Genomic DNA, 57,671 nt, shown 5'->3' with positions numbered 1-57,671 from the left:
ATCGGTGGCGCCGGTGGAGACAATCTTCGCCGCAAAGCGGTTGGTGCCGGCGGTACAGCTGTAGCTGGCCCCGCCCGACGCGCTCATCGTCCAGTCCCGGGAGACAATCACCGAGCCCACCGGCAGATCGGGCGGGACGACAACCCTGCCGACGACCATATCCAGACTCACCGTCGGCTGCGACAGGCGCGTACAGGCGGCCCAGGCGGAGGTGGTCCCCAGCGCCATTAAGCCAATAAAAAGCGTCAGTTGTTTACTCAGCGACATACCGTTTCCTTTGATTTTGCCTTGCCCAGTTCCACCGTGCACTGCCCGCCGCTCCACTTAACGGTCGCGTGCTGAACGCTGGCGTCACTGATAAACATCATGCTGCCCTGGCCGACCACGCCGATCTCTTTGCCGCTCGGATCGAAAATGCTGGCAGCGAACGGCAGCGGCTGGCCATTCGCCTGGCGCGCCTGAATCGTGATGTTGTTCTGTACCGTGGTGCCAAACGACACCTTCACGACGCTGCCTTCCCACGGCACCACCTGCGCCACGGTGCGATCGAAGGCGATATCGTCATGGCTGCCCTTCGGATCGATCTCGATGGAGTTAATCCGGTACGGGCGCAGATACGGCAGGATGGCGTAGCCGTTGCCGTCGACGCGGGTACCCGGCGAACCCGGCAGCATAGCGCCGGCGGCATCTTTCGCTTCGATAAGCGCCATCGTGCTGCCGCTTTCCGGCGAGAACACCACGCCGTGACGATGGGCGATCAGCGTCCCGCTGGCGCCCAGGCCGCTCTGACGATAGCCCTCGCCCTGGCTATAGCTGCCGTTCAGGGTGGTCCACGGCGTGCGGTAGCTGCCGTTCAGCGCAACGTCATGCTGACCGCCGGTGGCGGTGGTCGTCGAGACGCCGTAGTTGAGGTTGTTCTCGCTATCCAGCGAACCGTTAATCCCGATCTGCGAACTGCTAAAGCGGGAGTTATTAAACGAGGTATTCGACGTCAGGTTGGCGGTTCGGTTCTCGCCAAACCACAGCGGATAGCTGAAGTTGAGCGAGATGCGATCGTCGCGATTGTGGCCGGAGCTGTCCGGCGTATACACGCGCTGCGCGCTGGCGGACCACGAAAGGCGACCGAACATATTGTTGTAGCTCAGCTGATACTGCTTCTCGGTGCCCGAACGGTTCCAGTAATCAGAGATTCGCCCGCTGAGATAAAAACCGCCCCAGCCGTCCGGCAGGTTCTGGTTAACGGTGAAGGTCATACCGTTTTTCTGCCGCCACAGGGTGTAGCTGCTGTTGCGGTTCTTCTCCTGGTCGACGGCATACAGCGCGTCGTTCAGGTTGTAGTAGCCTTTGGTTGAGTAACGATAGGCCGCCAGCACGATGCTGGTCTGGGTATCGGTAAACATCCGGTTAAAGGTAGCGCGGTAGCTCTGGCCGCTCTCGTCGAGGGTGTCGCTTTTCAGCCGCGACTGGGTAATATCCAGCGACAGCGCGCCGATACCGGTATTCATCCCGGTCCCCAGCAGGAACGCCTGGTAATCGTCAAAGCCGGTAACGCCGGTATAGCCGGTAAAGACGTTATTCAGGCCATGTTGCCAGGTCGCCTGGTAGAGCATCGGCTTATTACGCAGCCCGCTGTCATCGACCTTACCGGCCGACAGCGCATAGCGGGTCATCCCCGGACGAAGCAGCTGGGCCACCGAGGCATAGGGAACGCTAAACACCTGCACCGAGCCATCGGCCTCTTTGACCGAAACTTCAAGGTCGTTACCGTAGCCGGAAGGGTAGACGTCCTGCAGGGTAAACGGACCCGGCGGTACCGAGGTCTGATAGATAATGTTGTTTCCCTGACGCACCGTCACCAGGGCGTTGCTCTGCGCCACGCCGCGGATTTCCGGCGCGTAGGAGCGCATGCCGTCAGGGAACATGTTGTCATCGGTCGCCAGGTTTACCCCGCGCAGGCCGATGGTGTCGAAGAACTCACCGTTGGTGAAAATCTGCCCGCCGCTGACGATCGAGTTGATCTGCGGAATCGGCCGCTGAAGATAGGTCTGGTTGCTGTTCCAGTGCGCTTTCCCCTGCTGCTGCTGCCAGTTCAGGTTACCGACGTGCTTGAGCAGCCAGCCGTCCCAGGAGAGACCCGCGTTAAGCCCCAGATAGGCGCTGCTGTTATCGGAACCGTTATTCCCCGAGGTGTGGCTGGTCCAGGTATTGGCCATCCAGCCGAGATTCAGCGCCGTAATGCCTTTATCCCAGAACTCCGGGCTGACATAGTTTTTCAGGCGCTGATCTTCGTAGATTTGCGGCACGGAAATTTCCAGCCGCAGGGAGGACTGAATCAGGTTGTCCTTGACGTTTTCTTCGTTACGCCACTCTTTCAGACGCCCGCAGTAGCCTTCCTGCTTCCCCAGCTGGGGGTTGAGCTTTTCCGCGGCAATGCCGTAACGTTCAAGCATCTCTTTGGTGTAGCAGATCCCCATGTTGCCGTCTTTGTCGCGGGTGACCTTCAGATCGTAGCGCCCTTTCCACTCGTTGTTGGTATAGACGTCAAGCGAATAGGTCCCCTCAGAGATGGCGCTGGAGGAGAAGCGTGACAGATCGACCTTTTCCCGGCTGCCAACAATGAAGCCGTCGTTAAACTGGTATACCGTTCCCGGGTTTTCCTGTCCGCTGGAAAAGGGTGGAAAGCAGAGCAGCGCCATGGCGATCGCCGAACTTAACCTTCCCGGGCTGATAGTCCTCTGCTTCATGGTAGTGTCCCTTATTTAACGGCTACTTTCACTGCCACATCTGCGCCATAGTCATTGATATTATTAATCGTCAGGGTCTCGCCTCTGCTCACGGCGGAAGAGAGGGCAACGGTCTGACTGGACTGTGGAGCAAGCATCACCGTTTTGCTGTTCAGGGCCTTGCCGCCGTCACGGGAAATACGGCTCACGGTGAGATAAAATGGCGTAGGGTTGCTGACCGACAGGCTGCTACCGCTGGCAGAAAGCGCTAATTTCTCCGGCGCAACGTCGCGGTTGCCCAATCCGGTCGGGCGGTAGATAAACTTAAAGCGCGAACGAATCGCCAGCTGCAGGATGTTCTGCCCTTCATTTTTTGGATTAGCTTCTACCGGCGGTATTTCCAGTAGATTAAGCCACCACAGCGTCTCTTTATCTTTGGCAAGCCCCGCGCTGCTGCCAAGCTTAATACGTAAGGTCTGCCCGCTCTTGGCATCCACGCGGGATATTGGCGGCGTAATAATAAATGGCGTAGTAATCGTATCCGGCGTGGCGTCGGCGTTGCCGTTATCCAGCCAGGCCTGCGCCAGCGCCGGGCGATCTGCGGTATTAGAAAGCTGTACCGTTATTTCTTTTTCATTTCCGGGATAAATAAAGCGGGTGCCGTTAACAATAATATTGTTGGCATTGGCCGCAAAACTAAAAATGAAACAGAAACAAAGGGCAATACGCTTCATGCTGACCTCAGACGGGAAAAAAAATAAGCGGCAGCGGCTGCCGCTTTATCAGGAATATAACCGCCTCAATCGAGGCGATTATTTTCAGACGATAATTACTGGTAGGTAATTTCGTAAGTAGCGTAGCTGTTAACCACGCCGGTAGTTACGGTAGTCGGGGTGCTGGTTGCATAGCCAACGTAGTAGGTGAAGCGCGCGCCATCCTGAACGGCAGAAGCATCGCCAGTTGCTTTAGGCTGAGTGCTGTCGCCCGGGATGATTTTGTTATTCAGAGTAGTCGCGTCGTCTGTAGACAGAACCAGCTGGATGTTTTGCGCACCGGAAGCTTCGGTGTTAGCCAGGTAGCCAACCTGTTTGCCAGCCGCGCCGGCCAGCAGGTTACCGCCGGTCCAGTTGACGCCCAGTTTAGCTACGTCGTCCTGTTTGGTGCCGTCAGCAGCCTGGCAATCAGAGACGTCAATGGTGAAAGATTTCGGTTTCAGGTAGGTGTCTGCACCCGCCGCTTTCACTTCAGTTAAGGTTACCGGAGACAGGTAAACGTTAGCATCGCTGCCCTGGCCGTTTACGGAAACAGTACAAGATACGTCGGTAACTTTACCGAAGAAATTAACCTGGCCACCGCCAACATTGGTATCAGCCGCATTTGCCGCTGCCATACCGAAAAATGCCGTGGCCATTGCTGCAGAGAGAAGAACCTTTTTCATTGCCATTTCCTTGTCAGAGTGAGTTTTGTATCAATAAACCAACAGTAAATCTGCAGGCGATAAGAAGCGTTATGCGATGCCCACCGCTGCAACTGTGAATAGAAACTTCGACTGACCGGAAGCCGCAATATTTAAGGCGTCAGGACGCGAATTCAAATAATGAATTCGATAATGCTGTCGGCGTCAAAGAATGCTATTTTTCGCTGGTAAATATACATTTGCTTATAACTTGTTACATCACGCCGACGATAGCCATAGCCTATTAATTAATGGATAATAATAATTACAAACGATGTCTTTGTTATTTACTTCAGGAGGGATAAGGCACAAAGGATATATCTGTGGAGAGTAAATATAATGACAAATATTGCTATTTGATGGCCATCGGGAACAATCTGAATAATAGCGATAGCGGGTTACGCGAGATCCAATACACCAGGTGCAACCGCCGCGCTGAGCTGACGGCCGCGGCTGTCGCACCTACAGCGACAGCCGGAAGTGGCGGGCCAGGGCGCGCTTTCCTTCCGCGCTAACGGAAACCTCGCGAAAGCCCGGCGTCAGAATAAACCAGCCCTTTTGCTGACCATGCTGCAGCAGCGCGGCGCCGACGCTCCCGCCGGCATGAAAGCGCCTTTCGCTCCAGTCCAGGCAGGCGCAGCACGCTTTACGTCGGCGATCGCCGGCCAGGACGATCCCAAGGCGGGAAAAGTGCGCTTCCCCCGCCGCCGTTAGCGCCGATCCGTCGGGCGTAATCCAGGCCTCGTGCAGTAAAAAGTGATAGATATCCACCGCCAGCTCGCCGGCGAGGTGATCGTAACAGGTCCTGGCCCGGCGTAAATTAACCGGCGTGCGGGTGCTCAGCGTCAGCGCGCCCTTTCCGGCCATCGTCATCATATTCTCCACTAAGCCGGCGACGTCCGCCCCCGCCAGCCGGTAGTAGCGGTGCCGCCCCTGCGCCAGGCACACCAGCAGCCGGCCGTTCACCAGGCGGCTCAGGTGCGCGCTGGCGGTGGAGGCGGAAATGTCCGCCGCCGTAGCCAGCTCCGTGGCCGTCCAGGCCCGGCCGTCCATCAGGGCACAGAGCATTTTCACCCGTGAGCTATCGGCCATGGCGGAAGCCATCGCCGCCATGGCGACGGCCAGCGACTCATCATCGGTAATGACTGCGGCAGGTTTAAGCATAATGCCTCACGCGTTAGTGGCCCAGCGGCGCGTCGCCTCCTGCGCCAGCGGGAAATTATCGGTAACCAGAATCAGGCGATTAGCATGGTCGCTGTACTGGGTCAGAATATTGACCCCCTGCCCGGCCAGCGCGCGGGCGATGACCCCCAGCTCTCCCGGCTGCTCCTGCTTCAGCCGGCGAATAAGCGGCTGCGTGACCGCTGCCACCGGGATCCCGGCCTGTTCCAGCGTCGCTCTGGCGCGCTCGCCGTCGGCCACCAGAAAATGGGCATGACACAGATCGTTGACGGTGAAGACACCCCCACCCTCCAGGCCCACCCCGCCGCTGCCGAGCGTTTGTCCCAGCAGCGCCAGCGCGCCAGGCCGGTTTGGCAATATCACATAAATATCATACATGGCCGCGCTCCTCGCCTTTTTCCGCGCCGTATTCGCGCATCAGCCGGGCAATGCGGATCCGATACGCGGCAAAGATATTCGCTTTGCCCTCCTGCTGGGCCTCCCGGTGGGCGAGGTTATTTTTCCACGCCAGCACCGCCTGCTCATCGCGCCACCAGGAAAGCGACAGAATTTTCCCCGGCGTCGTCAGGCTCTGAAAACGCTCAATGCTGATAAAACCATCGATCGTGCTGAGCAGCGGCTTAAGCTCCGCCGCGAGCTCCAGGTAGCGCGTCTGGCCTGCCGGCGCAACCTCGGCTTCAAAGAGTACGGCAATCATTGTGTCATCCTTATTTATTTAGCTGTGCCGCCACTCTATGCCGCCCGCCCCGGCAATACTTCGCCGGCGGACGAAGTATTGCCCACGCCGCGCGGTTCAAAAAACAACCAAATCATTCACCAAAACAATAACTAAAGCCCCGCGGAAGAAAAATCTCCACGCCGTCGGCGTTTATTTTTCCGGAGCAATAAATCACAGCAGGTCTCAACAACCTGCTGTTTTTATTGATTAAGATAAATTTAAATGTCACCTCACCGTCATCTTAATGGCACAAAAGTGTGATCTAAATCGCACTTTTTGCAACGCACGTGATAGTTAGCAAACTTATTATAAGCCCATCGAAAGCACAGCGCTTTCCACCTGTAAAGTTAAAAGGAAAAACACCATGAAAAACGTAAAATTACTTGCCGCCGCCGGTATGCTGTCCCTGGTTTCTTTTGCTAGCTTCGCTCAGCACCCGGTCAGCGTGACCGCAGATACCCTGGACAACGCGGAAGCTAAAATCGCGACTATCGCTAAAGATCAGGGCGCGTCTTACCACATTACCGAAGCCTACACCGGTAACCAGGTACATATGACCGCCGAGCTCTCCAAATAAGAGAATGGTTGCAGAGGGAGCTGCCGGACCGGCCGCCTGAAGGCGGCCCGTTTGGCTCCCGCCGCGCAGCAACCGTGCAGCAATGTCGGGCCCCTTTATGGGGCCTTTTTTGTTAGCGCGCGCTGAATCGACAGCACGCTAAGCAGCACCACGATCAGCCCCACCAGCGCCAGCCCCTGAATCTTCTGCCCGAGAATAATCCAGCCCAGCAGCACCGCGGTCACCGGGCTGAGCAGGCTTAGCGCCGATACCGCCACCGGCGAGAGGCGGCTAATCCCGCGGAACCACAGGCCGTACGCCAGCATCGCCCCCGCCACGCACAGCCACAGATAGCCCGCCGCCTGGATCAGGGTCACCTGCTGTAAAGGCGGATCGACCAGCAGCGCAATCGGTGCCAGCACCACACCGCCAATCAGCAGCTGCCAGCCCGTCAGCGCCACCACCGGGAGCGAGATCGCCCAGCGCCGGGAGAGCCAGGTGCCCAGCGCCATGCTGAGTGCCCCTAAAAACGCCGCGCCGATGCCCAGCGGATCCAGCACCGTCTGCGGAGAGAGCAGCAGCAGCGCCATGCCGATAACGCCGGTACAGGCCGCAGCGACCGCCATCCACGGCGACCGCTGCCTGTCCACGGACCAGGCCAGCAGCATCACCAGCAGCGGCTGAATGGCGCCGATCACCGCCGCCAGACCGCCGGGTAAGCGATAGGCGGCAATAAATAGCAGCGCCTGGAAGGCGCCAATATTGAGGCTCCCGGTGACCGCCAGCTTCCACCACTCATTGCGCAAAGGAAAGCGGCGGCACCAGATTAACAGGGCGATCCCCGCCGGAAGCACCCGTAGCAGCGCCGCGATAAACGGCCTGTCCGCTGGCAATAGCTGCGAGGTCACGATATAGGTTGTCCCCCAGATGGCCGGAGCCAGGGCGGTCAGCAGCAGATCAAAAATGGGAGAGCGCGAGAGAAAGGTCATGATTTTATCTTCACATCAAGGTAAATTAGTCAGTCAAGTATGTATCGATAAATATCTTGATATCAAGGTAACCAGGCACAAATGGACAAATCACCGCAAACAGACGCCGTAGACCGCATTCTTGAACAGTGGAAACGGGAGCGTCCCGATCTTGACTGTAGCCCGATGGGGCCGATTGGCCGCCTGAAGCGCTGCGCCATGCTGCTGGAGCCGCGCGTCGAAGAAGCCTTTATCCAGCACGATCTGGTGCGCTGGGAATTTGACATGCTGGCGACCCTGCGCCGGGCGGGTGAGCCGTTTACCCTCTCGCCGACCCAGCTTTTTTCGACGCTGATGATCACCTCCGGCACCATGACCCATCGCCTGAAAGCGCTGGAAAAACGGGGATTCATCTGCCGCCTGGCGAATCAGCAGGACGCGCGGAGCATGCTGGTAGCCCTGACGCCAGCGGGGCGGGAGCTTATCGATCGCGCGGTTGAAACGCACGTCGAAAACGAACGCCGGCTGCTCGCCGGACTCTCTGCGCAGCAGCGCCAGCGGCTCAACGATGCGCTGGCGGAACTGATGCGCCTGCTGGAAGAGGAGTAGCAGCCGCCGGCGAGGTCAGAGTGGCGCAGACGCAGCGGCTCAATAAAAAGATCTTCACCCAGCGGCGCTATCGCGACGAATTCAGGCTCTCCAGCGGAAAAGGACGATCCTGCACCACGGTTTTCATCACCAGGGTCGATCGCAGGTGCTGAACGCCGGGCATCGCGGAGAGCTTGTCATCATACAGCTTCTGAAAAGCCGGCAGATCGCGGGTCACTACGTGCATCAAATAGTCCGGATCGCCGAACAGGCGCTGCGCCAGCACGATCTGCGGGATCTCTTCGACCGCCTCTTCAAAGGCGCTCACCGCTCGCTTATCCCCCTCTTTTAAGGTGGCAAAGACGATCGCCGTGAAGTTAAAGCCCATCTTCACCGGATCGAGACTGGCGCGATAGCCGGTAATGGTCCCGTCCTGCTCCAGCGCCCGCAGCCGCCGATGGCACGGCGAGAGGCTGAGATTGACCCGCTCCGCCAGCTCGGTTATCGAGAGCCGGCCGTCGGCCTGCAGCTCGGCAAGAATTTTTCGATCTATGCTGTCCATTTGGAAGATTTTCGCTTTTAAAGGGTGTTTTAAGCATAACATTGAAAGCTCATTGCGCGTCATTCCCGATATTCTTGCGGTTAACTTTTCGCAAGAGTTTGAGCGCAATCGCCATGCAAAATGGATCCAACCCCGGTGGGGAGAGCCCGCTATGGAAATGAGTTTTATCGCAAGCTTCTGGCTGGTCTCTTTTCTGCTGATCGTCACGCCGGGGGCCGACTGGGCCTACGCTATCAGCGCCGGTATTCACGGGCGACGGGTAGTTCCTGCGGTGGCGGGACTGATGTCGGGGCATCTGTTGGCAACCCTCGTGGTGGTCGCCGGCGTTGGGGTGCTGATCGCCGGATATCCGCTGGCGCTGTCGGCCATCACGCTACTGGGCGCAGCCTATCTGCTGTGGCTCGGTATCGGAATTTTACGCCATCCGTCGGCGCCGTCGGCCGCCGAACGGCGGACGGACAGCTGGCAGGGCTGGGCAATAAAAGGGCTTTGCATTAGCGGCCTGAATCCAAAAGTCTTTCTTTTGTTCCTCGCCCTGCTGCCGCAGTTTACCGATCCTCACGGCAGCTGGTCGCTGGCGATGCAGATGTTGGCGCTGGGCAGCCTGCACCTGATAACCTGCACGGTAATCTATTTACTGGTCGGCTACGGCTCCAAAACGGTATTAGGCGCCCGCCCCCGGGCGGCGCAAAGAGTCAGCATGCTTTCAGGCATCATTATGGTGATTATTGCCCTGCTATTATTCTACGAGCAGCTCGGATAATGCCGACGCCGGGGGGCAAACGGGGATCAATATTGCGCTGAGCGTTTACTCGCTGATTCCGCTGCGTAAATTTATGGCGCAGCGGACAGCGCTATTTCCATCAGCCTCCCGGGACGGTTCCCGCACCATAAAATATCCTGCCAGGCGGATCTAAAATTGCGTTTCAGCTGCGAATAATCATCATCTCAGGCTACGCAATAAAATTAGCACGCTTATTTATCCGTAAAAAAACGACACCAAAAAATTCCAGATAGCTCCAAAAGACTCCAAACAATTCGCAGGCAAAGCATGCAGTTGGCTCAGCGATGGCGGAGGAGTTTCTTCCCGATCGCCGGAGTAAATAATTCACCGCCGGCGCCGCACATATCGCTTTACTTATTATTACTATTCTCCGCATAAATTTTGCAGTATGGTTTAGGCGCTGTTGTAGTGATGCAGTGAATGCTATCCGTCGTGCATATCGTTGTTCGCAGGCTGCGGGACATTTACGCATTATTCATCTGCGGTCCGCGGCCTGAATCCTCCGTCAGGGAATGATGACAAGCCCGCCGGGAGTTTAATTATGACACTACGATGCGTCAGGCGTGCGCCAGACCACAGCCTGTGCCTCTATATTTATGGCGCGCATAACCAGGAGAAAAGCAGGATGAAGCGGACGTTAAAGCCACCAGCAAAACCTCATGTTTTCAATAAAATAAACTACCATAATGACTCTTTTATGAAGCTACCGCTCCTCAAGCGTGGAGATACTTTCTGCTTCATTCATTATCTCAAACGTAATGAGCTAACCCGGCTGTAATATATGCCGGAATACCTTTCCGGTCCTCTAAAAGCACGGCGGGAAGGTGCAGTTAGCAATTTAAAATTACAGTCGGATGTAAAAACTGGTCTGCAGACGTTGGCCAGAACGTAATGTATGCCTGAAATAAAAAGGGATGATAATGAAAAACAATGCTGATATCAAAAAAAGGAACTTCCTGACTCGAGCCGAAATAGAGTCGCTGTTAAAAGCAGCTAATACCGGAGCGCACGCCGCGCGTAATTACTGCCTGACGTTATTGTGTTTTATTCACGGCCTGCGCGCCAGCGAAATATGCCGCCTGCAAATATCCGATATCGATCTCCGCTCTAAATGTATTTATATTCATCGGCTGAAAAAAGGATTCTCTACCACCCATCCGTTGCTGAATAAAGAGATTCAGGCATTAAAAAACTGGCTGGATATCCGCAGCGACTATCCCGATAGCGACAGCGAGTGGCTATTTTTGTCACGCAAAGGCAACCCCCTCTCGCGCCAGCAGTTTTACCAAATTATTTCTTCATCCGGAGACCACGCCGGGCTGTCGCTGGAAATACATCCGCACATGCTCCGCCACTCCTGCGGATTTGCGTTAGCCAATATGGGGATCGATACGCGACTGATCCAGGACTATCTCGGGCATCGCAATATCCGCCATACCGTCTGGTACACCGCCAGTAACGCCGGGCGCTTTTACGGCATCTGGGACAGCGCCGAAGAGAAGCAACGCCTTAGCCTTATCCAGTAATCGCAGCCAACGCCAGGGAGGGCGTTGCCACGAACCGCGGCCGGGGAAACATTAATAAAGATTAACCATGCGTTAATTGCGATTAATGTTCCCGCAAGTTCTTATTTCATCAATATAGAATCAAATAGCGATATCCCTGTATATATTCCGGATATCCGTTCGCTATTTATCATCAGGTGTAACGATTGCCATGCGCATCAACCCGAATGGCGCGACGGCTGAGGGTTATTCGCTACGATCATCCAGAAGGGCCTGAAAAATCAGATGGTTCCGGCAGCTGCGATCGGCTAATGCGGCAAACTAAAATAGCCTGACGGGACGAGTTTTAAACTCTTGCGCGCTATTTCTCATCTATAATATCGCCAGCGCTAACTTTTTCCCTTTTGATTTTATGAACCTGGCAACGATTACCGGCCACGCTATTGTGGTATGCCATAAAATCCATAAAAATAAGAATTATCGCGTGGCAATATTTTAGCCATGTGTAAATGTAATGCGATCGCCTATTTGAACTTAAATACCTTCATATAATACGGTTTTAACATCGCGGATTATTTTTCAATCAGCCTGACGTTTTTTCAGGCTGAGGCCTTGGTATAAATTAAATACAGGAGCAATGTATTGTGAATCGACGTCGTTTTCTTACCGGCAAAGAAGTTCAGGCTATGATGCTGGCCGTCCGCCACGGGCCCACCGGCGAACGCGATTATTGTCTTATTCTGCTCGCGTTTCGCCACGGCATGCGCATTAGTGAACTACTCAACCTGCACTACCGCGATCTTGACCTCAGCGAGGGGCGCATCAACGTCCGCCGGCTGAAGAACGGATTTTCCACCATCCACCCGCTGCGCTTTGACGAGCTGGAGGCGATTGAGCGCTGGACTCAGGTTCGCGCCGGCTGGAAGGCCGCACAAACCACCGACGCTATTTTTATCTCCCGCCGCGGCAGCCAGCTCTCGCGCCAGCAGGCGTATCGCATTATCCGCAGCGCCGGCGAAGAGGCCGGAACCGCCACCCACACCCATCCGCACATGCTGCGTCACGCCTGCGGCTACGAGCTTGCCGAAAGAGGGACAGATACGCGTTTGATTCAGGATTATCTGGGACATCGCAATATTCGCCATACGGTGCGCTATACCGCCAGCAACGCCGCGCGTTTTGCCGGATTATGGGAAAGAAATAATTTGCTGGATAAAAGTATCCCTGAACAGAAGAAATAAATTATTACTTTGATAAATAAGATAAATTTCTTGAATGAACAGGTCAATTGGGGCCAAACTGTTTATATCATAAAAATGTTTTGTAATATTTTGCAACCGGCAAGTGCATATATTTCCAAAAATAATAAATATCTAGCTGATTAACAACATTTTTTACCTCGACATTTCTTTACTTTCATTTCTCTGACATTCGTAACCTCGTCTTCTCCTCTCCGCCGAATCGCCCGCGCCGCCTACGCTATTAAAAATAAAAATTTAGCACAAAACACCAAATAAAAGCGCAAAAACACCCATAACAAAAACATAAAACCCAAAAATACCCACCACATAAGCACTTTAATCCAATGAGTCAAAATGGCCCCAATTGACTCATCGTTGGGGCAAAAACTGAGCAGAGCCGGCAGTCGGACCATTCGGCTGACATATGGAATGCCTGGAAGGCACAAAGACTGCCAATTTCGGTTCGTAATATCGATATTGTTTAAAGGAAAACAACATGAAAATCAAAACACTGGCAATCGTTGTTCTGTCAGCCCTGTCCCTGAGCTCCGCGGCGGCTTTGGCCGATACCACCACGGTAAACGGCGGGACGGTGCATTTTAAAGGGGAAGTGGTCAACGCGGCCTGTGCAGTCGACGCCGGCTCAATCGATCAAACCGTGCAGCTGGGCCAGGTGCGTTCAGCCAAGCTCGCTACCGCGGGCAGCACCAGCTCCGCCGTCGGCTTCAACATCCAGCTGGACGACTGCGATACTACCGTTGCAACTAAAGCCTCCGTTGCCTTCTCCGGCACGGCGGTCGATAGCACCAACACCACCGTACTGGCGCTGCAAAACTCCGCAGCCGGCGGCGCAACTAACGTCGGCCTCCAGATCCTCGACAACACCGGCACCGCGCTGGCGCTGGACGGAGCGACCTTCAGTTCGGCAACCACGCTGAACGATGGCACCAACATCATTCCATTCCAGGCTCGCTACTACGCAACCGGCGCGGCCACTGCCGGTACCGCTAACGCCGACGCAACCTTCAAAGTTCAGTACGAGTAATTCACTCATCACGCACGGATGCTCGTCGGGCCAGGATGGCCCGTTATCCATACAGGACTGGGGTAATTACGATGCAAGGAATGAAATCAGGTCTGCTGATCGTTTTGCTGCCGCCGCTGGCGCTGGCCGGTAACCAGTGGAACGTCACCCTGCCCGGCGGCAGCATGCGTTTCCAGGGCGTGATCATCGCCGAATCCTGCCGCGTGGAAGCGGGAGACCGGCAGCTGACGGTCAATATGGGGCAAATCAGCAGCAATAGGTTTCATTCAGCGGGCGAAGATACCGACCCCGTTCCTTTCGCTATCCATCTGCAGGACTGCAGTACCGCGGTCAGCCAGCGGGTGGGCGTGACCTTTCACGGCGTGGCTGATGGCAAAAATCCGGACGTGCTCTCGGTGGGCGAAGGCCCGGGGATCGCCACCGGCGTCGGCGTGGCGCTGTTTGACGGCGAGGACCATCCGATCCCGCTCAATAGCCCAGCGGCGGCCTGGTCACGGCTGTATAGCGGACCGACCACGCTACATTTTGTCGCCAAATATCGGGCGACCGGACGTCAGGTGACCGGCGGAGCCGCGAACGCTCAGGCCTGGTTTTCGCTGACCTATCAGTAACCAGCCAGCAGGCATACCGGATACGGGAAACAACGGTGAGTATAAAAGGGGAAAACGTGAGAAAGAGACTGCGGATGACGCAAAGCCTGGTAGCGGGATTTTTGATGATCGCCGCCGGCGGGTTTAGCACCGCTGCCGACGCGGGCGTAGCGCTGGGTGCCACCCGGGTTATCTACCCTGCCGGACAAAAGCAGGTTCAGCTGGCGGTCACCAATAACGACGACAGCAGCACCTATCTGATTCAGTCGTGGGTAGAAAATGCCGACGGTCAGAAGGACGGCCGGTTTGTGATCACCCCACCGCTGTTCGCCATGCAGGGGAAAAAAGAGAACACCCTGCGGATCATCGACGCCACCAACAATCAGCTGCCGCAGGATCGCGAAAGCCTGTTCTGGATGAACGTTAAGGCCATCCCGTCGATGGATAAATCGAAGCTCAGCGACAATACCCTGCAGCTGGCGATTATCAGCCGCATCAAGCTCTACTATCGCCCGGCTAAGCTGGCGCTCTCGCCGGATCAGGCGACGGAGAAACTGCGCTTTCGCCGCAGCGCAAACACCCTCACGCTGATTAATCCTACCCCCTACTACCTGACGGTAACCGAGCTCAACGCCGGAACCCGGGTGCTGGAAAACGCGCTGGTTCCGCCGATGGGCGAAGCCTCGGTGAAGCTGCCGCCGGACGCCGGCCGGGAGATCTCCTGGCGGACGATTAACGACTACGGCGCGCTGACCCCGCGGATGAAGGGCGTCGCGCAATAGCTACGGGGAAACCAGCGTTATCCCCTGAAATATAATAAGAACTGACAGCCGGGCGACTTCGGACCGGAGGGATTATGTCACATCTGAAATATGGACCGAACCGTTTGGTTTCTCCGCGCGCCCGGCGTCATGCCCCGCGTTTTGCGGGGGCGCTGCTGCTTGCGCTGGCCGCGCAGCCCTTTGCCGCGCGGGCGGAGCTCTATTTTAACCCGCGTTTTTTGGCCGACGATCCGGCGGCGGTAGCGGACCTCTCGAACTTCGAGAAGGGGCAGGAGGTGCCGCCCGGCACCTATCGGGTCGACATTTATCTGAACAACGGCTTTATGACCACCCGCGACGTGACCTTTAAGGCCGGGGAAGAGGATCATCGCCTCGCGCCCTGCCTGACCCGCGGAGATCTGGCGAGCATGGGCGTCAACACGCACGCCGTGGCGGGAATGGAGGCGCTGGCCGCCGACGCCTGCGTCCCGCTCGCCGCCATGATCAAAGAGTCCACCAGCCGCTTCGATGTCGGCCAGCAGCGCCTGTACCTGACCGTTCCCCAGGCCTTTATGGGCAACCGCGCGCGCGGCTATATTCCCCCGGAACTGTGGGATGACGGAATTACCGCCGGGCTGCTGAACTACAACTTCACCGGCAACAACGTGCGCAACGATATTGGCGGCAGCAGCAGCTATGCCTGGCTCAATCTGCAAAGCGGCCTCAACCTCGGCGCCTGGCGCCTGCGGGATAACACCACCTGGAGCTACAGCAGCGGCGGCAGTTCATCGAACAACGAAAATAAGTGGCAGCACGTCAACAGCTGGCTGGAGCGGGATATTGTTCCCCTACGCTCGCGCCTGACGCTCGGCGACAGCTATACCAACGGCGACGTGTTCGACGGCATCAACTTCCGCGGCGCCCAGCTGGCCTCTGACGATAATATGCTGCCGGACAGCCAGAAAGGCTTCGCCCCGGTCATTCACGGGATTGCCCGGGGAACGGCGCAGGTCTCGATCAGGCAAAACGGCTACGAAATTTACCAAAGCACGGTGCCGCCGGGGCCGTTCACCATCAACGACCTCTACGCTGCGGGTAACGGCGGCGATCTGCAGGTCACCATTAAAGAGACCGACGGCACCCGCCAGATCTTTACCGTGCCGTGGTCAACGGTGCCGGTGCTGCAGCGCGAGGGCCATTCGCGCTTCGCCGTGACGGCGGGGGAGTACCGCAGCGGCAACGACCAGCAGGAGAAGCCGAAATTCTTCCAGGGGACGCTGCTCCACGGCCTGGCGGCGGGCTGGACGCTGTACGGCGGCAGCCAGCTCGCCGACCGCTACCGCGCCTTTAACCTCGGCGTCGGCAAAAACATGGGCGAGTTCGGCGCCGTGTCGCTGGACGTGACCCAGGCAAACGCCACCCTGCCCGACGACAGCACTCATCAGGGGCAGTCGCTGCGTTTCCTCTATAACAAATCGCTTAACGAAATCGGCACCAATATTCAGCTGGTGGGCTACCGCTACTCCACGCGGGGCTACTACAGCTTTGCCGATACTACCTATAGCCGAATGAGCGGCTACGACGTCGAGACCCAGGACGGCGTTATCCAGGTGAAGCCCAAATTCACCGACTACTACAACCTCGCCTACAGCAAGCGCGGCAAGGTGCAGGTCAGCGTCACCCAGCAGCTGGGGCGCACCGCCACGCTCTACCTGAGCGGCAGTCATCAGAGCTACTGGTCAACCGGCAAGGCGGACCAGCAGCTGCAGGCCGGGCTTAACGCCGCGGTGGACGATATCAACTGGACGCTGAGCTACAGCCTGACCAAAAACGCCTGGCAGCAGGGGCGCGACCAGATGCTGGCGGTCAACGTCAACATTCCGTTCAGCCACTGGCTGCGCTCGGACAGCAAATCCGCGTGGCGCCACGCCAGCGCCAGCTACAGCATGTCGCACGACCTCGACGGCCGGATGACCAACCTCGCCGGGCTCTACGGCACGCTGCTGGAGGATAACAACCTGAGCTACAGCGTGCAGACCGGCTACGCCGGAGGCGGCGCCGGCAACAGCGGCGGCACGGGCTATACCGCGCTGAACTATCGCGGCGGCTACGGCAACGTCAACGTCGGCTACAGCCGCAGCGACGGCTTTAAGCAGCTCTACTACGGCGTCAGCGGCGGCGTGCTGGCCCATGCCAACGGCGTGACCTTAAGCCAGCCGCTGAACGACACGGTGGTGCTTATCAAAGCGCCCGGCGCGGAAAAGGTGAAGGTAGAGAATCAGACCGGCGTGCGCACCGACTGGCGCGGCTACGCGGTGCTGCCTTACGCCACCGAGTACCGGGAAAACCGGGTGGCGCTGGATACCAACACCCTCGCCGACAACGTCGATCTTGACGACGCCGTGGTCAGCGTGGTGCCCACCCATGGCGCGATCGTCCGCGCCGACTTCAGGGCCCACGTCGGGATGAAGCTGCTGATGGCCCTCACCCACAACGGCAGGCCGGTACCGTTCGGCGCCATGGTGACCTCGACGAGCAATCAGAGCGGCAGCATTGTCGCCGATAACGGCCAGGTCTACCTGAGCGGGATGCCGCTGGCCGGCCGGGTACAGGTGAAGTGGGGAGACGGGCCGGACGCCAGCTGCGTGGCTGATTATCGCCTGCCGCCGGAGAGTCAGCAGCAGGCGCTGAGCCAGCTCTCCGCCGTATGCCGCTAAGGAAAGGATCATGATGACTAAATCGCTCTATTTGCTGCTGGCCGTGCTGTCGCTTGCCGTGGCCAACGCCTTCGCCGCCGACAGCACCATCTCCATCAGCGGCTACGTACGGGATAACGCCTGCGCGGTGGCGGGAGAATCAAAGGATTTTACCGTCGATCTGCTGGATAACGCCGCCAGACAGTTTCACGCCGTCGGCGCCACCACGCCCGCGGTGCCGTTTCGCATCGTCCTGTCGCCCTGCGGCAGCTCGGTTACCGCGGTGAAGGTGGGCTTCACCGGAGTGGCGGACAGCGCCAACACCAGCCTGTTGAAGCTGGACAGCGGCGCGTCGGCCGCGGCGGGAATGGGGGTGCAGATCCTCGATACGCAGCAGGCGATGCTGCCGCTGAACGCCGCCTCCCCGGCGATAGCCTGGACCACCCTGACCCCGGGGCAGACCAATATCCTGAACTTTTACGCCCGCCTGATGGCGACCCAGGTCCCGGTCACCGCCGGGCACGTTAACGCCACAGCGACCTTTACGCTGGAATTTCAGTAACCGGAGGCTGAGATGAAATGGACTCCCCCACGATGGCTGGTCGCCGGCGCGCTGCTCATGGCCGCCTCCTCGCTACAGGCCGCCGACGTCACCATCACCGTGAACGGCAAGGTGGTGGCCAAACCGTGCACGGTGTCGACCACGCACGCCACCGTCGACCTCGGCGATCTCTACACCTTCAGCCTGGTCCAGGCGGGGGCCGCTTCGCCCTGGCACAGCGTGGCGCTCGATTTAAGCAACTGCCCGGTGGGCACCTCGCGGGTGGTCGCCACCTTCAGCGGCACCGCGGACGGCACCGGCTATTACAAAAACCAGGGCACCGCCGGCAATATCCAGCTCGAGCTGCAGGACAGCGGCGGCGCCACGCTGAACAACGGCGCCACTCAATCGGTGCAGGTCGATGACGCCACCCAGTCCGTCCGTTTCCCGCTGCAGGTCAGAGCGCTGACGGTGAACGGCGGCGCCACCCAGGGAACCATTCAGGCGGTGATTAACGTCACCTACACCTACGCCTGAATCAGGAGAGTACGTTTATGAAAAAATTAGTCACCCTGCTGGCGGCGCTGGCGATGATGGGCTGGTCGATTAACGCCTGGTCCTTCGCCTGTAAAACCGCCAGCGGACAAACCATCCCCATCGGCGGCGGCAGCGCCAACGTCTACGTCAATCTCTCCCCTGCGGTGAGCGTCGGGCAGAACCTGGTGGTCGATCTGTCGACGCAGATTTTCTGCCATAACGACTATCCGCAGACCATCACCGACTACGTGACCCTCCAGCGCGGCTCCGCCTACGGCGGCGTGCTGTCGAGCTTCTCCGGTACCGTAAAATACAACGGCAGCTCCTACCCGTTCCCGACCACGGCGGAAACCTCGCGGGTGATTTACGACTCGACCACCGATAAGCCGTGGCCAACCGTGCTCTACCTGACGCCAGTCAGCACCGCCGGTGGGATCGCCATCACCTCCGGCTCGTTGATTGCCGTGCTGATCCTCCACCAGACCAACAACTACAACAGCGACTCCTACCAGTTCGTCTGGAATATTTATGCCAATAACGACGTGGTGGTGCCGACCGGCGGCTGCGACGTCTCCGCCCGCGACGTGACGGTGACGCTGCCGGACTACCCCGGCTCGATGGCGGTTCCGCTGACGGTGCACTGCGCGCAGAACCAGACGCTGGGCTACTACCTGTCGGGCACCACCACCGGTACCGGCAACGCGATTTTTACCAATACCGCCTCCGCCTCGCCGGCGCAGGGGATCGGCGTGCAGCTGACCCGCGGCGGTACGGCGGTAGCCGCCAACAGCCCGGTATCGCTGGGTACGGTCGGCACGTCGCCGGTTAGCCTTGGGCTGACGGCCGAGTACGCGCGCACCAGCGGGCAGGTCACCGCCGGCAACGTGCAGTCAATTATTGGAGTGACGTTTGTCTACCAGTAAGGCGCCCGCCCCGGCGGTGGAGTGCGTGCTCTCGCCCTGTTCGATGGCCGCGGAGGGGCTCTCGTCGCTGATCGGCGCGGGCGGGCGGCGGCCGAGGTTTTTATCGCCTCAGGCCCATGAAACGCCCTCTCTTCCCGACCCGGCCAGCCTCGGCCGGGTCGTGGTATTTCTGCCCGACGATCCCTTCTGGCTGCTGTTTACCCTGCGCCACGCGGGGCTGCTGCTCGAGCGTAGCGCCAGCGCGCTGCCGATGCTGATCCTCAGCCGCAGCCCCGCCGGCTGGCTATGGCAAACGCTGCTACACCTGGTAGGCGACCGCCGCCGTCTTGCCGCCGTCAAAACCGCCGCCTCCGACCTGCCCTGCCGGCAGCTGGCCTCGCTGCTGGGCCAGACGGCCCCGGGCTACCCGTCGCTGGAGACGCTGGCCGCTGACGAGGCGGCAGCGCGCGGCATTCCCCCTACGGGCCTGAGCAAGCCCGAGTTCAACGCCGCGCTGGACTGGCTGCGCGGATACAGCATCACCCGCCAGGCCGAGCTGCGCGGGGTTAGCCATAAGACCCTCTATAACCAGAAACTGTCAGGACTGAAAAAGATGGTGGAACAGCATCCGCATCTCGCCACCCGCTTCCCCGGAAGCCAGGCAAAAGGGCACAAAGCGCAGGCTTTCGCCACGCTTTCGGCGTTTGAGCGCGAGTTCGTGCACGCGATCCACTGTCGGCAGGTGTTTCCGGTATTCCAGCCCATTACCGATGGCCGGCTGATGCTCAAGGGGATCGAGGTGCTGTCGCGCTGGCGGCGCAGCGGCAATGTGCTGCTGCCCGGCGAGTTTCTGCCGCTGGTGCGCGCGGAGTATGCGTGGCTGCTGCTCACCGCCTTTGCGCTGCGGGAAGCGGTTCAGGGCATCAATCAGCATCGCGGCGAGTTCTACTTCTCGATAAACGTCCCGCCGGCTATCGCCGGGCATGACAACCTCATGCGGATGATGGAGGCGGCCCGCCAGCAGCTGGGCGATCCACGCTGGGCGGAGCGGCTGGTACTGGAATTTGCCGAAACCGTCGATCTTAACCGCCAGGGCAAGATCGGCGGTAATATCGTGAAATTACAGCAGCAGGGCTTTCGCATTATGCTCGACGACTGCTTTTCACAAAGCAGCGTGTTGTTTCCGGTACGCGCGGTGCGCTTTAGCGAGTACAAGCTCGATATGAGCATCGTGAATGATTTCCAGCACGACCCCCACGCGCTGGCGCTGGTAAAAAGCCTGATCTACTACTGCCAGCTGACCGGCAGCCGCTGCGTTGCCGAGGGGGTGGATAGCCTGGAAAAGCTGAATATGCTGAAGGCGCTGGGGATCGACCGATTTCAGGGCTACCTGATCGCGCCCCCGGTCAATCACGACAATCTCGCAGATCTTATTCAACGCTTTTCTCCGGGACGCTGCGCCGCGCCTGCGGCCTGATAGAACGCGCTTCCTGCTGAAATCACAGCGGTTTATGCCGATCCCCACCCTCCACTCACCTGCGTCCCGGCAGAGGGGGCGCGCTTTTTCGGAATATGCCTGGTTCCCTTTTCTTGACAAAAATTGAACAATTTTACACAAAATCACATTTTGTTCATTTTCACATTGCAAGGATGCCAATGAGCCGCAAAGCTACTATTTGCAAAGCGATCGCTTCAGCGTCAGGCCTGTTTTTTCTCCTGCCGGCCCACGCCGCCGGCCCTGATGACCAGTTTATTATTCAGCAGCAGCGTCAGAAGGCGCTGGAGCAGCAGCTGACGCCGCCGACCCCGGACGTACGCCTCTCTGAGCCCTCTTCCGGCTTCGGCCAAATTCCCTTCCCGACGGAAACCCCCTGCTTTCCCATCCAGCGCGTGGCGCTGAGCGGTCAGGAAGCGCTCCCCCGCTGGCTGCCGCTGCAGCGCATCGCCGACCAGGCGCAGGGGCGCTGCCTCGGCGGGAAAGGGATTAACCTGCTGATGAGCACCCTGCAAAACCGGCTGGTCGACGGCGGCTGGATCACCACCCGCGTGCTGGCCCCATCGCAGGATTTGAAAAGCGGCACCCTGAAGCTGGCGATCGTGCCGGGCTACGTGCGCCGGGTGCGGCTAACGGAGCAGAGCGACGACTATATCCGGCTGTATAGCGCCTTTCCGGCCCATGAGGGCAATCTGCTCGACCTGCGCGATATCGAACAGGGGCTGGAAAACCTCCAGCGCCTGCCCACCGTCGAGGCGAGTATGGAAATTGTCCCCGGTGAGAACCCCGGCGAGAGCGATATCGTCATTACGCGTAAGCAGGCGAAGACGTGGCGCCTCGGGCTGTCGCTGGACGACTCGGGCACCGAAACCACCGGCCGCTATCAGGGCGGCGTAACGCTGTCGCTGGATAACCCCTTCTCGCTCAGCGACTTGCTCTACGTCTCCGCCAGCCACGATCTCGACGACAGCGGCGGCAAAAAAAGCCGCAACTACATCGCCCACTACTCCGTGCCGTACGGCTACTGGATGCTGGGGATCACCGGCAGCGACTACGACTATCACCAGACGGTGGCCGGGCTGAACGGCGACTACCGCTACAGCGGCAGAAGTAAAAACCTCGACGTGCAGCTCAGCCGCGTTCTGCACCGCAGCGGGACGCAGAAAACGACCTTCACCTACGACGTGCTGGCCCGCGAAAGCCGCAACTACATCGACGATACCGAAGTGGGCGTCCAGCGTCGCCAGACGGCGGCCTGGCGCGTGGGACTGCAGCATCGCCACTATATCGGCCAGGCCACCCTCGACCTCGGCGCCAGCTACCAGCGGGGCACCCGCTGGTTTGGCGCCCGGCCCGCGCCGGAAGAGTACGTCGGCGACGCCACCGCGCTGAGCAAAATCACCCAGCTCAACGCCCAGCTCGACCTGCCTTTTACCATCGGCAGCGAGAATTTCCGCTACAACGTGCAGTATCTGCGCCAGATCAGCAACACCCCGCTGACGCCGCAGGATCAGTTCGCCATCGGCAACCGCTGGACGGTGCGCGGATTCGACGGCGAGCGCACCCTCAGCGCCAGCCACGGCTGGTACGTGCGCAACGATCTGGCCTGGCGTACGCCGCTGGAGAACCAGGAGCTCTATCTCGGCGCGGACTACGGTGAGGTCGGCGGCTACAGCGCTGATTACCCGATCGGCCAACACCTGGCCGGCGGCGTTATCGGCGTGCGCGGCAGCGCCTTCAGCACCGGCTATGACCTGTTCGCCGGCACGCCATTCTCGAAGCCGGATGGATTCCATACCAGCGCCGTGACTCTTGGCTTCAACCTGAACTGGAGCTGGTGATGCGCATTGGACAATACGACATTAAGGCGCCGCTGATCTTCGGCGGCGTGGACAACGAAGCCGAAGTGCTGGGGGCCAGCGTCTGGCTATGGATGCATTCGCCAATGCACCGCGACGCCCCGCTGCACGCTCTGCCCACGCTGCTGCTGCCGATTATCAAGCGCCGCCAGTATGTGCTGGTAGTCGAGAACGACCGGCCGGCGTTTTTTCTTAGCTGGGCGTGGCTTAACCAGGAGTCGGAAGCCCGCTACCTCACCCGTCCGGCGATTGAGATGCCGGAGGCCGACTGGAACAGCGGCGATCGGATGTGGTTTTGCGACTGGATCGCGCCATTCGGCCACACCGCCGCCATGAACGCCCTGATGCGCCAGGACGTCTTTGCCGACCACTGCGCGCGGGCGCTCTATCACCGCGGCGAACAGCGCGGCAAGCGGGTGGTGATGTTCCACGGCCGCCGGGTCAGCCGCGAACAGGCCAGAAGCTGGCGGCGGGCTCACCCGCTCGCCGTCGACCTGCCGGAAACGTTTAAAGGACTAAACCATGAATAAGAACCTCTACCGTATTGTTTTCAACAAAGCGCGCGGCATGCTGATGGTGGTGGCGGACATCGCCCGCTCCGGCCGCGCCGGCTCGGCGCGTTCTTCCGCGCCGGTAAGCCTCCCGCGCCGGCTGCACGGCAAAATCAGCGCCATCAGCTTCGCCCTGTGGCTGGCGATGGGGGTAATTCACCCGGCGCAGGCCAATATCGTCGCCGACGCCGGCGCGCCGAAAAACCAGCAGCCAACGGTGATGCAGAGCGCCAACGGCACGCCGCAGGTCAATATTCAGACCCCGTCGGCCGCCGGGGTATCGCGCAATACCTACAGCCAGTTCGACGTCAACCAGCAGGGGGCGATCCTCAATAACTCGCATAAAAACGTGCAGACCCAGCTGGGCGGCATGGTGGCGGGGAACCCCTGGCTGGCGAAAGGCGAAGCGAAGGTCATTCTTAACGAGGTCAACTCGCGCGACCCCAGCCGGCTGAACGGAATGATTGAAGTGGCCGGCAAAAAGGCCCAGGTGGTGATCGCCAACCCATCCGGCATTACCTGTAACGGCTGCGGCTTTATCAACGCCAACCGCGCCACCCTGACCACCGGCCAGGCGCAGCTCAACAACGGCAATCTCACCGGCTATCAGGTCGAACGCGGCGAAGTGGCCATTGAAGGCGCCGGAATGGACAGCTCGGGGGCCGACTACACCGATATTATTGCCCGCTCGGTGAAGGTTAACGCCGGGCTGTGGGCCAAGGATCTGCGGGTCACCACCGGGCGCAACCGGGTAGATGCCGCCCACCAGCGTATCGAAAAAACCGGCGACGATCCGGCCATCCGCCCGCAGCTGGCGGTGGATGTCGCCAGCCTCGGCGGCATGTACGCGGGTAAAATCCGCATGGTCGGCACCGAAAGCGGCGTCGGTGTGCGTAACGCCGGCGCCATCGGCGCCCAGGCCGGGAGCGTGAGCCTGACCGCCGACGGCCGCATTGAAAACAGCGGCACGCTGCGCGCCAGCGAAGACGCAACCGTCCGCACCGCTGGCGAGTTCAGCAACGACGGCGCGCTGACCGCCGGCCATAACGTGGACATTCAGGCGGCCAGCCTCACCGGCAGCCGCGGCAGCGTGCTGGCCGCCGGAGTGCAAAATGACGGCAAGCTGGCGGAGAGCGGCGACCTGCGGCTGCACGCCGACGGCCAGCTGAGCGTCCACGGCCAGACGCTGGCCGGCGGAAACCTGCACGCCAGCGGCCAGGGCGTAGACGTCAGCGGCAGCCAGACCCAGGGCCAGCGGGTCGAGCTGGACAGCGGCGCGGGCCACCTGCTGACGCAAAACGCCGGGGTCAGCGCCCGGGATCTGACCCTGCGCAGCGGCCAAACGCTCAACAACGACGGCGGCACGCTCAGCGCCGACGCGATAACCCTCTCCGCGCAGCATCTTTCGAACCGCAAAGGCAAGCTGGTGCAGACCGGCGGCGGCGCCCTGGCGGTTAATCTGCCGGGCGATATCGATAACCGGGAAGGTGAAATTGCCGCCAACGGCGATATTCAGCTCGCGGCGCACGCCGTCGATAACCGCAGCGGGAAAGTACTGGCGGCGCAGGGCGGCAGCCTGACGGCGCAGACCCGGGCGACGCTGGATAACCGCCTGGGCACCCTCGCCGCGGCGGGCGATAACCGGATCAATGCCGGGGATCTCAACAATAGCGAGGGGCTGATCTCCGCCGCCACCGGCAGCGGCGAGATCCGCAGCGCGCAGACGGTTAGCAACAGTAAGGGCCGCATCGAAGCGGCCAAAACGCAGACCATCAGCGCCGCCGGGCTGGATAACCAGCAGGGGGTTATCGTCGCCGACGGGGCCACGCTGGCGCTCGCCGACGGCACCTTCAACAACCGGTTCGGATCGCTGTACTCGCACAGCGCGCTGGCTATTCGCAGCGGCGCGCTCGATAACCAGTTCGGCTACCTCGCCAGCGGCGGGACGCTCACCTTCAAAGGGGGCGATGTTGATAACCGTGCCGGTCAGTTCGCCGCGGAGCAGGCGCTGAACGCCAGCTTCAGCACCTTCCTGAACCACGAGGGCAGCCTGAAGGCGCTGGGCGCGATGACGCTGAGCGGCGGCACGCTGGATAACGCTGGCGGGATCGTCGGCGCGGGCGGCGCGCTCGACGTTGGCGTCAGCGCCCTCGACAACCGCCAGGGCACCCTGTTTAGCAACGCGGACGTCCTGCTCCGCGCCGACCGGCTGGACAACCAGGGCGGCCAGCTGGCGGCGCAGCGGGCGCTGAGCGTTAACGGCGGGCAGCTGGTCAACGATAGCAGCGGCCTGATCCAGAGCGGCGGGAGCCTGACGCTCGCCGCGGACGACATCAGCAACCGCAGCGGCAGCATCATCAGCAGCGCAGCCGCCACCCTGCGCAGCCGGCAGTTGCACAACGGCGGCGGAGAGATCCAGAGCGTCGGCGATCTGCTGATCGATAGCGCCCGCGGCATCGTGGACAATATTTCCGGGCTGATGCGTAGCGGCGCGACGCTCACGCTCGCCGCCGCCCGGCTTATCAACCACAACACCCTCGGCGACAATCAGGGGCTGGAGGCGCAGAACATCGCGCTCGCCACCGAGGCGCTCGATAACCAGAGCGGGATGATCCTGGCCGATAAATCGCTGACGGTGCGCAACGACGGCGAGCTCGACAACCGCAGCGGCGGGCTGGCGGCCTCCGGGACGGTAGATATTCGCGGCGACGGGCTGGCGCTGCTAAACCAGGGCGGCACCGTAAAAGCCGGCGAGATGCTGCGCATCGACGCGGACAGTCTCGACGGCGGCGGCCAGCTGCTGTCGCTCGGCGATATGTCCCTGAGCAGCCGCCGGTCGCTGAATAACAGCGGGACGATGGTGGCCAACGGCAGCTTCACGCTCGCCTCCGCGGGAGATATCACCAACGGCGGTAAGCTGCTGGCGGGCAGCAGACTCGACATCACCAGCCGCAGCCTGAGCAACGGCGCCAGCGGCGAAATTAACGCCGGACAAAACACGCTTAACGTCAGCGACACGCTGTTCAACGCCGGGCTGATCGACGGCGGCTATACGCGAATTAACGCCGGAACCCTCACCAACAGCGGCAGCGGGCGCATCTACGGCAACGCCATTGGCGTCAATGCCGTCACCTTCAACAACCTGGCGGAAAACGGCACGGCGGCGACCCTTGCCGGGCGCGAGCGCGTCGACCTCGGGGTACAGACCCTGAACAACCGCGATCACGGGCTGATCTACAGCGGCGGCGATCTGCTGATTGGCGGTACGCTGGGGGATAACGGCGCCGCGATCGGCCGGGCGGGAACGATCGATAACCACAGCGCGACGATCGAATCCGCCGGGGATATGACGATCGCCGCCGGGCAGATCAACAACATCAACGATCGCTTCACCACCGGGATCGTCACCGTTTCTCAGGAACAGGTAACCGAATATCAGCACACCGGCTCCCCCAACCGCTGGAACGCCGCGGACGACGGCGTGTTTGTCGACGGTAACTCCGCCGACGGCCTGCGCAACCTGAATACCCCGGATGACACCGGCAGCAATAACGACAGCTTCAACCAGTTCGACTATACCCGCACGGTGGAAGAGACGCGGATCCTCGAATCCGACCCGGCGAAGATCCTCGCCGGCGGCAATATAACGCTCACCGGCGACCGCCTGCTGAACGATAAAAGCCAGGTCATCGCCGGCGGTACCCTGGCGATCGCCGGCCTGCGGGAGGTGAAAAACGACGACGTAACGGGCGAGCGCCGGACCACCGACGTCGGTACCGCCACCCACTACTACCGTATTCGCCATAAAGGGGGCGACGAGCAGGGCCGCGACCGTACCGCATATACGCCGCCGACCGAAATTCAGAGCATCTCCCTGAAGCCGGGGCAGCTCATCAGCGGCGGCAGCGTCGAGGGTACGTCGCTCACCATCGCGCCGCTGACCCCGCAGGGCACGGCGGCGGCGATCGGCATCGCGGGTGCCGTCGCCGGTCAGCACACCGTCTCGCCCGGCGAGCCGGTCACGCCGCCGGCGGGCCAGCAGTTTGAGGTCACGCCCGCGGAAGGGGCGATTCGCATCGTCGGCCCGAATACCACCCTGCCGGATAACAGCCTGTTTACGGTCAATCCCGCCGCCGACGTGCCGTATCTGGTGGAGACCGATCCGCGCTTCACCAACCAGAAGCAGTGGCTCGGCAGCGACTACATGCAGCAGGCGCTGGCCGGCAACGGCGACACGACGCTGAAACGGCTGGGAGACGGCTACTACGAGCAGCGGCTGATCCGCGAGCAGGTGGTCGCCCTGACCGGCCAGCGCTACCTTGACGGCTACACCAGCGACGAAGAGCAGTTTAAAGCCTTGATGGATCATGGCATCACCTTCGGCAAACAGTACGCGCTGAAGAGCGGCGTGGCGCTGACCCCCGAGCAGATGGCGCTGCTGACCGGCGATATCGTCTGGCTGGTGAATACCACCGTGAAGATGCCGGATGGCTCGCTGCAGAGCGTGCTGGTGCCGCAGGTCTACGCCAAAGTCAAACCGGGCGACATCGACGGCTCCGGCGCGCTGCTCGCCGGGAATAACGTCAGCATCAAACTCAACGGCGACCTCTTCAACAGCGGCACCCTTAACGGCCGCCGCGTCCTACAGCTTGACGCCGACAATATCACCAACCGGGCGGGCACCCTGCTCGGCGACGACGTACGCCTGAACGCCCGCAACGATATCAATAACATCGGCGGCATCATCCAGGGCGACAGCAGCCTGCAGGCGGTGGCCGGACGGGACATCAACGCCACCACCACCCTCGCCGACGCCCGGAGCGTCAGCGGCGATAACCGCTTCAGCCGCACCACCATCGACAGCGTCTCCGGCATTTATGTCCAGGGCGACGACGGCAGGCTGACGCTGCACTCTGGCCGCGATATCACCCTCAGCGGCGCCCAGGTGGTCGCCAGCGGCGAACGCGGCGAGGTCCAGATGGTGGCCAGGCGCGATATCCAGCTCAACGACGTCACCACCGCCTGGCGCGATAATCTGGTGTGGGATGCCGACAACGCCCTCAGCCAGAGCCAGAGCAGCAGCACCGGCAGCGAAGTGACCGGCAAAGGCAGCGTCACGCTGAGCGCCGGGCACGACCTCAGCGCCCACGGCGCCCTCCTCTCCTCCGGCGCGGCGCTGAACCTAGGCGCAGGCAACAACGTCACCCTCGCGGCGGGCGAAAACAGCCAGGACCTGGACGAACGCCACAAGGTCACCGGCAGCAGCGGCTGGCTGTCCAAAACCACCACCCGCACCGAGGACAGCGTGTCGCGGCAGACGGCCCAGGGCAGCGAGCTGAACGGCGACAGCGTCGGCATCACCGCCGGCAACGACCTCACCGTGCGCGGCAGCAGCGTGGCCGGCAGCGGCGACGTGGCCCTGCGGGCGGGCAACGACCTGCGGATCGACACCCAGGATGAGTACAACAGCGAGCAGCACCTGAAGCAGGAGAAAAAATCGGGGCTAATGAGCTCCGGCGGGATCGGTTTCAGCTACGGCACCCAAAGCGTGAAAACCACCGATACCGGGGCGGATGTTACCCGGGCGGGCAGCACCGTCGGCAGCGTGAACGGCGACCTGACGCTGCGCGCGGGCGGCAACCTGACGGTCAACGGCTCCGATCTGATCGCCGGCCAGGACATGGCCCTGAGCGGCAAAAACGTCGCCATTACCGCCGCCGAAAACCAGAGTCAGCAGACCCACGTGGTCGAACAGAAAACCTCCGGCCTGACCCTGGCCCTCTCCGGCGCGGCGGGCAGCGCCCTCAACAGCGTGGTGCAGGCCACCCAGGACGCTAAATCCGCCGGCAGCAGCCGCCTGCAGGCTCTGCAGGGGGTGAAGGCGGCCCTCTCCGGCGTGCAGGCTGGCCAGGCCGCGCGTCTGGATGCGGCGCAGGGCAACGATCCGACCAACAACAATACCGTTGGCGTCAGCCTCTCTTACGGCAGCCAGTCGTCGAAATCGACCCAGCGCAGCGAGCAGACCACCGCCCAGGGCAGCAGCCTGACGGCGGGGCGCGACCTCAGCATCACCGCCCGCGAAGGCGACCTGAACGCGGTCGGCAGCCAGCTGAAGGCGGGCAACGACGTGGCCCTCTCCGCCAGCCGCGACCTGAACCTGCTCTCTGCTGAAAACACCTCGCTGCTTGAAGGCAAAAACGAAAGCAAAGGCGGCACGGTCGGCGTCGGGATTGGCGTGGGCTCCGGCGGCTGGGGGATCAGCGTCTCCGCCAGCGTCAACAAGGGCAAAGGCAGCGAAAGCGGCAACGGCACCACCCACAGCGAAACCACCGTCGATGCCGGCAACAACCTCATCCTCAACAGCGGACGCGACACCACCCTCACCGGCGCCCAGGTCAGCGGCGACACGGTTATCGCCGATATCGGCCGCAACCTGACCCTCACCTCCGAGCAGGACAGCGACCGCTACGACTCAAAACAGCAGAACGCCAGCGCCGGGGGCAGCTTCACCTTCGGCTCCATGAGCGGCTCCGCCAGCGTCAACCTCAGCAAGGACAAGATGCACAGCAACTACGACTCCGTGGTGGAGCAGACGGGCATCTTTGCCGGCAAAGGCGGCTATGACATCACCGTCGGCGAGCATACCCGGCTGGATGGAGCGGTGATTGGCTCGACGGCGACGGCGGACAAGAACAGGCTGGATACCGGCACGCTGGGCTGGGGCGATATCGACAACCGCGCCGATTTTAAAACCGAACACCAGAGCGTCGGCTTCAGCACCGGCGGCAGCATCGGCGGCAGCATCGGCAGCCAGTTTGCCGGCAATATGGCCAACGGCCTGCTGACCGGCGGGAACAACGAAGGCCACGACAGCAGCACCACCCACGCGGCGGTCAGCGACGGCGGCATCATCGTGCGGGATAAGGGTAAGCAACAGCAGGACGTGGCGAACCTCAGCCGCGACGTGGAGCATGCCAACCAGACCCTGTCGCCGATCTTCGATAAGGAGAAGGAGCAGCAGCGCCTCCAGCAGACCCAACTGATCGGCGAGATTGGCAACCAGGTGGCGGATATTGCGCGCACCGAGGGACAGATTAACGCCATCAACGCAGGTAAGGCCGAGCTGGCGAAGGAAAAGATCAACGAGCCGGAAAAAGGCGCCAGCAAGGAGGCCTGGGAGAGATATAACGCTCAGCTGGCCGCTACCGAAGGCTATAAGGCCGCGCAGCAGCAATGGGGCACCGGGAGCAGCGTCCAGCAGGCGATTCAGGCGGCTACTGCCGCCGTGCAGGGCCTGGCGGGAGGGGACCTGAAGGCCGCTCTGGCCGGCGGCGCAGCGCCGTATGTGGCGGAGGTTATTAAGCAATACTCACCGAATGAAACCAGCCGGGTAATGGCTCATGCCGTCATGGCCGGGGTTGCGGCTGAATTACAGGGAAACAGTGCAGCAGCAGGCGCTGCGGGTGCCGCAACGGCAGCTATCGGAACATCAGTGATAGCGAAAGCGCTATATGGTACAGATGATTTCAGCAAACTGAGCGAAACACAAAAACAAACGGTGTCTGCGCTAAGCACGCTGGCAAGCGGTCTGGCGGGCGGGCTCGCCGGGGGAGATACAAGCGGTGCAGTGGCAGGCGGCCAGGCCGGTAAGAACACATCAGAGAACAATGATATGTTCAGCCTGCCATCCGGGCTGAATGACTATGGCGCTGCAGCAGCTTCCTGGAATCAGTATGCAGTAGATAAAAACCTGACGCCGGAGCAGACACAGGCTGGACTGGATAAACTGGCTAAAGGTGACCTGCCTGAAGGTGCTAACATCACAAAAGTGATTGTGGATGGCTATAAGGATGGGGTACTGATTGCGGGAGCCGCGTATTTAGGACCAGCGGCGTCGATCGGTAAAGTTGTAGGTGGCGCAGCAATCGCAGAAATTGCTAACGGAACGTATCAGTGGTTCGATATAAACAGCGAGAAGAATCAGGGCTTGCCAGAAAATCAACAAAAGACATGGGATTATAAGGGAAGTATTTCTGCGGGGATTACCGGAGCTCTGGCTCCTGGGCGTGGCATATGGCAGAACGCAGGGATCGCTGCAGGTGGAACTCTATTTACTGACGGGCCTGACAGTGGCGCTTTAACAGGTACAGGAGCTGGTTGGGCATTCGGTACCGCAGTTAGTTCGATCGCGCCCTCTGTCCTGGAACCGGCTTTAGGCCCAGGCTCTGGCTTCGTGAGTGATATTATTGGTTCTGTTGGTGGTGAATTTATTGGTAATAAAATAAAAGATAAAATAAATGAAAAGGATGCTAATCATGATGAAAAATAAGAGAATAACTTTAAGCCTTTTGTTTTTAAATGTTATTTACCTTATTGTTTGTTGTTTTGTTTTTTTCTTTATCGCTAGCGTTGCTATCGACTTAATTTTTGATGGTAAGGTGAATTTAACGCGAGAAGTCATCAAAGACATCATCGTTGTAAGTATTATCGCGGGCACCGCGGGAGGTCTGGGTTCATGGCTCTTCGCCAAACTAGATGAACGCAAAGCCCGCAAATCGCCTCCTTCAGATCCTGATTGATCTTCACATAAATCCCGGCGCCTGAGCCGGGATTTTACCTTAAGGGTCAGTCACGGCTTCGCTTCAGGCAATCATAGCGTGGCTTCTCCCGCCGGATGACCGGCAGGTCACCGGTATCATTAAGCGCACCGGGAAACGTCTTGATCCACAAGTCCATTTTCTTCTTGCTGAAATGAGCCGCGCTTAACCCTTCGGCACAGCCGAACAGCTCCCGGCTGTTCTGGGCGGTGATCACAATGCAATCTGGCATCACTCTGATTTTTACCGGCATACCCGGCGTAAATCCGGCCTGCGAAAGCCAGTCACCCTGGAGCGGGATATAGTCATGCCGCATACGGTCATAAAACTCCGTGCGGTTAAGCGGTTGTGATGACTCCGTTGTGGATCTATTCTGCAAGTGCTTAACGGATTTTTTACGTAGCAGCTCGCAATTTTCGCTACTGGTTTCTGATTCATCAGATTCTATTTTGGCAATAGCACTTTCTGGCTTAAAATTCTGCTCAGCCATATTCAACTCCGGCTTAGTTGTCTGTGGTTAGCGGAAAGAAGGTGGTGGTACACCTTCTTTCCGCGCTCTTTAAAAATCTCCCTGTTTATTCCATCCTTCCATTATGACAAGCGAAATTTTATCTGGCTTCATTATATCGCACTGAATAAAAACACAGTATATATTGCATGGACAGTTTTGATTATTGCGAAGTTGATTCAGGAAATAATATAACTTCATGTAACGTTGCATTATTAATAAGAGCACGCAATTTTTCTGTCATCAAAAGCGGTATTGATGGTATGTATCCCCTGCCCCCCGAGAGAACGGCAGGCTGTCGAACACCTCAGCCCATACCCTGGACACGGGGGGCGAGTCAGAGTACAGGCAACGAGATGAACGACAACACTAAAGGGCAGCTATGAGCGATAAACAGAAATTGACATATCTGTTAAAGTGAATGGTTCGTTTTGCCGGGATACTTACACATGTATCTCTGTCCATTCAGCCAGCGTCAGAGAGATAAAATCCAGTCCATTATACATGTCTAGCATTATAGGTTAGCCAAGGTGGTAATGCCTTCAATCGATAGAAAACCATGATATGCTACTGGTATTTAGGGCTTTCTATGGCTACCGTTACTGTTCATTGTCCTCGTTGCCATTCCGATTCTGTTTATCGCCATGGGCACAGCTGTTCCGGGCACGAGCGCTTTCGTTGCCGGTCATGTCGCCGCGTTTTTCAGCTGGCTTATACCTATGAAGCCAGAAAACCCGGTGTAAAAGAACAGATAGTTGAACTGGCACACAACGGTGCCGGCGTCCGCGATACCGCCAGAGTTCTTAAGGTCGGTATCAATACCGTCATACGGACATTAAAAAGCTCTCGCCGTCCCGGATAACCGCTTCTCCTGTCGCTCATGCCGATGTGGCACTCATCTGCGAGCTTGATGAGCAGTGGGGCTTTGTTGGCAGTAAAGCCCGGCAGCACTGGCTCTGGTATGCTTACAATACCAAAACGGGTGGCGTACTGGCTTATACTTTCGGCCCACGTACCGATGAGACATGTCGGGAACTGTTGGCCCTGTTGACGCCCTTTAGCATCGGCATGATTACCAGCGATAACTGGGGCAGTTATGCCAGAGAGGTGCCGAAGGAGATACATCTGACTGGTAAAATTTTCACACAGCGCATTGAGCGAAACAATCTGACGCTGCGAACCCGTATCAAGCGGCTGGCACGCAAAACAATATGTTTTTCACGTTCCATCGAATTGCACGAAAAGGTCATCGGTGCCTTCATCGAAAAGTACATGTTCTACTGATTGGAGGCATTACCGTAAAGTGATTGGCGTACGAGAATTTGCGTTCATCCAGAACTGAATATCATAGAGTAGTCGGGCTAGCGTTCCTGTCACTACTGGCAGGACATCAGCAGGAACTTCAGAGAAATCGAAATTTTAATACCGTTACCAGAATCAGCTCGAAGTAGTTTTATAATCTGTTTGGCAAGCCATCCATAATCGAGAGCTTCAGGAGGTGGGGAAAACATAAAACCATATCGGCGATCATCAAGTTTTGCTTCCAGCCTAGAAAGAAAACGTGTCAGCTTGTCTTCCCAGTCCCCCTTTACAGCAGCTCCGTTTTTCCCGACACCCTTCGTTATATTATCCTTGGTTAAAAGAGCAACTAAATCAGAAATAGCGTAAGGTATTGGTGAGTCTACAGTGAATGTCTCTTTGACTTTCGGCTTACCAGATGAGTCCAGAGTTGCGCCTTTAAGATCCCGAACATGAAGAGTGAAACGAGAGGCCTGGTTTGGGGCATTCTGATCGCTACGGTCAAGAATCATCGACAACATTTCATCTCGATTCAGTAACCAATACGGCAGAAATAGTGCATCATCTTTAGGTGCAGTAAGGTCTCCTGGTCCGGCGATACGGAATCGTTGTGCGTAACCTCCTTTGGTTTTGTCAGCAAGTGTGGCGTACTCACCATGCATATCGAACACAACGATATTCGGATATTTAAGTTTAGCTGCTCGCTCTAGTATTAGGGCTACAGCCCAACTCTTACCTGAACCAGTACTTCCTAGGATGGCCGCATGCCTCTGGAAAAATCTATCCCCACTAGCAATAGCCTCAGCACTCCGATCCGCCACGAAAGTACCTAGTTTAAGGCGTTCTTCGTTGGGTAAACCGGCACCGAGTATGCCCATAAAACGCTGAAGATTAACACCTTCTATAACAAAGCATTCGCGATCGATCTGAGGAAAACTATCGGTGATCTTGACCCGCCATCTCCGGACAGCTTTTGTATCTTAAGTTAACGATGCCCGCTGCCGCCGGTACTCTCTCGGAGAGTGATATCCCAGCGCACTGTGCGGGTGATTTTCATTCTAGTGATTGAACGCCGCTGCAAGGTTCTGTAGCGCTGTTCCCACATCTGGTTTTGGCATGAACGCGATGTAATCTTCCTTCATCGTTTTCACGAACCGTTCGGCCATGCCGTTACTTTGTGGGCTGCTCACCGCTGTTGTACACGGCTCCAGATTCAGTTCTCGCGCGAACTTCTTCGTTTCATGCGCGGTGTACGCTGAACCGTTATCTGTCAGCCACTGCACTGGTTTACCCGGCAGCGTGCTACCGAAGCGCCTTTCCACTGACCTCAGCATCACATCCTGTACCGTTGAACTGTCGTAGCCTCCCGTGCTCGCTGCCCAGTCTATGGCCTCCCGGTCGCAACAGTCCAGTGCGAACGTCACCCGAAGCTTCTCGCCGTTGTCACAACCGAACTCGAAGCCGTCTGAACACCAGCGCATATCGCTTTCCGCTACCGCGATTTTGCCTTTATGCTCCCGCTTCGGACGCTCTGGTTTATCACGCAACAACAGCAGATTATGTTCGCTCATTATCCTGTAAAGCCGTTTGGCGTTCACCGGTGGAAGTCCCTCTACACGGCGTTGCTTACGCAGGATACCCCACACCCGCCGGTAACCGTAGCTGGGCATGTCGCTGATGATGCCGAGGATCTCCGACAGTATCTCTGCATCAGCTTCGTCATTACGCCGGTTGCTGCGCCTGTCCTGCCAGTCGGCAGAGCGGCTCACCCGCAGTGATAACTGCGCACGCGACACGCTCATGGTGCGACTAACCAGAGCTATTCCCCGTCCTTTGGCAACAAGGGCGCGTGCGCTATCCATTTTCGCGACTGGCCGTACTCCACCGCTTCTTTGAGGATCTCAACTTCCATCGTCTTCTTACCCAGGAGACGCTGTAGTTCCCGGACCTGTTTGAGTGCAGTCGCCAGCTCCGAAGCCGGAACCACTTCCTCTCCGGCCGCAACGGCGGTGAGGCTACCTTCCTGATATTGCTTCTTCCATTTAAACAGCAGACTGGGCTGAATACCGTGCAGACGAGCAACGTGGGAGACATTCATACCCGGCTCCATTGTTTGCTGGATGATGGCAATTTTCTCTTGCGGAGTCTTACGCTTACGGGCTTCTTGCCCTAACAGGATCCCGGTCATCTCAAAATTAACATGGTTGTTAGACATATATTTAAGCCTATCTCTTATCTGGAGATACAGCTACTGTCCGGTGTTTCAGGGGGCTACATCAAGTAAAAGCATGCCAGGTAGATAAACCGGCAGATCGTATTGCGAATGCAGCCATAAGAATGAGTAACGTGCCAACCGCTCTCAATTGCATCACTTAACGGCACCGTAGGATAAGGTGATTTTTAAGGCAATCAATTAATCTAAAGACCCTTAACGACGATTACTGAGATTGGCAAGCTATGACAATTCAAACACCGCAGGCAGTAACGGAAGCTTTTTTTCATCGTATAGCCACAGCAGAAGATGTGAATGAAATAGCTGAATTGGTTAGTGAAAATGTAGACTGGCTGGTCGCCGGAAATACTCAGGTAGTTCCCTGGATTGGCCGCAAACACGGCAGAAAAGGTGCAGCAGAATTCTATGCGCAAATCCGATCGCAGATTTCATCAGAACATTTTGAAATCAAAGATATTCTTATCAAAGATAAGCATGTAGTGGCTATCGGTGAGCTTGCATCACGCGTTAAAAAAACGAACAAGCTGATTGAAACCGAGTTTGTACTCGATATGCACATTGAAGATGGTCTTATTACCCGTTTTCGCATGTTCGAGGATAGCTACGCAGTTTCCGAAGCATGTCTTTGATTTGTAGATATCCTTACTCCCCCCAGACCGCCATTCAAACGAGCGTGCAGCGAACTTTTTCCTTACTGAGAGTTCGCTGACTTAATAGCGTATTCAATATTGGCCTGACCCTTGTTCTGTAATATCTGCTCGCATCCGCTCCGGGTACGAAGCGGATGCCTGTGCTGTTGGTCAGTTGAGAGCGAGGAGCTAACGTCAATTGTCATTTACCTCTGATTCCGCCTTCAGCGCTGTTTTGGCCGCAATTATCAGAGAGCCGACAGAGATTATCGAATCATGCGCATGGCCCCGGGAGACTTGCCCGTCACGCGTTTAAAGGCCCGGCTGAAGGCTGCTTGCGAGGAGTATCCCAAGCGTTGCGATGCGACGTCGACGGTGATTTTCTCTGACGACAACCAGCGAACAGCCAGGTACATCCGCACTTCAGTTGCATAGCGCAGCGGTGGTATGCCGATCGTTGCCTGAAACCGCTCTGCGAATGCAGATCGGGAGATATGCGATTCGGCGGCGAGTTCGGCCACGCTCCAGTCCCGGTTCGGTTCGCGGTGAATCGCCAGGATGGCGCGAGCCAGGCGCGGATCACGCAGGGCTGCCGCCAGTCCAGGGCTATTATCGCAACCGCTTTCCACCCAGCCTCTGATAAACATTGCGGCAACCACATCAGCCAGCCTGGCGAGAATGCCAGCATAGCCTACACGTCCGGAACATATCTCACTCTTCATCGCATCAAGTATATGCATAAGCCCCGGCCAGTTCGTGCCATTCGCATCGGCAAGCATGATTTCAGGCATCACACCAGCCAGCCTTTGCATGCTCCCTAAATCGATCTCCATACAACCAAAAAACAGGATGGCGCCTGGCGTTTCCTGGGTACTGGGACAGGTATCAAGCCCACTCACATTTTCATCAAGGGGGGCCGCCTCAAAATCATCGATATCCAGCACGTCAACGGCGGTTGCCGACAACAGCTGGTGCTCGCCGCCGTGCGGAATAAATACCGCCTCCCCGGCGGAAAGCGCAAGACAATTGCCATTTGCTGTTTGAAGCACCACATCCCCCACGGCGACATAGTGCAGGTAAGTATGACCAGGCCGACTGGTGAATTTCAAACCAAAAGTATGGCCTGTCTGAATTCGGCGATACTGCACGCCTTTAAGCCGCAGACCGGATAGCAGTTCGCTGATGAGCGTAGATGAGAGTGCAAAGGAGGATGACTCTGACATATTCGGGTTTTGGGTTAAAAAAAGAGGTTTTTAGAGCATAGATCATCCAGGCCCGGTTGCATAGACTTCGCTTTTTCATACAATTTGTCAGGAAAAGCAGTGATGACTAATGAAGCGTGTGTAACAGCCTGTAAAGCTGAATTGAACAACGATAAACCCGCCTGGCGGGCGGTATTTTCATTGACCTTGGGGGTTTTTGGCTTGCTGACCGCTGAGTATCTGCCTGCAAGTTTATTAACTCCATTGGCGCAGGATTTGGACGTATCGGAATCGATGGCCGGTCAGGCAGTTACGGTTACGGCGATAATAGCATTATTTGCCGGACTACTGGTGCCTCGATTAACGCGCATGCTGGACAGGCGCACCGTACTGCTCAGCTTCACTGTGCTGATGATCGTTTCAAACCTGATGGTGGCACTTGCATGGAACATTGGAATGCTGTTGACAATGCGGGTGCTGCTGGGGATTGCGCTGGGTGGATTCTGGAGCATGGCGGCGGCGGTAGCGATGCGACTGGTGCCGGAGACGCTGGTTCCGCGCGCGCTGTCGATTATTTTTAGTGGCATAGCGGTAGGCACTGTTGTTGCTGTACCGCTGGGTAGTTATCTGGGCGGGCTTTTTGGCTGGCGTAGCGCCTTTCTTGCCGCCGCCGGAGTTGGGGCGATCACGTTAGTTTTTCAGTGGTTCACGCTGCCCGGCATGGCGCCAATTGTTCGTAGCAAAACATCATCGGTATACGTCCTGCTACAGCGGCCAGGTGTTGCTTTGGGCATGCTTGGCTGCGTGCTGGCACACACCGGGCAGTATGCGCTTTTTACATATATACGACCTGCGCTGGAAGGTCTCGCTCATATTGAAGGTGATGAGCTGGCGCTAATGTTGCTCGGATTTGGAGTTGCTAACTTTTTCGGGACGCTGTCGGCAGGCTGGTTGATGGAACGCAGCCTGCGCCTGACGCTCATCGTCATGCCTGTTCTGGTGGGGGTCGCAGCGCTGGGCATGATCACAATTCCGATGTCGATAGTCGGGCTGGCGATGCTGGTCATGCTATGGGGATTGGCATTTGGGGGCGTGCCGGTGGCGTGGTCAAACTGGGTTACGCGCACTCTGCCAGATGAGGCAGAGAGTGCAGGAGGCATGGTGGTCGCGGCGGTTCAGTCCTCAATTGCCGCAGGTGCCGCAGTAGGTGGTCTGGTATGTGGCTTCAGCGGCATAACTGGTGTGTTCATTACTGCAGGATTGATTATGCTAAGCGCCGCGCTCGTTATTGCATCCCGAGTCAGAGTTCCTTCACTAACTGAAAGCTCTTCCGGCAGATCATTTCACTGAAAATTATAGCTTCCCGAGCGGAGGACTCCTTTGGCCGTCAGCATCATGATGACGCGGCTGACGTACGGTTACTTGATGGCCTCCGCGGCACCATCAAGGGAGTAAATCAGAAGTGGCGGTGAACATAAAACATTTCCTGTCGGGTGTGTTATGTTTTTCATTGCGTAATCAACGGAAAAAGGACGACACCGTGAAAATCTACTGGACCCTGAAAAGCATTCCCGAACTGGCCGGCCTACCCCTGAGGGAGCGTGGGAGAAGGTGGCGTAGCGCATATAAATCAGCTTTCCGTCACTGGCAGACCTGGGCCGGCCTCGTCCTCTGCGGAGCCTTCGCCGGCGTGGGAGCGCATTTTTTCGGTACTGCCGGCACCGTAATCCTGGCCGGGCTGGGTGGCTTTATGTACGGACAGATCGTGACACACGTCGTCCTGAAACATTACCGTCACCGGCTGCGCGGCGAAGCCGGCTGATCTTTCAAGGCTGCGCGGCCTTTTCCTGGCGATGTTGGAAATAGTGTCCATGAGTTGAATATGCGGGAAAGCAACAGCTTTCCGGTAATGCCTCCAATTAGTAGAACATGTATTTCTCGATGAATGAGCCGATGACTTTTTCGTGCAATTCGATGGAACGTGAAAAACATATTGTTTTGCGTGCCAGCCGCTTGATACGGGTTCGCAGCGTCAGATTGTTTCGCTCAATGCGCTGTGTGAAAATTTTACCAGTCAGATGTATCTCCTTCGGCACCTCTCTGGCGTAGCTTCCCCAATCGTCGCTCGTTATCATGCCAATGCTGAAGGGGGTCAATAACGCCAGCAGCGCCTGACATGTCTCATCATTACGGGGGCCGAACGTATAAGCCAGAACGCCCCCTGTTTTGGTGTTGTAGGCATACCAGAGCCAGTGCTGCCGGGCTTTACTGCCGACAAAGCCCCATTGCTCATCGAGTTCACAGATAAGAGCCACATCTGCATGGGCAACCGGAGAGGATGTTATTCGCTTCGGCGCGAGTTTTTTAAAGTGCGGATGACGGTGTTAATGCCGATTTTTAGCGTTCTTGCCGTATCCCGAACACCGGCACCGTTGAAGGCCATTTCGGTAATTTTCTCTTTGACACCCGGCTTACGGGCTTCATAGGTATAGGTGAGTAAAAACACGCGGTGGCAGTCACGACAGCGAAATCTGTCACGGCCTTTAGGGTTCTGACCATGGCGATAAACCTGAGCAGACTGACAACGGGGACAATGAACGTTAACGCTGGCCATGAGAAAACCTCAAAAGCGGGCATTATACATCATTCAACTAATTAGAGGCATTACCCGTTAATGATGCCGGTTGTCGTGAAAAAGAGGATCAGCGCCACGGTATCCGCAATAAATGCGGTCCGACGCTTCGACCGTTCCGGGGGTTGAGGCAAATTACATTTCCTGTCGTGATGGGGTGATTAAACGCCTTCTCATCCACAGAGAAGCCTAAAACTATAGCATACGCGCATAATCCATGGCCCCGCCCTGCTATCCGCTGCCCCGCGTTCCCCATTCCCCTTAAAAGTTTCCTCAGCCTCAACCCCGGAGCGGCCGGCTGCGGGGGCAATAATGCCCCCCTTTCAGCTCCGCTCTCGCGCGGTAAATAGCGCCTTCGTCCGCATCAGCGCGCGGGCGTAAACACGCCCCGGAAGCGCATCTTGCCGGAGGCCAGGCGCTCGTAGGCTTCCGCAGCCTGATCCAGCGAAAATGTCTCCACGATCGGCTTCACTTTACCTTTTGCCGCCAGATCGAGCACCTCGCTCAGGTAGTGCTGCCCGCCATGCGTTGAGCCGATGACGCGCTGGCGCATCATGTGAAACGGCACGCCTTCTGAGGAGATCGAAAACGGCCGGTTAAAATCAAGTCCGCAAAGCACCACCCTGCCGTCGGCCCTCAGACCGGTGAGCGCATCCTCAGCCACATTGAAGTGGTTGGTGGTGACCAGCAGCACGTCCGCGCCGCCCATTTCCCGCAGCGCTTTCCCGTTCGCCACTACATGGTCGGCCCCCAGCTGGCGAGCCAGCGAATGCTTGTCCGCTGAATGGGTAACGGCAATAGTTTCAAACCCGCAGGCGCGGGAGAGCTGTAGCGCGACATGCCCCAGCCCGCCGATGCCGACAATCGCCACCTTCTCACGGGGCTGCGGCGCGGCATCGCGTAGACCGCTCCAGGTGGTATAGCCTGCGCACATCATGGGCGCCGCATCGACGTAATCCAGCCCGTCGGGCAGAAGCACGGTTCCTTCAGCCGCAATCGTAATATATTCCGCGTGGCCTCCCTGCGCGGCAAAGCCGGTGGTACGCGGCTGAACGCAGTTCATCGCCGTCTGGCCCGTCAACGGCCGGTTTTCACGACAGTATGGGCAGCGGCCGCAGGACGATTGCACCCAGGTGGTACCCACGCGATCCCCCACCACGCGCGTGTGGACCCCGGCCCCAACTTCGACAACCTCCCCGACAACTTCATGACCCGGAGTTTGCGGATAAATATCGCCCCCATACCCCTGCGTTGCCCACACGTCGGTGTAGCACATGCCTGAAGCATGCACTTTTACCAGCACCTGCCCGGGCTCGACCTTAGGGACAGGAAGCTCCTGGACTTCCCACGGCTGGTTGGCGCCGGTCATAACAATCGCTTTCATTTTCATTTGGTTATCCTTATTTCACTGGTCGTTGATGAGGGAAGCAGGTTCGCGCTTGACGGGCGCGCGGTTACCGTTAATGGGAAACGCAAAGTTAACGAAGCATGTTGAGTTCCTGCTATTTCGAGTCTATGGTTCGTGGATTATCAAAACAATCCACGCAATTTTTGATGTGATGATGAAAGATATTCACCAATTGAAGGGCGCTGACTTTTCAGCCTTTACCGCTTTTCTGGCCGTCGCGGTTAACCGCAGCTTCCGTGCGGCGGCGATCCAGCTGAACATGACGCCGTCGGCTATCAGCCATTCGATCAAGGCTCTTGAAAAGCGGCTGAACGTCCGGCTTTTTCATCGGACCACGCGCAGCGTTTCGCTGACCGAGGCGGGAGAGCGCCTGGTTGCCAAATTACGTCCGGCAATGGATGCGATTAGCGATGCGCTGCAGGAACTCGATTCACATGACCAGACTCCCACTGGAACGGTGCGGATTAACGCCAGCGAGGGCGCCATTCGCCTGATCCTGAAACCCATCCTGGCCGGCTTTCTGGCGCGCTATCCCGGCATTCACCTCGATATCGTTAGCGATGGCAGACTCAGCGATATCGTTGCCGACGGCTTCGATGCCGGCATCCGTCTGGCCGAGGCGGTGCCAAAGGATATGGTGGCGATTTCACTCATGGGGCCGGTCCGTTTCGCCGCTATCGCCTCGCCCGATTATTTCAAGCGCCGCGGGCGCCCCGCCGTTCCGCAGGATCTTTATCACCACGATTGCATACGTTTTCGCTTTGACAGCGGGGCGATCTATCGCTGGGAGTTTGAACGTAAAGGATTAATTGAAAAGATTAACGTCACGGGGCCGCTGACGTTGAGCGATCAGCCCATAATGGTGGAGGCGGCGATCGATGGAATAGGGATCGCCTTTGTACCCGATCACCTTGCCATGGACGCATTGCGCGACGGCCGTCTTGAACGGGTTTTAGAGGAGTGGTGTCCGGCGTATCCCGGACTTTGCCTTTACTATTCCGGCCATCGTCACGTTTCACCCGCCCTGCGAGCTCTGATCGATGAACTGACCCGGCGCGCTAAGCCCGAGCCGCCGGGCAAAACGGCGAATACTTAGACACGCATGCTGAAACCCATTTAAGATAATCAACCGCATGCTAAGCGCACGCCTCGCCACTGTCCGCACGGACAAGATACCGCACTCTGCAATGTGCAAAAAAAGATAACAAGAGCCCGTTACGGGCTGCTCACCGGGTCAGCGCCTCGATGCCGGCCGGAACATGGGTTTTGAATGGGATAGGACTATGGGTTCACTGGTATCCGCAGCGGACGATTCGCTGCTGCGGCACAGGTCGTTCGTCACCTTTTGGCTGGCGCGCACCTGTTCATCGTTTGGCTTTCAGATGTTTTCGGTTGCCGTTAGCTGGCAAATTTACGCCATCACCCACAGCGCGATGGCGCTGGGGATGATCGGCCTGATGCAGTTCCTCCCCTCCGTGCTGCTGGCCCTGCCCGCCGGACACCTCGCGGATCAGTTCGATCGCCGGCGCATTGTGCTGTTAGGCCAGCTCATCGAATGGGCGGCGCTACTCGGCCTGGTGGCGCTGACGCTGCTGCACTGGGCGGACAAAGTTGAGATTTGGGGGCTGGTCTTCTTAATCTCGGTGGCGAAAGCCCTCGAGTGGCCGGCGATCACCTCGATGCTGCCGGCGCTGGTGCCGCCGCCGATCCTCGCCCGCGCGATGGCGGCCAGCTCCGTCGGAGGACAGGCGGCGGTGATCGTCGGCCCAACCCTGGGCGGCCTGCTGTACGTCGCCGGTCCGGAGGTGGTGTACGGCGTCTCCGCCCTGTTCTATCTGTTCTCGATTGTGCTGGTGAGCCAGCTGCGCTACGAGCGGCCGCCGCAAACCCGCCTGCCGATGAACCTCAAGAACCTGTTTGCCGGCGTGCATTTTATCCGTGAGAGAAAAGACGTTCTGGGCGTGATCTCGCTCGATCTGTTTGCCGTGCTCCTCGGCGGGGCGACGGCGCTGCTGCCGATCTTCGCCCAGGATATTTTGCATACCGGCCCGTGGGGGCTGGGGATGCTGCGCGGTGCCCCGTCGGTCGGCGCCCTGCTGGTGGGCGTCTGGCTCAGCCGCAACAAGCTGGAGAGAAACGTCGGCATGATCATGTTCGCCTCGGTGGCCGGCTTTGGCCTGGCGACTCTGCTGTTTGCCCTCTCGACGAAGCTGTGGCTCTCCCTCGTGGCGCTGGCCGCGCTGGGCGGGTTCGATATGGTGAGCATGGTCATTCGCGGCGCGCTGGTGCAGCTTGATACGCCGGACGATATGCGCGGCCGGGTGAACGCGGTGAACGCCATCTTCATCAATACTTCGAACCAGCTCGGCGAGTTTGAGTCCGGCCTGCTGGCGGCGTGGATGGGCGCGGTGCCGGCCGCGGCGCTTGGCGGGATCGGCACGCTGGTGGTGGTGGCGGTATGGATGACCATTTTCCCGCATTTGCGTAAAAGGCAGAGGCTGGAAAACGAAAGTGCGACCTGATACCAGCAGATGCCGCGTGCTTTATGCGCTAAGCCGGAAACGCGCAGCCGAAATAAGCCTGCGCGCAGGGTTCCAGAAAATTCAGATTACGCTTTTTGTAAACCAAATAAGCGGCTGAAAATAGATCCCGAATGCGGCAAGCGCGCCTTCCTTCATCCTCTAAAATTTAGCGCCGGCGCAAGCCGGCGTATTTATATCAGGCGCGGATATCATCATATTCGCGGGTATTATCAAACTCGTGTTTAGCAAACGGGCATAGCGGGATAATTTTACGCTGCTCGCCGCGCATTTTTTCCACCACCTTCGCCACCAGCTTTTTACCCACGCCCTGCCCTTTCAGGCTCGCGTCGACGTCGGTATGTTCAATAATGCTGAGATGCTCTCCGGTGGGGACAAAGACAATTTCGGCGACCTGATTACCCTCGGCGTCATTGACGTAAAACTTATTATGGCCTTCCAGTATTTCCATCACGTCCTCACTTATTTTTGGCGATACTTCAGGGCGCCGCTCGGGCAGGTATCGATGACGCGCACGACCGTAGCAACATCCACCTCGTCCGGCGCGATCCACGGCTTACGTTTCAGATTGAAGAGCTTTCCGCTACCGCGTACGCAATTTCCCGAGTGCTGGCAGATTTGCGTATTGAAATAGACATCGATTTTCTCTCCGCTGTAGACGCGAAACCCGCGTCCTGTAGCTGCTTATCCATGACATTGCCCCACTATTTTTATTTTTCAGGCTTAAGCATAGCCCTGGCGGAAGACGCTGACTACGGACAACGGCAGAAACCCTCCGCCCCTATTTCGTCGCCGCCTCCGCTATTAACGCAAAATAAATGCGTTTATATTCACCCGCTTTGTAAAACCCGGTCTCAACCGACGGCAGAAATATCGGTCTTGAGTCTTCCTGATTGCACGCAGTGAGATTAAACTGATTCCACATGATATGAGCGCTCAGGAGCCCTCCCTTGAATCGAATAGTAAAGCTGGCCCCTCCGGCACTATTATTAGCCGCGCCTTTCATTTCCGGCTGCTCTTTATCGCCGGCGATCCCGGTATTAGGCGCCGCATTTCCCGGCTGGTTCTTCTGTTTATTGGGCGGCGTATTTTTACTCATTCCCTGCCATATCCTGATCGTCCGCCGGGGCTGGCAGCCGCGATTTTCGCCGCTGGTCTTCAGCTACCTGGCGCTGATGTTCCTGTTCGCCACAATCCTGTGGTTCCTTTTCTTTGTTAACTAAGCCGCTATGACAAACTCCAGCCCAAGCGTATTACGGAAAAAGTGGCCCCTGCTGGCCCTCGTCCTCGCCGCGATCGTGGCGCTTATTGTGGTTATCTGGCAGCTCCAGACCTCGCCGGCCACCAACGACGCCTACGTCTATACCGACACCATTGACGTGGTGCCGGAGGTGAGCGGGCGGATCGTCGATATGCCAATCCGCGACAACCAGCGGGTGAAGAAAGGCGATCTGCTGTTCCGCATCGATCCGCGTCCCTACCAGGCGATGCTCGACGACGCCAAAGCCAGGCTGACCACGCTGGACGCGCAGATCATGCTGACCCAGCGCACGGTTAAGGCCCAGGAGTACAACGCCCAGTCGGTGGCCGCCGCCGTAGAGCGCGCCAGGGCGCTGGTTAAGCAGACCACCTCTTCCCGCACCCGCCTCGAGCCGCTGGTGCCTCAGGGCTTCGCCTCGCAGGAAGATCTCGATCAGGCGCGAACCGCGGAGAAGGCCGCCCGCGCCGAACTACAGGCGACGCTGCTGCAGGCGAAGCAGGCCTCTGCCGCCGTCTCCGGCGTAGACGCGATGGTTGCCCAGCGCTCGGGGATTCTGGCGCAGATTGCGCTGGCGGAGCTGCATCTCGAGTTTACCGAAGTCCGCGCCCCCTTCAACGGCGTGGTGGTGGCGCTGAAAACCACCGTCGGCCAGTACGCCTCGGCGCTCAAGCCGGTGTTTACCTTAATGGATGACGACCGCTGGTACGTGATCGCCAACTTCCGCGAAACCGACCTGAAAAACGTCCGCCCGGGCGTTCCGGCGCGGGTCACCGTGATGACCAACCACGACAAATCCTTCGCCGGGGTGGTGGACTCCGTGGGCTCCGGGGTGCTGCCGGAAGGCGGGAGCGTGATTGAAGGGCTGCCGATTATTCAGAAGAGCATCAACTGGGTCCACGTTTCCCAGCGCTTCCCGGTGAAGATCGCCGTTAAAGATCCCGATCCTGAACTGTTCCGCATGGGCGCCTCCGCCAGCGCCGTGCTTCAGCCGCAGTAAGGGGGCGGCATGCAGAACTTCTGGTCGTTCCTGAGCCGGGAACTCCGCGACGCGCCGGGGCGGGCCAACTATACCCTGCGCCTGACGCTGAGCTGCGCGGTGCTGATCGTCCTGTTTATGACCCTGCAGATCCCCTTTCTGGCCGTCGCGCTGATCGTGGTGTTTTACGTCAGCCAGCCGAACGTGCTGATGATCAAGCTGGTGAGCGTGGTGTTTTTTATCACCGTCAGCGTGGCGCTGGGCTCCGTGCTGCTGATCATCAAATGGACCTATGATTATCCGCTGATCCGCCTGGTGGCCTCGGTATTCCTGTTTTTCGGCGCGATCTACCTGATGCGGGTGCTGGGCAAGCTGGGGATGGCCTTCTTCGTGGTGGCGCTGGTGGTGATCTACGCGCAAACCTTCCCGTCGATGACCAGCCAAAGCGAGATTCTGGTGCGCCTGCTGCTGTGGCTGTGGGTGGTCATTAACACCGCCATTGTGGTCACGCTGCTGGTTAACGCCTGCTTCCAGCAGGCGTTTCCCGGCTATCAGCTCAAGGCGCGGATCGTCGGGCAGCTGCGCCAGGTCGCGCGGCTGCTCGTCCAGCCGGGCGATCTGAAAGACCAGCCGACGTTTAAAGAGGTTGCCGAAAGCTTCGCTCAGCTAAGCGCCCTCTATAAGCAGGCCGCCCGCTCCAGCCCGGAGATTGCCGCCGACCCGCAGGGGTGGCAATCGCTGATGGCCGCCGCGCTGCACTGCTACCACCTGGCGGCGCTGCTTCAGCCGGGGGACGACCATCCCGCCGAGCGCCAGCAGCTTGCCGCCGCGCTCTCGGCGCTGGCCGAAAGCCTGCACGCCGACGCGCTGCCCGCGCGGCCGGAGATCGTCGCCCGGGATAGCGCCAACGGCGTGATCCTCCAGGAGATGGCCGCCACTCTGGGCAAACTGGCCCGCGGCGAAGCGGTTGCGCTGCCGGCAGGGGAAGAGGAAAAGGCCCCGCTGCTGCTGCCCGATGCCTGGAGCAACCCGGACTATCTGCACTTCGCCCTCAAAACGCTGCTCGCGACCCTGCTGTGCTATGTTTTTTACACCGCCGCCGACTGGCAGGGCATTCATACGATTATGCTGAGCTGCGTGATTGTCGCCCAGCCGGGGCTGGGGGCGACCCTGCAGAAAACCTGGCTGCGTATCGGCGGCGCCCTGCTCGCCACCCTGCTGGCGCTGCTGATGATCGTCTACGTTCAGCCGCATACCGAGTCCATCGTCGGGCTGCTGGCGATGGCCCTACCGGTAATGGCGCTGTCGGCGTGGATTGCGGCCGGCTCGGAGCGCATCGCCTACGCCGGGATCCAGATTGGCTTTACCTTTTCGCTGGCGTTCCTCAACTGGTTCGGGCCGCTGGCCAATCTCACCGAGCTGCGCGATCGGGTTATCGGCATCCTGCTCGGGGTGCTGGTGTCGTCGATTGTGCACCTCTACCTGTGGCCGGATAGCGAAGCCCTGCCGCTTAAATCTCGCCTCGCGCGGCTCTACCGGCAGATTGCGGACTACCTGCGCGCCGGGGATGATGAGGTCAGGCTGGTGCCGCTGTTTCACTCCCTGAACGGCGCCGAAACCCTGATGCATCGGGTGGCGGCCGAGCCGCTCAACGCCTGGGCCCATCCGCATCCGGAGACCAAAACCTGGCCGGTCAAAGCGACCTGGCTTCAGGCCCAGGAGATCGTGCGGCTGAGCGAAGGCTACCGGCTGTACGCCGCGCCGGGCGATGATTTCCTGCGCCGCAGCGCCGGGCAGCTCCAGGCCTACGCCGAGGATATCGAGCGCCAGCGGCCCGCGCCAGCGCTGCCCCACGGAGTGCAGCCGGATCCGCACAACCCATTTGGGCCGCCGCTGGCGACACTACTGACGACGCTACCGACGTGGTCGTCCGCACCTTCAGCTACTCCGCGACAGGCAGATAAGTCATGAGAAAAATGGACACCGCAGCACGCTACCTGCGCTACTCACCCCTCGCCGTCGTCCTGCTCGCCGGGTGCGCGCTGATTCAGGACGACCCGGCGCAGGTCAGGATAGTCAACCCGCAGCAGGCCGAGCTCGCGCAGGTGATTCATCTGGCGAACAGCGGCTGGCCGACGGCCAGATGGTGGGAAGGCTATGACGACGCCCAGCTCAACATGCTGGTGAACCGCGCCCTGCAGAACTCCCCGACCATGCAGGCCGCCCGGCTGCGCATTTCGCAGTCCCAGTCCACCGTTGAGCTGGCGCAGTCGGCACTGGGCGTGCAGGCCACCGCGGTGGCGGCGCAAAACCGTCTGCGGGTGACCAACAGGCAGTTCACCTGGCCCTACTCCTACTCCCTGCCGGTCGATAAAAACGGCCCCTGGTATACCCTGAATACGGTGGGGGTCGGCGCCACGCTGAATATCGATCTCTGGGGCGCCGACCGCGCCCACGTCGCGGCGGCCATCGGCGAGAAGAACGCGCGCCAGGCGGAAACCGCCGGTATCGAGCTGGATCTCGCCAGCAGCGTAGCCCAGCTGTACTTCGCGATGCAGGCCACCTTCCAGAAAATTACGCTGCTCGAGCAGCTGGAAGAGATTGCCCGCCTGTCGGTGCAGGCCCACGAGCACCGCACCCGCCGGGGCGTGGAGGATAGCGTCGATATCGCCAACGCCCAAGCCGAGCTGCTGGCGGCGCAGCAGCAGACCATTGCCGCCAAAGGCGCCCTGACCCAGTATCGCGAAACCCTGCGCGCGCTGATCGGCGCCGACGCGCACAGCATGCCGGAGATCCACCCGGCGCCGCTGCCGGCGCTGCAGGAAACGCTCCCCGACTCGCTCTCCTTCGAGCTGCTGGCCCGTCGCCCGGACCTGCAGGCGCTGCGCGGCTACGTCACCGCCTCTTTAAGCCAGGTCGATGCGGCGAAGGCGGCGTTTTACCCGCACTTCGATATCAAGGCCTTCTGGGGATATAACGCGCTGAGCGTCGGGGATCTGTTTAAATCGACCTTCCAGCAGATCAACCTGCTGCCCGGCCTCTATCTGCCGATCTTCGACGGCGGCCGTCTGAACGCCAATTTGAAATCGGTGCGCACCGCCAGCAATATCCTGATTAAGCAGTACAATCAGGCGGTGCTCGACGCCGTTCGCGACGTGGCGATAAGCTCGAGCCAGCTCAACGATCTCAACCAGCAGGCGGCGCTCCAGCAGCTGAAGGTGACGGCGGCGATGGCCACCACCCACAGCGCCAGCGCGCACTACCGGCGGGGGCTGGTCAGCTATTACGCCGCCCAGGAAGCGCGTCGGTCGGCCATCGCCCAGCAGCTGATGCTGCTGGATATCCAGGCCCAGCGCCTGAGCACCGACGTTACGCTGATCAAAGCGCTGGGCGGCGACTACCGCAGCCCGCTGGCGGAAGTGGGCCAGCAGCCATAAATCCGGCGGCCCCGCGCACATGACGGCGCACCTAGCTTAGCAGCTGCCATTCGCGCGCCTGGTTGAGCGCCTGAATACGGCCGCTGACCTGCAGCTTTTCGTACAGCTGCTTGAGGTGCCATTTGACGGTCTCCGCCGAAATCCCCAGCTCCCGCGCCATCCCCTTATTCGAGTAGCCTTCGGCAATCAGGCGCAGGGTTTGCCGCTCCCGCTCGGTTAGGCGTACGTCCGGCGGCGCGGCGCTGAGCGAGATCCCAGCGACGGCAAACTGCGCCAGCAGCTGTGTCAAATCGGCGCTGAACTCCGCCCCCGCCGCGCCGCGCCTGGCGATCAGCTGCAGTAGAGACGCCAGCGCCGGGCCGCCGTCCAGAATGCTGCGCAGCAGCTTCTGACGAATAGCCCGCCGCAGGGCGGGAACGCCGACCGCCACGGCCTCCTCCCGGGCATTCGCCAGCCACAGGGCCCCGGCCTGCAGCAGCCGCAGGCGCACGGCGAACAGCCACTCCCCGCAGCGCTCCTCGGCGGTCGCCAGCGCATCGAGCCGCCGCGCCGCCGCCATCGCTTCCCCTTGAGCCATCAGCACCCGACTGTGGCTTAAAGCCAGCGAGGCGTGCGCCACGTCGCTTTTGTCCGCGTCGCCGGCCAGCGCCTGCAGCCGGGAGAGCAGCGCTTCGGCAGCGGAGGCGTCGCCGTCCTGCAGCAGTTGGCTGATTCGCTCGGCCAGCAGCGGCGCCTGCGCCCGCAGCCATCCGCGCTGAGCCGCCAGCCCTTCGGCGTGCAGCAGCAGGGACTCCGCGTCCTCCGGGCGGGCGTCGAGCCGCGCCCGCCTCGCCAGCACGATATAGCAGCGGCTAAAGCCGTCCGGCGGGCAAAAATCATCGATCGTCTCCAGGCGCAGCGTCAGCAGAGCGTCAATGCGCTGCGTCTCTCCCTGCTCCCAGGCGATTTCGGCGAGAATCGGCGCCAGTGTCGCGCCGCTGCTGGAGCGGGCGCCGGTCTGCCGTTCCGCAGCCTCCAGCGCCCGGCTGGCCTGACGCTCGGCCTCCGCCAGATTGCCCTGACGCAGGTATCCCTGGGCCATAACGAAGGCCCGGTACACGCCGACGAACAGATTGCGGCTGGCCTCGCGTTCCCCCGATACCCGCTGCTGCACGTCCAGCGCCTGCTGCGGCCGGGAGTTGGCCAGATGGCAGTAGCTGAGAATGTTGCACACCAGGCCATCAACCCACACGTCGCCGCAGGGCACCTCCCGCAGCAGGGGCTCGACGATGGCAACGCTCTGCGGAATATTCTCGGCAAAGGCTTCGCAAATCGCCCGCACCACGCGCAGCTTGACCCACGAGCTGTGGGCTAGTGCTTCGCCGCTGGCCGCCGCCAGGGCTTCGAGCGCGTCCAGCAGCTGGCGGGCATCCTGAAAGCGAAAGCGGTGCGCCAGCGCCCAGGCGAGGTTAATCTGCAGATCGATGCGCGAAGGGTCGAAGTCCGCCGGCAGATAGCGGATCCAGCGCACCATCGTGTCGATGTCCCCCTCTTCCGCCAGCGACTGCGCCCCGGCCTCCGCGTGCCCGGCGCCGCCCTTACCGGCGGCGAGGGCGTGGCGGATCGCCTCCGCCCACAGCTGCTGCCCGGCGAACCAGGCGCCGGCGCGCTCGTGCAGCCGGCGAATCTCCTCCTTGCCGCCGCGCTGCAGGCGAGAAAGCAGCGCGTCGCGCATCAGCGGATGGTAGCGAAACCACAGCCCGCCCGCGTCGAGGGCGGAAAGAAACAGGTTGCGCTGCGCAATCCATGCCAGCATCGCTTCGCCGTTAGACTGGCCGGTGACGGCGTCGCATAGCGCCGGATGCAGTCGGTTGAGCACCGACGTTTGCAGGAGAAAATCGAACACCTCGGCGGGCAAGGGGGCAAAAATGACTTCGTCAAGGTAGCGGGCGATCGAGCGCGAGCCGGCGTTCAGCCCGCCCGCCGCCGGGTGGGAGTGCGCGGGGCCGCCGGATAAGGTGGCCATTTTCATCCCCGCTACCCAGCCCTCCGTCAGGGCCAGCAGCCGGGGGATCTCCTGCTGGCTGAATCCCGGCGCCAGCGCGGCGGCAAAATAGGCGCTGGCTTCGCCGACGTTAAAGCGCAGCTCGCTATCGTCCACCTCCACCAGCTGATCCTGTATCTGCAGCCGGCCGAGTTCCAGAGCCGGCTGGCAGCGGCTGCCGATAATCAGGTGCAGGGCGGCCGGGGCGTGGTTCAGCAGCCAGCTGAGCCCGGCATGGATCGCCGGGTGGGAGATATTCTGGTAGTCGTCAATGATGAGATACAGCGGGTGCGGGCAGCGGTGCAGCTGGTTCACCAGCTCCGCCAGAAACAGCCTGAGATCGGCCGTCGGGCCATCATCCGGCCGGAGAAACGCCGGGCTCCACCCTTGCCACAGGGGCGCCAGCGCCGCCTGGAGATAGCGCATAAACAGCGCCGGCGGGGCGTCGTCTTCATCCATGCTCAGCCAGGCCAGGGCGTCCCCCTGCCGCTGGCGATGGTGGTACCACTGGGCCAGCAGGGTCGTTTTGCCAAACCCGGCCGGGGCGCACACCAGCGTCAACGCGCTGCCGGTGGCGGCGTCCAGGCGCCGCAGCAGGCGCTCGCGCAGCTGCAGCGAACCGGGTGAGCGAGGCGGCGTAAAGCGGGTGGCGATAAGCGGCAGCTGGCGCGTAAAAGCCAAAGGCTCCTCGGGAACGCATCCACTCAGTGGGTCATCCGTTGCGGGCAAAAATTCCATCGTGCCGTTACCTTTTCAGCCAGTCCATTCCCCGAGTGTACCCAAGGAGAGGCGGTTGAACCAAGGTATCGCTGCGATATCCGAGCGCGCTCCAGCTTTTCATCACCGCGCCCCATTCCCCCCCAGCTGGGGGGTAGGCCACGCCTATCCGCCGCTATAGAGTAGTGCCATTCTCTGCCGCTGATGCTCCCCTGGTCCGCTGCGCCCTTCCCGCACCGGGCCCGCCACGCATCGGGCAGCCGTCGTTTATTAATCAGCTCAAGGTGAGTAGAAATGGCTATCGAAAATAAAGTGGCGTTGGTCACCGGCGCGGGTCAGGGCATTGGCCGCGGGATTGCTTTACGTCTGGCGAAAGATGGCGCGTCGCTGATGCTCGTCGACGTTAACCCGGAAGGGATTGCCGCCGTCGCCGCCGAGGTTGAGGCCCTGGGCCGCAAGGCGGCCACCTTCGTGGCCAATATAGCCGACCGCGAGCAGGTTTACGCCGCGGTTGACGAAGCGGAAAAGCAGCTGGGCGGCTTCGATATTATCGTGAACAACGCCGGGATTGCTCAGGTACAGGCGCTGGCCGACGTCACCCCGGAAGAGGTCGATCGCATCATGCGCATCAACGTCCAGGGCACGCTGTGGGGTATTCAGGCCGCGGCGAAAAAATTCATCGACCGTCAGCAGAAAGGTAAAATAATCAACGCCTGCTCCATTGCCGGGCACGATGGATTCGCTCTGCTGGGGATCTACTCCGCCACCAAATTTGCCGTCCGCGCGCTGACCCAGGCGGCGGCCAAAGAGTACGCCAGCCGCGGCATCACCGTAAACGCCTACTGCCCGGGGATTGTCGGTACCGGCATGTGGACCGAGATCGACAGGCGTTTCTCCGAGATCACCGGCGCGCCGGTGGGTGAAACCTACAAGAAATACGTGGAGGGCATCGCGCTGGGGCGTGCCGAAACCCCGGACGACGTGGCAAGCCTGGTCTCTTATCTGGCCGGCCCGGATTCTGACTACGTTACCGGTCAGGCGATCCTCATCGATGGTGGCATCGTCTACCGCTAAATCCTGACGCCGGGCCGCGTTCACCGCGCGGTTCGGCTCCTGACCTCTCCTTCAGCCCGCCCGCCTTCTGTCGCTTAACTTCTCGCATAATTTCTCGCTTCACCTCACCCGCTCGTCTGCCGGCTATGCATCATAGCGCTGGACTTAATTTTATATCGATCATAATATTTTACTCGACATAAAATTATCCACACCAGCCCGACGGAGCGAATACGTGAATACCCACCAGCAGGCGCAGGGTCTGCGCGAGCAAAAAAAGCGCCTTACGCGCCAGCAGCTCTCCAACACCGCCACCGAACTGTTTATTCAGCACGGTTTTGATAACGTCACCATTGCCGATATTGCCGCCGCGGCCGGCGTCTCGAAAATGACCGTGTTTAACTACTTCCCGCGTAAAGAGGAGCTCTATTTCGATCGCATCGATGAAGTCCACCAGCTGCTGCGGCAGGCCTTCGGGCAGCATCCCGAACGGACGCCGGTCGCGGTGCTGGAAGCGCTGGCCCAGGAGCTGATAAGCCAGCAGCATCCGCTGATGAGAATGGATCGGCGGGTGGCGACCTTCTGGCAGGGCGTTGAGGCCAGCCCGTCGCTACAGGCCTACGCCCTTGAGCAGTTTGCCCGCCTGACCGAGGCGCTGGGCGCCGCTATTGCGTCGCGCCTTCAGCAGCCCGCCGCGGACCCGCAGGCGCAGCTGATCGCCAGCATCGTGCTCAACGGCTGGCGCATCGCCTACGGCGACGCGCTGCGCCAGCAGCAGGAGCAGCCCGCCGACGTCGTGCGCGAGCGCTTTCTCGCCCTTCTCGAACGCGGCTTTCACGCCGCCCGCGCCGCCGCGCAGGACACCCTCTATGCGTAGCGCCCCGCGTTGAGCCGACCATGAACAGAACCCTGAGCGTCATTTTTATCACTATCTGGCTCGATGCCGTCGGCATCGGGCTGATTTTCCCGCTGCTGCCGCAGCTGCTTAAAGAGGTGGTCCATACCGCCGACATCGCCCCCTACATCGGCATTCTGGCGGCGCTGTACGCCCTGATGCAGTTTATTTTCGCCCCCCTGCTCGGCGCGCTCAGCGATAACTTCGGCCGCCGCCCGATACTGCTTATTTCGCTGGCCGGAGCGGCGCTCAACTATCTGCTGATGGCCTTTGCCAGCCACCTTTGGCTGCTGCTGCTCGGGCGGGCCATCGCCGGCCTCACCAGCGCCAACCTTTCGGTGGCGATGGCGTGGCTGACGGACGTGACGCCGGTGGAAAAGCGCGCCGGCCGCTTCGGGCTGTTCAATGCCACCTTCGGCGCGGGATTTATCATCGGCCCGGTGTTCGGCGGCGTGCTCGGCGATTACGCCCTGCGCCTGCCGTTCCTCGTCGCCGCGGTGCTGAACGGCGCTAATTTCCTGCTGGCGCTGCTGGCCCTGAGGGAGTCGCGCCCGCCGACGAAGCGCAAAATGGCGCGCGCCGAGCTCAATCCCCTGCGACCCATGCGCTGGCTATTCTCGGCCAAAGGGCTACTCAGCATCGCGCTGGTGTTCTTCTTCTTAAGCGCCACCGGGGAGGTCTACGGCACCTGCTGGACGCTGTGGGGGCAGGATATGTTTCGCTGGAACGGGCTGTGGGTCGGCCTGTCGCTGGGCGCGTTCGGCGTGTGCCAGGCGCTGGCGCAGGCTTTTTTGCCCGGCCCGGCAACCCGCCGGCTTGGCGAACGCGGGGCCATTCTCTGCGGCATCGCCAGCTCCAGCATAGCGCTAATTATCCTGTCTCTGGCCCAGCAGGGCTGGATTGTTTTTGCGGTGATGCCGCTTATCGCCCTCGGCGGGATCGGCACGCCCGCGCTGCAGTCGCTGGCCACCCGGCAGGTTGGCGCCGATCGGCAGGGGCAGCTGCAGGGGGTGCTGGCCTCCACCGTCAGCCTGGCGTCGATCGTCGCGCCGCTGGCCTTTTCGTCGCTCTATTTCGCCCTCAGGGCGTGGTGGCCCGGAGCCATCTGGCTGTCGGTGGTGGTGCTGTACGCCTTTGCCGTGCCGCTCATTTACCGCTGCACGCGCCGGGAGGCGTAGCTCGCAGACGAAAAAAAACCGGCGCATCAGGCGCCGGTTTGCAGGATATCGTTTCTTTTACCGTCAGGCGTTAGCCGCCGGCTCCTGCGCGGTTTTGCTGCGGGTATTGTCCAGCATCCGGCGCACCGGAACAATCAGCACGCAGAGTACGGCGGCGCAGATCAGCAACGCAATCGAGCAGCGGGCGAAGAGATCCGGCAGCATATCCAGCTGGTCGGCCTTGACGTGGCCGCCAATCAGGCCGGCGGCCAGGTTACCCAGCGCGCTGGCGCAGAACCACAGCCCCATCATCTGGCCGCGCATTCTTTCCGGCGCCAGCAGGGTCATCGTCGCCAGGCCAATCGGGCTCAGGCACAGTTCGCCCAGGGTCAGCATCAGAATACTGCCCACCAGCCACAGCGGCAATACCCCCGCCCCGCCGCTGCTCAGCACGTTCTCAGCGGCCAGCATCATCAGACCGAAGCCGCCGGCGGCGCAGAGAATGCCGATAACGAACTTGGTGATGCTGCTCAGGCGGACGTTTTTACGCGCCATCGCCGGCCATGCCCAGCTGAATACCGGCGCCAGCAGAATGATAAACAGGGCGTTAATCGACTGGAACCATACCGCCGGAATTTCGAAGCTGCCGATGGTGCGGTTGGTGTAGTCGTTGGCAAACAGGTTAAACGACGTCGGCTTCTGCTCGAAGGCCGACCAGAAGAAGGCGGCGGAGACCAGCAGGATAAAGCACACCAGCAGGCGAGCGCGCTCTTTGCGGTTCAGGCCGGCAAAGGCGAACAGATAGATAAAGTACAGCGCCACCGACGCCGCAATGACGTACACCAGGGTGCTGGCGACCGCCACGGGGTTAATCACGATAACGCCCTGAGCAATCAGGACAATCACCGCCGCGACCGCGACCGTGAGCGCCAGCAGCCAGGCGCCGACGCCGTTTTTCTTCGCCACCGGGCTGTTCCAGGTGGAATCGAGGCCCACTTCGCTGTCGTAGCGCTTCATGGCCGGAACGGCGAACAGGCGGAAGATAACCAGCGCCACCAGCATCCCGATGCCGCCGATGCCGAAGCCCCAGTGCCAGCCGTGGGATTTGATAAGCCAGCCGGAGATCAGCGGGGCAATAAACGAGCCCATATTGATGCCCATATAGAACAGCGAGAATCCGCCGTCGCGGCGCGCGTCGCCCTTCTTATACAGCGTGCCGACCATCACCGAGATGCAGGTCTTAAACAGGCCGGAACCAAGCACGATAAACATCAGCCCGATGAAGAACAGGGTGTCGCCCATCCACGCAGAGAGGGCAATCGACAGATGGCCCAGCGCAATCAGAATCGAGCCGTACCACACGGCCTTCTGCTGACCCAGCCAGTTATCCGCCAGCCAGCCGCCGGGCAGCGCCGCGAGGTACATACTGCCGGCAAAGATACCGACGATCGCCGACGCGTTTTCGCGCGCCAGCCCCATGCCGCCGTCATAGACGGTGGCGGCCATAAACAGGATTAAAAGCGGGCGAATGCCGTAAAAAGAGAATCGCTCCCACATTTCGGTAAAAAACAGCGACCCTAGCGGATAGGGATGACCAAAGAAGGTCCGACTTTCGTTTTTATTAACAGAGGAATGCATAACTTCTCCCAATGAGGTGCGCCGAAGCGCCTGTAAATCGCGGAAAGCGCGTTGACCATTTTTTTATTTGGCCAATCATTTACTTAAAATTTAATATTATTTAACTATTTGATAACCAGATGGTGGTTTTGTCTAGCCCCTTACCCAGACTTTTTAGATGAAAAGTCGACAAACGTCTACTTTTATAGATTTTAAGTTTGACGCGG

47 protein-coding genes and 2 pseudogenes (1 of these 49 running past the window's edge) are annotated in these 57,671 nt (G+C 59.5%); 29 read left to right on the top strand and 20 right to left on the bottom strand.

The window, feature by feature from the left end; translation table 11 throughout:
* From AC1M2H_RS05125 to AC1M2H_RS05095, 7 genes are all read right to left on the bottom strand, one after another.
* Positions 1–267, bottom strand: the start of a protein-coding gene (locus AC1M2H_RS05125) for a fimbrial protein (protein ID WP_480150552.1). Its footprint begins 729 nt before the window's first position; only the first 267 of its 996 coding nucleotides appear in the window; the start codon lies at positions 265–267; its stop codon lies off the left edge, out of view.
* The gene (locus AC1M2H_RS05120; protein WP_426812051.1) at positions 258–2,744 is read right to left on the bottom strand and encodes a fimbria/pilus outer membrane usher protein; all 2,487 of its coding nucleotides are present in this window, start codon (positions 2,742–2,744) and stop codon (positions 258–260) included. Before AC1M2H_RS05120 ends, AC1M2H_RS05125 begins: the two co-directional genes overlap by 10 nt.
* Before the next feature lie 11 nt (positions 2,745–2,755).
* Complete coding sequence (locus AC1M2H_RS05115) at positions 2,756–3,457, bottom strand: fimbrial biogenesis chaperone (protein WP_480150551.1); 702 nt, start codon at positions 3,455–3,457, stop codon at positions 2,756–2,758.
* Between the two features lie 95 nt (positions 3,458–3,552).
* On the bottom strand, positions 3,553–4,161 hold the full coding sequence (locus AC1M2H_RS05110; protein WP_480150550.1) for a fimbrial protein: 609 nt from the start codon (positions 4,159–4,161) through the stop codon (positions 3,553–3,555).
* A gap of 480 nt (positions 4,162–4,641) precedes the next feature.
* Positions 4,642–5,343 (bottom strand): ArsR/SmtB family transcription factor, encoded by a 702-nt coding sequence (locus AC1M2H_RS05105; protein ID WP_480150549.1) that lies wholly within the window; start codon positions 5,341–5,343, stop codon positions 4,642–4,644.
* Between the two features lie 6 nt (positions 5,344–5,349).
* Entirely contained in the window at positions 5,350–5,739 is a 390-nt protein-coding gene (locus tag AC1M2H_RS05100; RefSeq protein ID WP_480150548.1) for an amino acid-binding protein, read from the bottom strand.
* Positions 5,732–6,058: an antibiotic biosynthesis monooxygenase family protein gene (locus tag AC1M2H_RS05095; RefSeq protein ID WP_480150547.1), complete on the bottom strand. Its 327-nt coding sequence runs from the start codon at positions 6,056–6,058 to the stop codon at positions 5,732–5,734. Before AC1M2H_RS05095 ends, AC1M2H_RS05100 begins: the two co-directional genes overlap by 8 nt.
* A 385-nt stretch (positions 6,059–6,443) precedes the next feature.
* Between AC1M2H_RS05095 and AC1M2H_RS05090 the strand changes: the two genes are divergently transcribed.
* Complete coding sequence (locus AC1M2H_RS05090) at positions 6,444–6,656, top strand: YdgH/BhsA/McbA-like domain containing protein (RefSeq protein ID WP_095099001.1); 213 nt, start codon at positions 6,444–6,446, stop codon at positions 6,654–6,656.
* Between the two features lie 95 nt (positions 6,657–6,751).
* Here AC1M2H_RS05090 and AC1M2H_RS05085 read toward each other — a convergent pair whose 3' ends face one another.
* Positions 6,752–7,624 carry an EamA family transporter gene (locus AC1M2H_RS05085; protein ID WP_480150546.1) on the bottom strand — a complete coding sequence of 291 codons (873 nt, stop codon included), beginning with the start codon at positions 7,622–7,624 and terminating at the stop codon, positions 6,752–6,754.
* A gap of 81 nt (positions 7,625–7,705) precedes the next feature.
* Here AC1M2H_RS05085 and AC1M2H_RS05080 point away from each other — a divergent pair, with 81 nt between their 5' ends.
* A complete protein-coding gene (locus tag AC1M2H_RS05080) occupies positions 7,706–8,212 on the top strand; it encodes a MarR family winged helix-turn-helix transcriptional regulator (protein WP_480150545.1) in 507 nt (168 codons plus the stop codon).
* Between the two features lie 67 nt (positions 8,213–8,279).
* Here the strand turns inward: AC1M2H_RS05080 and AC1M2H_RS05075 are convergent, their stop codons facing one another.
* Positions 8,280–8,753 (bottom strand): Lrp/AsnC family transcriptional regulator, encoded by a 474-nt coding sequence (locus tag AC1M2H_RS05075; RefSeq protein WP_426812041.1) that lies wholly within the window; start codon positions 8,751–8,753, stop codon positions 8,280–8,282.
* Between the two features lie 151 nt (positions 8,754–8,904).
* Between AC1M2H_RS05075 and AC1M2H_RS05070 the strand changes: the two genes are divergently transcribed.
* The 15 genes from AC1M2H_RS05070 (at position 8,905) to AC1M2H_RS05000 (ending at position 31,839) form a co-directional block, all read left to right on the top strand.
* Positions 8,905–9,516, top strand: coding sequence for a LysE family translocator (locus AC1M2H_RS05070; RefSeq protein ID WP_480150544.1), 612 nt, complete (start codon positions 8,905–8,907; stop codon positions 9,514–9,516).
* A gap of 941 nt (positions 9,517–10,457) precedes the next feature.
* Positions 10,458–11,063, top strand: a complete 606-nt coding sequence (locus AC1M2H_RS05065) for a tyrosine-type DNA invertase (protein ID WP_480150543.1) — start codon at positions 10,458–10,460, stop codon at positions 11,061–11,063.
* Positions 11,064–11,686: 623 nt separating this feature from the next.
* Entirely contained in the window at positions 11,687–12,283 is a 597-nt protein-coding gene (locus AC1M2H_RS05060) for a tyrosine-type DNA invertase (protein ID WP_480150542.1), read from the top strand.
* Between the two features lie 496 nt (positions 12,284–12,779).
* Positions 12,780–13,328: a type 1 fimbrial major subunit FimA gene (fimA, locus tag AC1M2H_RS05055; protein ID WP_480150541.1), complete on the top strand. Its 549-nt coding sequence runs from the start codon at positions 12,780–12,782 to the stop codon at positions 13,326–13,328.
* A 71-nt stretch (positions 13,329–13,399) separates the two neighbouring features.
* On the top strand, positions 13,400–13,939 hold the full coding sequence (fimI, locus tag AC1M2H_RS05050) for a type 1 fimbrial minor subunit FimI (protein WP_480150540.1): 540 nt from the start codon (positions 13,400–13,402) through the stop codon (positions 13,937–13,939).
* A 74-nt stretch (positions 13,940–14,013) separates the two neighbouring features.
* The gene (locus tag AC1M2H_RS05045; RefSeq protein WP_480151845.1) at positions 14,014–14,700 is read left to right on the top strand and encodes a fimbria/pilus periplasmic chaperone; all 687 of its coding nucleotides are present in this window, start codon (positions 14,014–14,016) and stop codon (positions 14,698–14,700) included.
* A gap of 74 nt (positions 14,701–14,774) precedes the next feature.
* The gene (locus AC1M2H_RS05040) at positions 14,775–17,396 is read left to right on the top strand and encodes a fimbrial biogenesis usher protein (protein ID WP_480150539.1); all 2,622 of its coding nucleotides are present in this window, start codon (positions 14,775–14,777) and stop codon (positions 17,394–17,396) included.
* A 13-nt stretch (positions 17,397–17,409) separates the two neighbouring features.
* Positions 17,410–17,937 (top strand): type 1 fimbrial adaptor subunit FimF, encoded by a 528-nt coding sequence (gene fimF / locus AC1M2H_RS05035; protein ID WP_480151844.1) that lies wholly within the window; start codon positions 17,410–17,412, stop codon positions 17,935–17,937.
* 12 nt (positions 17,938–17,949) lie between these two features.
* Complete coding sequence (fimG, locus tag AC1M2H_RS05030; RefSeq protein ID WP_480150538.1) at positions 17,950–18,453, top strand: type 1 fimbrial minor subunit FimG; 504 nt, start codon at positions 17,950–17,952, stop codon at positions 18,451–18,453.
* A gap of 17 nt (positions 18,454–18,470) precedes the next feature.
* Positions 18,471–19,376 carry a fimbrial protein gene (locus tag AC1M2H_RS05025; RefSeq protein WP_480150537.1) on the top strand — a complete coding sequence of 302 codons (906 nt, stop codon included), beginning with the start codon at positions 18,471–18,473 and terminating at the stop codon, positions 19,374–19,376.
* Entirely contained in the window at positions 19,363–20,832 is a 1,470-nt protein-coding gene (locus AC1M2H_RS05020) for an EAL domain-containing protein (protein WP_480150536.1), read from the top strand. Before AC1M2H_RS05025 ends, AC1M2H_RS05020 begins: the two co-directional genes overlap by 14 nt.
* 179 nt (positions 20,833–21,011) lie before the next feature.
* Positions 21,012–22,691 (top strand): ShlB/FhaC/HecB family hemolysin secretion/activation protein, encoded by a 1,680-nt coding sequence (locus tag AC1M2H_RS05015; RefSeq protein ID WP_480150535.1) that lies wholly within the window; start codon positions 21,012–21,014, stop codon positions 22,689–22,691.
* Positions 22,691–23,239, top strand: coding sequence for a toxin-activating lysine-acyltransferase (locus AC1M2H_RS05010; protein WP_480150534.1), 549 nt, complete (start codon positions 22,691–22,693; stop codon positions 23,237–23,239). Before AC1M2H_RS05015 ends, AC1M2H_RS05010 begins: the two co-directional genes overlap by 1 nt.
* Entirely contained in the window at positions 23,232–31,589 is an 8,358-nt protein-coding gene (locus AC1M2H_RS05005; protein ID WP_480150533.1) for a hemagglutinin repeat-containing protein, read from the top strand. The genes AC1M2H_RS05010 and AC1M2H_RS05005 overlap by 8 nt, the downstream gene beginning before the upstream one ends.
* The gene (locus AC1M2H_RS05000) at positions 31,576–31,839 is read left to right on the top strand and encodes a hypothetical protein (protein WP_227507601.1); all 264 of its coding nucleotides are present in this window, start codon (positions 31,576–31,578) and stop codon (positions 31,837–31,839) included. Before AC1M2H_RS05005 ends, AC1M2H_RS05000 begins: the two co-directional genes overlap by 14 nt.
* Before the next feature lie 46 nt (positions 31,840–31,885).
* Here the strand turns inward: AC1M2H_RS05000 and AC1M2H_RS04995 are convergent, their stop codons facing one another.
* A complete protein-coding gene (locus tag AC1M2H_RS04995) occupies positions 31,886–32,347 on the bottom strand; it encodes a SymE family type I addiction module toxin (RefSeq protein WP_480150532.1) in 462 nt (153 codons plus the stop codon).
* Between the two features lie 607 nt (positions 32,348–32,954).
* On the opposite strand from AC1M2H_RS04995, the gene AC1M2H_RS04990 reads away from it, so the two are divergent.
* A protein-coding gene (locus AC1M2H_RS04990) for an IS1 family transposase (RefSeq protein WP_480147781.1) occupies positions 32,955–33,649 on the top strand; the annotation gives its coding sequence in 2 pieces (ribosomal slippage) (positions 32,955–33,201 and positions 33,201–33,649; 696 coding nt in all).
* Between the two features lie 92 nt (positions 33,650–33,741).
* Here the strand turns inward: AC1M2H_RS04990 and AC1M2H_RS04985 are convergent.
* Both AC1M2H_RS04985 and AC1M2H_RS04980 read right to left on the bottom strand, forming a co-directional pair.
* Entirely contained in the window at positions 33,742–34,542 is an 801-nt protein-coding gene (locus AC1M2H_RS04985; protein WP_480150531.1) for an ATP-binding protein, read from the bottom strand.
* A 102-nt stretch (positions 34,543–34,644) separates the two neighbouring features.
* A pseudogene (locus AC1M2H_RS04980) lies at positions 34,645–35,852 on the bottom strand (IS3 family transposase).
* 269 nt (positions 35,853–36,121) lie between these two features.
* Here AC1M2H_RS04980 and AC1M2H_RS04975 point away from each other — a divergent pair.
* A complete protein-coding gene (locus AC1M2H_RS04975) occupies positions 36,122–36,526 on the top strand; it encodes a nuclear transport factor 2 family protein (RefSeq protein WP_480150530.1) in 405 nt (134 codons plus the stop codon).
* 266 nt (positions 36,527–36,792) lie between these two features.
* On the opposite strand, the gene AC1M2H_RS04970 is transcribed toward AC1M2H_RS04975, so the two are convergent.
* A complete protein-coding gene (locus tag AC1M2H_RS04970) occupies positions 36,793–37,749 on the bottom strand; it encodes an AraC family transcriptional regulator (protein ID WP_480150529.1) in 957 nt (318 codons plus the stop codon).
* Positions 37,750–37,851: 102 nt separating this feature from the next.
* Between AC1M2H_RS04970 and AC1M2H_RS04965 the strand changes: the two genes are divergently transcribed.
* Entirely contained in the window at positions 37,852–39,078 is a 1,227-nt protein-coding gene (locus AC1M2H_RS04965) for an MFS transporter (RefSeq protein ID WP_480150528.1), read from the top strand.
* A 280-nt stretch (positions 39,079–39,358) separates the two neighbouring features.
* On the opposite strand, the gene AC1M2H_RS04960 is transcribed toward AC1M2H_RS04965, so the two are convergent.
* From AC1M2H_RS04960 to AC1M2H_RS04950, 3 genes are all read right to left on the bottom strand, one after another.
* The gene (locus AC1M2H_RS04960) at positions 39,359–39,601 is read right to left on the bottom strand and encodes a hypothetical protein (RefSeq protein WP_480150527.1); all 243 of its coding nucleotides are present in this window, start codon (positions 39,599–39,601) and stop codon (positions 39,359–39,361) included.
* 46 nt (positions 39,602–39,647) lie between these two features.
* A protein-coding gene (locus tag AC1M2H_RS04955; protein ID WP_480148365.1) for an IS1 family transposase occupies positions 39,648–40,342 on the bottom strand; the annotation gives its coding sequence in 2 pieces (ribosomal slippage) (positions 39,648–40,096 and positions 40,096–40,342; 696 coding nt in all).
* Between the two features lie 382 nt (positions 40,343–40,724).
* Complete coding sequence (locus AC1M2H_RS04950; RefSeq protein ID WP_480150526.1) at positions 40,725–41,744, bottom strand: alcohol dehydrogenase catalytic domain-containing protein; 1,020 nt, start codon at positions 41,742–41,744, stop codon at positions 40,725–40,727.
* A 178-nt stretch (positions 41,745–41,922) separates the two neighbouring features.
* On the opposite strand from AC1M2H_RS04950, the gene AC1M2H_RS04945 reads away from it, so the two are divergent.
* On the top strand, positions 41,923–42,864 hold the full coding sequence (locus tag AC1M2H_RS04945) for a LysR family transcriptional regulator (RefSeq protein ID WP_480151843.1): 942 nt from the start codon (positions 41,923–41,925) through the stop codon (positions 42,862–42,864).
* Positions 42,865–43,051: 187 nt separating this feature from the next.
* Positions 43,052–44,290 carry an MFS transporter gene (locus AC1M2H_RS04940; RefSeq protein WP_480150525.1) on the top strand — a complete coding sequence of 413 codons (1,239 nt, stop codon included), beginning with the start codon at positions 43,052–43,054 and terminating at the stop codon, positions 44,288–44,290.
* A 196-nt stretch (positions 44,291–44,486) separates the two neighbouring features.
* Here the strand turns inward: AC1M2H_RS04940 and AC1M2H_RS04935 are convergent, their stop codons facing one another.
* Positions 44,487–44,759, bottom strand: coding sequence for a GNAT family N-acetyltransferase (locus AC1M2H_RS04935; protein ID WP_480151842.1), 273 nt, complete (start codon positions 44,757–44,759; stop codon positions 44,487–44,489).
* 11 nt (positions 44,760–44,770) lie between these two features.
* Positions 44,771–45,000: pseudogene (gene yjdI / locus AC1M2H_RS04930) on the bottom strand (4Fe-4S mono-cluster protein YjdI).
* A gap of 258 nt (positions 45,001–45,258) precedes the next feature.
* On the opposite strand from yjdI, the gene AC1M2H_RS04925 reads away from it, so the two are divergent.
* The 4 genes from AC1M2H_RS04925 to AC1M2H_RS04910 are packed head-to-tail and all read left to right on the top strand — an operon-like array spanning position 45,259 to position 49,982.
* Positions 45,259–45,531 carry a YtcA family lipoprotein gene (locus AC1M2H_RS04925; protein WP_480150524.1) on the top strand — a complete coding sequence of 91 codons (273 nt, stop codon included), beginning with the start codon at positions 45,259–45,261 and terminating at the stop codon, positions 45,529–45,531.
* A gap of 6 nt (positions 45,532–45,537) precedes the next feature.
* Positions 45,538–46,566: a multidrug transporter subunit MdtN gene (mdtN, locus tag AC1M2H_RS04920; RefSeq protein ID WP_480150523.1), complete on the top strand. Its 1,029-nt coding sequence runs from the start codon at positions 45,538–45,540 to the stop codon at positions 46,564–46,566.
* A 9-nt stretch (positions 46,567–46,575) separates the two neighbouring features.
* Complete coding sequence (locus AC1M2H_RS04915; protein WP_480150522.1) at positions 46,576–48,516, top strand: FUSC family protein; 1,941 nt, start codon at positions 46,576–46,578, stop codon at positions 48,514–48,516.
* A complete protein-coding gene (locus AC1M2H_RS04910; RefSeq protein WP_480150521.1) occupies positions 48,513–49,982 on the top strand; it encodes an MdtP family multidrug efflux transporter outer membrane subunit in 1,470 nt (489 codons plus the stop codon). The genes AC1M2H_RS04915 and AC1M2H_RS04910 overlap by 4 nt, the downstream gene beginning before the upstream one ends.
* 31 nt (positions 49,983–50,013) lie before the next feature.
* Here the strand turns inward: AC1M2H_RS04910 and AC1M2H_RS04905 are convergent, their stop codons facing one another.
* Positions 50,014–52,743, bottom strand: a complete 2,730-nt coding sequence (locus tag AC1M2H_RS04905) for a winged helix-turn-helix domain-containing protein (protein WP_480150520.1) — start codon at positions 52,741–52,743, stop codon at positions 50,014–50,016.
* Positions 52,744–53,016: 273 nt separating this feature from the next.
* Between AC1M2H_RS04905 and AC1M2H_RS04900 the strand changes: the two genes are divergently transcribed.
* The 3 genes from AC1M2H_RS04900 to AC1M2H_RS04890 all read left to right on the top strand — a co-directional run bounded on the left by AC1M2H_RS04900 (position 53,017) and on the right by AC1M2H_RS04890 (position 55,848).
* Positions 53,017–53,796, top strand: coding sequence for an acetoin reductase (locus tag AC1M2H_RS04900; protein ID WP_480150519.1), 780 nt, complete (start codon positions 53,017–53,019; stop codon positions 53,794–53,796).
* A gap of 214 nt (positions 53,797–54,010) precedes the next feature.
* On the top strand, positions 54,011–54,652 hold the full coding sequence (locus tag AC1M2H_RS04895; RefSeq protein ID WP_480150518.1) for a TetR/AcrR family transcriptional regulator: 642 nt from the start codon (positions 54,011–54,013) through the stop codon (positions 54,650–54,652).
* 20 nt (positions 54,653–54,672) lie between these two features.
* The gene (locus tag AC1M2H_RS04890; protein WP_480150517.1) at positions 54,673–55,848 is read left to right on the top strand and encodes a TCR/Tet family MFS transporter; all 1,176 of its coding nucleotides are present in this window, start codon (positions 54,673–54,675) and stop codon (positions 55,846–55,848) included.
* 63 nt (positions 55,849–55,911) lie between these two features.
* Here the strand turns inward: AC1M2H_RS04890 and AC1M2H_RS04885 are convergent, their stop codons facing one another.
* Positions 55,912–57,465: a peptide MFS transporter gene (locus AC1M2H_RS04885; protein ID WP_480150516.1), complete on the bottom strand. Its 1,554-nt coding sequence runs from the start codon at positions 57,463–57,465 to the stop codon at positions 55,912–55,914.
* Positions 57,466–57,671: the final 206 nt, after the last annotated feature.

The organism is Klebsiella sp. F11 (assembly GCF_056712265.1).
The sequence above is the reverse complement of the archived record's forward strand: the minus strand, read 5'-3'. Positions and strand labels throughout refer to the sequence as shown.

Excerpts from the sequence above, each read along its gene's own strand:
- AC1M2H_RS05120 (WP_426812051.1), bottom strand. The coding sequence starts at position 2,744 with ATGAAGCAGAGGACTATCAGCCCGGGAAGGTTAAGTTCGGCGATCGCC.
- AC1M2H_RS05115 (WP_480150551.1), bottom strand. The coding sequence starts at position 3,457 with ATGAAGCGTATTGCCCTTTGTTTCTGTTTCATTTTTAGTTTTGCGGCC.
- AC1M2H_RS05110 (WP_480150550.1), bottom strand. The coding sequence starts at position 4,161 with ATGAAAAAGGTTCTTCTCTCTGCAGCAATGGCCACGGCATTTTTCGGT.
- AC1M2H_RS05105 (WP_480150549.1), bottom strand. The coding sequence starts at position 5,343 with ATGCTTAAACCTGCCGCAGTCATTACCGATGATGAGTCGCTGGCCGTC.
- AC1M2H_RS05100 (WP_480150548.1), bottom strand. The coding sequence starts at position 5,739 with ATGTATGATATTTATGTGATATTGCCAAACCGGCCTGGCGCGCTGGCG.
- AC1M2H_RS05095 (WP_480150547.1), bottom strand. The coding sequence starts at position 6,058 with ATGATTGCCGTACTCTTTGAAGCCGAGGTTGCGCCGGCAGGCCAGACG.
- AC1M2H_RS05090 (WP_095099001.1), top strand. The coding sequence starts at position 6,444 with ATGAAAAACGTAAAATTACTTGCCGCCGCCGGTATGCTGTCCCTGGTT.
- AC1M2H_RS05085 (WP_480150546.1), bottom strand. The coding sequence starts at position 7,624 with ATGACCTTTCTCTCGCGCTCTCCCATTTTTGATCTGCTGCTGACCGCC.
- AC1M2H_RS05080 (WP_480150545.1), top strand. The coding sequence starts at position 7,706 with ATGGACAAATCACCGCAAACAGACGCCGTAGACCGCATTCTTGAACAG.
- AC1M2H_RS05075 (WP_426812041.1), bottom strand. The coding sequence starts at position 8,753 with ATGGACAGCATAGATCGAAAAATTCTTGCCGAGCTGCAGGCCGACGGC.
- AC1M2H_RS05070 (WP_480150544.1), top strand. The coding sequence starts at position 8,905 with ATGGAAATGAGTTTTATCGCAAGCTTCTGGCTGGTCTCTTTTCTGCTG.
- AC1M2H_RS05065 (WP_480150543.1), top strand. The coding sequence starts at position 10,458 with ATGAAAAACAATGCTGATATCAAAAAAAGGAACTTCCTGACTCGAGCC.
- fimA (WP_480150541.1), top strand. The coding sequence starts at position 12,780 with ATGAAAATCAAAACACTGGCAATCGTTGTTCTGTCAGCCCTGTCCCTG.
- fimI (WP_480150540.1), top strand. The coding sequence starts at position 13,400 with ATGCAAGGAATGAAATCAGGTCTGCTGATCGTTTTGCTGCCGCCGCTG.
- AC1M2H_RS05045 (WP_480151845.1), top strand. The coding sequence starts at position 14,014 with ATGACGCAAAGCCTGGTAGCGGGATTTTTGATGATCGCCGCCGGCGGG.
- AC1M2H_RS05040 (WP_480150539.1), top strand. The coding sequence starts at position 14,775 with ATGTCACATCTGAAATATGGACCGAACCGTTTGGTTTCTCCGCGCGCC.
- fimF (WP_480151844.1), top strand. The coding sequence starts at position 17,410 with ATGACTAAATCGCTCTATTTGCTGCTGGCCGTGCTGTCGCTTGCCGTG.
- fimG (WP_480150538.1), top strand. The coding sequence starts at position 17,950 with ATGAAATGGACTCCCCCACGATGGCTGGTCGCCGGCGCGCTGCTCATG.
- AC1M2H_RS05025 (WP_480150537.1), top strand. The coding sequence starts at position 18,471 with ATGAAAAAATTAGTCACCCTGCTGGCGGCGCTGGCGATGATGGGCTGG.
- AC1M2H_RS05015 (WP_480150535.1), top strand. The coding sequence starts at position 21,012 with ATGAGCCGCAAAGCTACTATTTGCAAAGCGATCGCTTCAGCGTCAGGC.
- AC1M2H_RS05010 (WP_480150534.1), top strand. The coding sequence starts at position 22,691 with ATGCGCATTGGACAATACGACATTAAGGCGCCGCTGATCTTCGGCGGC.
- AC1M2H_RS05005 (WP_480150533.1), top strand. The coding sequence starts at position 23,232 with ATGAATAAGAACCTCTACCGTATTGTTTTCAACAAAGCGCGCGGCATG.
- AC1M2H_RS05000 (WP_227507601.1), top strand. The coding sequence starts at position 31,576 with ATGATGAAAAATAAGAGAATAACTTTAAGCCTTTTGTTTTTAAATGTT.
- AC1M2H_RS04995 (WP_480150532.1), bottom strand. The coding sequence starts at position 32,347 with ATGGCTGAGCAGAATTTTAAGCCAGAAAGTGCTATTGCCAAAATAGAA.
- AC1M2H_RS04985 (WP_480150531.1), bottom strand. The coding sequence starts at position 34,542 with ATGGGCATACTCGGTGCCGGTTTACCCAACGAAGAACGCCTTAAACTA.
- AC1M2H_RS04975 (WP_480150530.1), top strand. The coding sequence starts at position 36,122 with ATGACAATTCAAACACCGCAGGCAGTAACGGAAGCTTTTTTTCATCGT.
- AC1M2H_RS04970 (WP_480150529.1), bottom strand. The coding sequence starts at position 37,749 with ATGTCAGAGTCATCCTCCTTTGCACTCTCATCTACGCTCATCAGCGAA.
- AC1M2H_RS04965 (WP_480150528.1), top strand. The coding sequence starts at position 37,852 with ATGACTAATGAAGCGTGTGTAACAGCCTGTAAAGCTGAATTGAACAAC.
- AC1M2H_RS04960 (WP_480150527.1), bottom strand. The coding sequence starts at position 39,601 with ATGGACACTATTTCCAACATCGCCAGGAAAAGGCCGCGCAGCCTTGAA.
- AC1M2H_RS04950 (WP_480150526.1), bottom strand. The coding sequence starts at position 41,744 with ATGAAAGCGATTGTTATGACCGGCGCCAACCAGCCGTGGGAAGTCCAG.
- AC1M2H_RS04945 (WP_480151843.1), top strand. The coding sequence starts at position 41,923 with ATGAAAGATATTCACCAATTGAAGGGCGCTGACTTTTCAGCCTTTACC.
- AC1M2H_RS04940 (WP_480150525.1), top strand. The coding sequence starts at position 43,052 with ATGGGTTCACTGGTATCCGCAGCGGACGATTCGCTGCTGCGGCACAGG.
- AC1M2H_RS04935 (WP_480151842.1), bottom strand. The coding sequence starts at position 44,759 with ATGGAAATACTGGAAGGCCATAATAAGTTTTACGTCAATGACGCCGAG.
- mdtN (WP_480150523.1), top strand. The coding sequence starts at position 45,538 with ATGACAAACTCCAGCCCAAGCGTATTACGGAAAAAGTGGCCCCTGCTG.
- AC1M2H_RS04915 (WP_480150522.1), top strand. The coding sequence starts at position 46,576 with ATGCAGAACTTCTGGTCGTTCCTGAGCCGGGAACTCCGCGACGCGCCG.
- AC1M2H_RS04910 (WP_480150521.1), top strand. The coding sequence starts at position 48,513 with ATGAGAAAAATGGACACCGCAGCACGCTACCTGCGCTACTCACCCCTC.
- AC1M2H_RS04905 (WP_480150520.1), bottom strand. The coding sequence starts at position 52,743 with ATGGAATTTTTGCCCGCAACGGATGACCCACTGAGTGGATGCGTTCCC.
- AC1M2H_RS04900 (WP_480150519.1), top strand. The coding sequence starts at position 53,017 with ATGGCTATCGAAAATAAAGTGGCGTTGGTCACCGGCGCGGGTCAGGGC.
- AC1M2H_RS04890 (WP_480150517.1), top strand. The coding sequence starts at position 54,673 with ATGAACAGAACCCTGAGCGTCATTTTTATCACTATCTGGCTCGATGCC.
- AC1M2H_RS04885 (WP_480150516.1), bottom strand. The coding sequence starts at position 57,465 with ATGCATTCCTCTGTTAATAAAAACGAAAGTCGGACCTTCTTTGGTCAT.